Consider the following 56,572-nt stretch of genomic DNA (forward strand, 5'->3'; position numbering starts at 1 on the left):
CGCGTGCAGTCACCACTACACCGCCGTATCCGTACCGTCGCCAAAACCCTGGCGCACGAGCTGCACTGGCTGCCGGACTGACGCGCAAGAGGTCAAGCGAGACGGACACCTGCGGTGGCGAGGCCGAAGACCTTGCGCCCGGCGGACTTCGCGGTGATGACGACGACGGCGGTCTTACTGAATGTCCGACACGACCTCGCTACGCCGGCGGATCAGCATCCGATGATGGCCTTTGCGATCTGTTTGCCTGGAGGTCGGGTCGCTGCGCCCTGTATTCGGCATTTCAGGATGCTTACACCGACTTGGTGGTAGCAATGTGGTCGAAGACCGATCTGGGGACATCCGTCCGCGCCGGACCCCGTGTCCCGGGTCCGCGGACCGATGTTGGCGGTTCGACCACTGCCTAACCGATCAACCACGATCCGCGCTCTCGCCGCGCCGAATCATGGGGCTGCTGTAGGGAGAGGTGACATCGTCGTCTCCCTCCCCGTAGGCGGGCATTTGGGGAGTGTGTAACCGACATCTCACCCCGGCCACCTGGGCCAACTCCTCCCGGCGCAGACCCGCGACTCGGCGCACTCCGCCGTGGTCGCGTAATCCGACATCTTGCGGGCTCAGGCGAGCTCGGCGCGATTTGAGGAACCCGCTCAGCTCGGTCCGATCGTCCACTCGACAACCCAACGCGGGGTGCGCGGCGTCCATTCCGCTGGCGTGGTTCGAAAACGGCCGCGAGATCACGTTCGGCCTCGAGCAGGACTTCGCAGACTCGGCCCTGTTCAGCGCCGCACCCAGCCTTGGGTGATCACGCCGTGCGTACGCAGAGCACGGGGCTGGTCGTGCGGTCGACGCCGGCTGTCGAGCGAACAACCCACTCACGAACGGAGACGAACCGTGCCACAAACGCTCGGACTCATCGGCAGCGGAATGATCGGATCCGCTGTGGCCCGCCTGGCCGTCGAGGCGGGCCTCGACGTGGTCATCGGCAACTCGCGGGGCGCGGAGTCGCTCGCCGATCTCGTCGCCGAACTCGGCGCGACGGCACGAGCCGCCACACCCGAGGAAGCGGCACGCGTCGGAGATCTGGTCGTCGCGGCCATTCCGCTGGCGGCCTACCGTCAGCTGCCCACCGATGCGCTGGTCGGCAAGACGGTGCTGGACACGGCGAACTACTACCCCGAACGCGACGGCCACCTGCCCGAACTCGACGCGGGCGAACTGACCTCGACCGCGCTGATCCAGCGCCATCTCCCGGGGTCGCGAATGGTCAAGGCCTTCAACACAATCACTCCGCACCAGCTGTATTCGCTCGCCCGGCCCGCGGATGCGCCGGACCGCAGCGCCCTGCCCATCGCCGGTGACGACGCGGAAGCCAAAGCGGCGGCCACCGGGCTGCTGGATGCCCTCGGTTACGACGCCGTCGATATCGGCACACTCGCCGACAGCTGGCGCAGCGAACCGAACACACCGGCCTATATCGCGCCCTATCTCGGCGAAGTACCCGCCATGAACGTCGAGGACTTCCTCCGCTGGACACTCGGCACACCCGGCATCACGGTCCCCTCGGCGCGGGTCGTCGAGCTCGTCGAGACCGCGGTCCGCGCCCGTGCGGGCGAGGCCAGGCTCCCGAGCGCGGAGTGACCTCGCTCGCCTACGAAGCCGCGAGGTCCAGGGCACCGGGGCCCGACACGAGCGCTCGGACCGCGGCTCGGGCTGCCGGACGCAGCCGTGGTCGCGCTGACCTCGCCAGGGACGGTGCGGTCCGGCCTGACGCAGCAGCCGATCCGGTCGGATTCAGGCGCGCGTGCCGTCGGCGCTCTGCCGTGGGTGCGCCGACCGATCCCGGCCGCGGAAGAGCGCGACCGCTCTGCCGCGCAGACCGCGGGGGCCGACGCCGTGGTGCTCGCCCGTCCCGCCGGATCGCGCCGAATCCTGCTGCGCCGGGGCCGGGTCCTGCACGCGGGTCGCGGTGGCCTCGATCCATTGGGTGTCGGTCGACGAGTGGCGCGGGAGTTCCGCGCCGCGCACGGCGAGTTCGCAGCGGCGAGCCAGATCCTTGCGGTCGAGGCCCGGATACTCCGGCGTTTCCAGGGTGATCTCGGCGATCATGCCGCGGGAACGCAGCACGCGCAGGGCCGAGTCGCCGAAGGAATCCTCGCCGACGAAACTGGGCACGGTGCAGCGGTCGCCGTGTCCGTCCAGATAGCGCAGCCGCACGGGCTGCACGAAGGTGCCGGTGTCGATCGCGGCCTGGAACAGGGCGGGCCGCATGGTGCCGTAGGCGCGTCCGCACCAGGTGGTGCCCTCGGGGAAGAACGCGACTCGCTCACCCGCGGTGAGGCGAGCGCCGATCTGCGCGATGATCTCGGGCAGCTCACGCAGCCGCTCGCGTTCGATCGGGATGACGCCCATGAGCTTGGCGAGCCCGCCGATCAGCGGCCAGTCGATCAGGTCCGCCCGCGCGACGAACCCGAGCGGCTGCACCGCGGCCAGCGCGACCACATCGGTCCAGCCGATGTGCCCGGTCACCACGAGCACGCCGGTGCCGGGATCGGCATAGCGGACATCGGCGGCGGCAGCAGCTGCGGCGGCACGTTCGGCGCCCACGCGCGAGGCGATGGCGCGCTCGGCGGGCACCGGATCGGTGGGAATCCGGTTGTCCACCACCCGAAGCCGCATGCCGAGACAGCGCAGCAGCACGCGCGCGTATCCGCGCTGCACGTCCGCCCGCCGTCCCGCGGGGATCGCGAGGTGGCACACCGGATAGGTCAGCAGCAGCCCGGCGATACCGAGCGCGCGGGCGACCACCCGCGCCGTGCCGATCTCACCGATCGGCTCCATGCAGCCGGGCCCGCAGGGGCTCGACGGCATCCACGCGTGCACGGCCTGTGCGGGCGGCGCCTCGAAGACCACGGTCCTCACCGCCCCCCGTCGAGGGCTGCGGCCGCGCCCTGTAGTCGGTCCAGGTATCGCGTGTTGATGGTGTCCAGGCCGAGCAGCGCGACGAAGTCGGCGACAGCGAAGTCGGGATCGTGTGCGGGTTCGCCGCAGATCTCCGCGCCGAGCCGCAGGTAGCCGCGCATCAGCGGGGGCAGCTTGGGACGCGAGGGCGGGGTCAGCTCGTCGAGCGTCTTGCCGTCGACGACCACCGGACGGTGCGGGTGCACCCGTCGCTCGGGGTCGGAGGCGTGCCGCCCGAGCAGCATGTCCCGCACGCCGCGCACGTTCACGCCCGCCGGATCCTCCGGGGTGTCCTGCATCGGAACCGACACGCACCCCATCACCCACTCGTATCCGGTGAGCTGGATGTAGTGCAGGATGCCCGCCCACATCAGGGTGAGCACGGATCCGTTGCGGTGATCGGGAACCACGCACGCCCGGCCCATTTCGACGATCCGCATGCCTTCGGGATCCAGCTGGGCCAGGTCGAATTCGGTGGCCGTGTAGTACCCGCCCGCCGCGGCGACCTTGTCCGGCGGCAGCATCCGGTAGCAGCCGACGAACTGCTCGGTGACGTCGTCGCGGACCAGCAGGTGATCGCAGTGCTCGTCGAAGCGATCGGCGTCGCGTCCGGTGCCGTTGTCGGGGATGTGGAAGCCGGGCTCGTTGGCGAACACGCCGTAGCGCAGCCGTTGCGCCGCCTCCCGATGCTCGGCGTCGGACGAGACGACCAGCGAATAGCGCGACCGTTCCACCCCCGAGTCCGTCGGTCGAGCCGGGGCTGTCAGCACGGACGAAATAGTCATATCCGTGATGAAGCCAGTCCGACACTGCGCCGGGGCAACCTCGAAGTTGCGTGCCGATGCAGGCTAGGTTAACGAGACGCCGGTCACACCCAAGGTTCACCGATCCGACGCGCACCGTTAGCATCGACGCGTCGTGGAGTCGCCTTTTCCCTGCTTGGGCAAGATTTCAGCGTCCGGAGACGGCAATCGCACCGATGCGAGAACATCGGTGCGATTCGTTCGGGCGAGCTCAGGCGGCGACGCGTTCGGGTACCCGCGCTTCCGTCGGCGTCGGTTCCACCTCGTCGAAGCCGGGACGCCCCGACCCGATGAAGGCGATCAGCCACGAGGCCACCGCCGCGAAGCGGTTGCGGAAGCCGACCAGGTACAGCAGGTGCACCGCGAGCCACATGAACCAGGCAATCACGCCGCGGAAGGTGACGTGGTCGTTGAGCTTCACCACCGCGCTGAACCGGCTGATCACCGCCATGCTGCCCTTGTCCCAGTACTTGAACGGGGTGCCGGGCAGCTTCTTGCGACGGATGATGTCGGCGGCGTGCCTGCCCTCCTGCATGGCCACCGGCGACTGACCGGGGTAGCCGTTGAGCGAGGTCATGTCGCCGATGGCGTAGATGTCGGCATAACCGGCGACGGTGAGGTCCGGGTTGATCAGCAGTCGTCCGGCACGGTCGGTCTCGACGCCGGTGGCCTCGGCCAGGATCGCGGCGAACCCGCCCGCCTGCACGCCCGCCGACCAGACCACGGTCTCGGCGGCGATCTTGCGCTCCACGCCTGCCTTGTCCTTGATCGTCACCTTGCCGGGCTCGATGTCGGTGACGAAGGTATCGACGAGCACCTCGACGTCGCTGCCGGCGAGCGACTTCTTCGCGTATTCCGAGAGCCCACCGCCGAAGGGCGGCAACACCTCTCCCGCGCCCTCCACCAAGCTGACCGAAACCTCCTGGTGGTAGTACCTTTTCGCGAGCTCTTTGAGCTGACCGGCGACTTCCACGCCGGTCGCGCCCGCGCCGACCACCACGAAGCTGAGCAGCCTGCGCTTGGTCTCGGCGTCCGCGGTCGCGGCCTCGGCGAAGACCCGTTCGATCTGCGCGCGAAGCAGTTTCGCGTCATCGATGGTCTTGAGCGCGAAGGTCTTCTCGGCGAAATCGTCACGGCCGAAGTAGGACTGCGAGGCGCCGGTGGCCGCGATCAGCGAGCCGTACCGAATCTCCTGGCGCACACCGTCGGTGACGTAGGTCACGATCGCGCGATCCGGATCGATGGCGACGACCTTGCCGAGACGCACGTCGGCTTCCTTGTGCCTGCGCAGCACCGACTTGATGGGCGGGGCGATTTCGTGCGACGCCAGCACACCCGTCGCGACCTGATAGAGCAACGGCTGGAACAGGTGCTCCGGCGTGCTGGAGATGAGTACGTAGTTGATTCCCGACTTTGCCAGTTGCTTGGCGGCGGCCAGCCCCCCGAATCCCGATCCGACGACGACCACATCTGCGTGTTCCATGACAGCCTCCTTCTCTCATTAGCAACCGTCATCGGGAACGCAGATATTTCACGCGTTGAGGCGCATAATGAAGATGACTCTTATCTGGATCGCTCATGAATAGGAGATTTGTCGTGGAGCTCCGCCAGCTGGCATACTTCGTCGCGGTCTGCGAAGAACTCAGCTTCAGCAGGGCCGCCTCGCGATGCTTCATCTCGCAATCGGCGATCAGTCACCAGATCGCCCGGCTCGAACGCGACCTCGGCGTGCCGCTGTTCGAGCGCTCGACCAGGGCTGTCGTGCCCACCGACGCGACCACACGGCTACTTCCGCTGGCGAAACAAATGCTCAGCCTGGAATCCGCCATCCGCGCGGCGGTGCGCGCCTCCGGCCCGCGAATCCGGTTGGCCGCCAACATGTCCTTCGCGAGCCGCTCGCTGTCCGCCATCGCGGCCGCGCGCGCCGCACACCCGGACGCGGAGATCGAATTCGTGATCAAGCCCTTCCGCCAACGCATCACGGCCGTCGCGGACGGCGACTGTGATCTCGCACTCATCCGCGGCCGCGTCGACCAGCCCGGCCTGATGGTGGAACAGCTCTGGGTCGAGGACCTCGTAATCGCCACCAGCAGCGGTCATCCGCTGGCCACCCGCGACACCGTCACCCTCAACGACCTCAGCTCGTACCCGCTGCTGCTGCCGCCCGAACAAGAACAGGTGCTGCTGCACAACATCATTCGCAGCGCCTTCGCGGATCTGCCCGTCGGCCCCACCTTCGGCCCGCCGATCCCGCCCGACCACACCGCGACCCTGGAGCTGATCAACCGCCCCGAGGCATGGACCGTCCTCTACGCCCAGAGCCCCACCGAAGGACTCGTCGTCCTGCAACTCGCCGAGCACCGCCTGCGCATCCCGGTCTCCGCCGTCCTGCGCGACGACGCCCGCCGCTCCCCCATCCTCACCACCCTGCTCGCCACACTCCAGCGCAGCTGAGGCACCACGGACCACCGTCGGTCTAGGTCGAACGATCCGAAAGTCTCCGGTCCACGGTGATTTCGCCGGTCAATCGCCAGGCCCCACGTTCGAACGACAAGTCCCCGGCAACGACGATCGGCCTCTTGGACTGGTGTGCCGCGATCGCAAATTCGTAGTCGGTACCGGCCAGCGGAACGTGAACCTTCCGCTGGCGGCCGTCCACGTGCGTGGACAGGACGATGCTGGTGGCCTCCTCGTCTCCGTCGCCGAGATCGTCACGGTTGAGCGTCCGGACGATACCGAGCAATATTTCGTGCCGCGGCGGCTCCTCGTTGCGAACCAGGCGCTCACGTACCCGCGACAACCCCGCCATCGCATCGCGATCGATGACGATCCGTGAGCTTTCGAGCACCGGTGAAGGCTCGGCTGCTGCCCAATCGAACGACAGGTCCAATGCGCGCAGATCCTCCGGCTGAGTCAGCTCCAAGACCGACTCCACCAAATTGGCGCTCAATCCCAGCTCGCCGGTGCGCTCGAGAGCGCTATCGTCCCAGTGCAACGCCAGCTTTCGAGTCGAGTCCAAACCCTTGGCGAGCGTGGCCATCGCCGTTCGCGGAAACGGCACCTGAGGAATTCCGACGGTGTGGCCGGGCATCACATCGCCGAGCCGAGAGACGACGGTGAAAACGAAACTACCCCGCCTGGTATGTCCGAGACGGATATTCTCCTCGAGAAATTCCGTCACGATGGCCGATCTACGACCGCGGTGCGAGTGAGTCGGATCGTCCGCGGTCGTCGCGGCGGCCTTCATCATCCGGAACAGGGCTTCCAGAGTCGTTTCCGCCTGCCGGAACGGGATGGTGCCGTCGATCATCTCCTGGTCGAGTCGCACGAAGAACAGGTCGGCACGAGTGGCGATTATGCGTTCGACCAGTTGCGCCGGATCCCAGTCGTAGATGGTTGCGAGAGCTCGAATCGTTTCCTGAAAGCGCCGGGGAAAGTCCACGTAATCAGTGGCCAGCGGCAACATTATTCGTCCCAGCAGACCATTCTCACCCGGAAGTTGCCAGATCTCCCTGACGTCTTCGTCTCGAACCTCGAGTTCCCAGTCGTGTGTGGCGAGGTATTGAGATACAGCTGGTGGCGACAAGGCAAGCGCAACGTCGCGAAGGTCGCCGACAGGGATACTCTTCACCACTGGCCTCCTTCGCCGATTCTCTGCATGATGTTCTGGAGCCCAACTACATCGAACAGGTACTTCTGGGTAGGTGCACTGTCGTGCTGGACTTGCCGTCCTCGATCTCCCCCAGCTTCGCCGCATACTCCCAGCACATGCGGCTCGGGCTGGTCAAGCCATCCTCCGACAGGTCGAGCAGCTGATCAGGGTCCTCCGGTATGAGCAGGACACCGAGCAGGGCCGGAACGAACCGCTTCGGACTCACCAGCTTCAGGAACCGATCTCTTTCCAGGGGCCATGCCAAATGATCCGCCTTGAGCCGACTGTGTCGGGTCGTGCACTTGAGCTGTAGTTCGAGCTCGGGGCAATAGAATCTCGCATACTCGCGCGAGGCCACGATCGTGATATCGACTCCGTCGTAGTCGGTTTCGTGGCTCTTGATGGAACACCCCGCAGCGGCGGCGACCATGCGCACGAATGCGAGACTGAACTGTTCCTGTCGAGCGGTGATCGAAAGTCCACCGTCGCCGGGCATTTCAGTCGTCCGCGCTATCGGCAGACCACCATTGTCGTCGATTTCTATGCACCCCCCGCACCTCGAACCGGACCGGCACACGGTAGCGCATCGCTGAACCCGAGCACCAGCACCCCGCAACGCAGTTGAGGCACCAACGAAAAAACCCCGCCAAACCTGCTGCTACGCAACGCAACAACAGATCTGGCGAGGTCCGGGGTAACTCACCGGGTACGGGCTGGGCCCGCTACCGCTCAACGCGGGACGGCAGCGGAACCCAGCCCCGCACCCAAAGCAGCCGCCTTAGGCACGGAGAGCCGGAACAGCCTAGCCCTTGTGGGTCTTGACGGCCTCAGTCAGCTGCGGGGCGACGTTGAACAGGTCGCCCACGATGCCGTAGTCGGCGATCTCGAAGATCGGGGCCTCTTCGTCCTTGTTGACCGCAACGATGGTCTTCGAGGTCTGCATGCCGGCGCGGTGCTGGATGGCGCCGGAGATGCCGAGGGCGATGTACAGCTGCGGGGAGACCGTCTTACCGGTCTGACCGACCTGGAACTGGCCCGGGTAGTAGCCCGAGTCGACGGCGGCACGCGAGGCGCCGACGGCCGCGCCGAGCGAGTCGGCCAGCGCCTCGACGACCGCGAAGTTGTCGGCCGAGCCGACGCCGCGACCACCGGAGACGACGATGTTCGCCTCGGTGAGCTCCGGACGGTCACCGGCGACGACCGGCTCGCGCGAGGTCACCTTGACGACGCCCTCTTCCTGCGCGGGGACCTCGACGGTCACCTTCTCGCCGGCACCCGCCTGCGCGACGGCCTCGACCGCACCCGGGCGGACCGAGATGACCGGCACGTCGCCGGTCGCCTTGGCGTCGACGGTGAAGGCGCCACCGAAGATGGAGTGCACGACGGAGCCGTCGGCGTTCACGCCGATGACGTCCACCAGCAGGCCGGAGCCGATGCGGGCGGCGAGGCGGCCCGACACCTCCTTGCCCTCGGCGGAAGCGGACACGATCACGGCGGCCGGGGAGACCGACTCGACCAGACCGGCCAGCACGTCGACCTTCGGGGTCACCAGGTAGTTCTCCACATCGTCGGACTCGGCGATGTAGATCTTCTCGGCGCCCGCGGCGGCCAGCGCGTCGGCCAGCTTCTCGCCGGTACCCGCGGTGCCGAGCACGACGGCGGCCGGGGTGCCCAGGGTGCGGGCGGCGGTGAGCAGTTCGGTGCTGACCTTCTTGATCGCACCGTCGGCGTGCTCGACGAGCACGAGTACTTCAGCCATTTGTGTTCTCTCCTAGGAAGTCTCGTCAGCCGGGCGGATCAGATGATCTTCTGACCGATGAGGTACTGGGCGATCTTGGTGCCGCCGTCGCCCTCGTCGGCGATCTTCTCGCCCGCGGTGCGCGGAGGCTTCGGGGTGGACGCGGTGACGGTGGTGCCCGCGTTGGCGACACCCACGGTCGACGGGTCGACGCCCAGATCGGCCAGCGTGAAGACCTGAACTTCCTTCTTCTTGGCCGCCATGATGCCCTTGAAGGACGGGAAGCGCGGCTCGTTGATCTTCTCGGTGACCGAGACGATGGCCGGGAGGGTGGCCTCCAGCTTGAAGACGCCTTCGTCGGTCTCGCGCTCGCCGGTGATCTTCTCGCCGTCGACGGTCAGCTTGCGCAGGTGGGTCAGCTGCGGCAGACCCAGGTACTCCGCGATGATCGCGGGCACGGCGCCCGCGCGGCCGTCGGTCGCCTCGTTACCGGCGATGACGAGCTCGACACCCTCGACCTGGCCCAGCGCGCTGGCCAGCACCCACGCGGTCTGCACGGCATCGGAGCCGTGGATCGCCGGGTCGTTGATGTGGATGGCCTTGTCGGCGCCCATGGACAGCGCCTTGCGGATGGCCTCGGTGGCGCGGTCCGGACCGGCGGCCAGCACGGTGACCTCGCCGCCCTGGGCCTCCTTGATCAGCAGCGCCTCTTCGACGGCGCGCTCGTTGATCTCGTCGAGGACGGCGTCGGCGGCCTCGCGGTCCAGGGTGTAGTCACCATCGGACAGCTTGCGCTCGGACCAGGTGTCGGGAACCTGCTTGATGAGTACGACGATGTTCGGCATCGGTCTTCGTCGACCTCCTGTTCTGGGGGCGTGTATCTGGTGGTCGCACGATCGGGCCGTACGTCCTGTTGAGGTAGCTCAGGGCGTGACACTACCCTACGCTAAGTTACTCATGGGTAACTTAGTGGCTTCTCTCTCACTACACCGGTCCGGGCGATATCGTGCGCGACCCTTACCAGTAACGTCGGTGTGATGAGCGAGGCTGTGATCCCTGCCGCAGTGGGCGACCCGAGGGTCATGACTACGGAAAACGCCGGTGCCGTCGAACCTTTGCCGCTGACCGGCGAGCGCACCGTACCCGGCATCGCCGAGGAGAACTACTGGTTCCGCAGGCACGAGATCGTCTACGCCCGGCTGCTCGACCGGTGCGCGGGAAAGACCGTGCTGGAGGCCGGTTCCGGCGAAGGCTACGGCGCCGACATGATCGCCGGTGTGGCCACCAAGGTGATCGGCCTCGACTACGACGCGAGCGCGGTCGCGCACGTGCGGGCGCGCTACCCGCGCGTCGAGATGATCCAGGGCAACCTCGCCGCCCTGCCGCTCGACGACGCCTCGGTCGACGTCGTGGTGAATTTCCAGGTCATCGAGCACCTTTGGGATCAGAGCCAGTTCCTCCGGGAATGCCTGCGGGTCCTGCGGCCCGGCGGCGAGCTGCTGATCAGCACGCCCAACCGGATCACCTTCTCGCCGGGTCGCGACACCCCGCTCAATCCGTTCCACACCCGTGAGCTGAACGCGGACGAACTCACCGAGCTGCTGGTCGACGCCGGTTTCGAGGTCGCGCTGATGACCGGCGTGCATCACGGGGCGACGCTGAAAGCGCTGGACGCCAAGCACGGCGGCTCGTTCATCGATGCGCAGATCGAGCGCGCGCTCGCGGGCGAGCCGTGGCCCGCCGAGCTGACCGCCGACGTCGCCGCGGTGTCCGTCGACGACTTCGACCTGATCACCGAGGACATCGACGCCAGCCTCGACCTCGTGTCCATCGCGGTGAAACGTTGACCGACAACGCGGTACCCGGCCAGTTCACCCTGGTCCTGCACTCCCATCTGCCCTGGCTGGCCCACCACGGCCGCTGGCCCGTCGGCGAGGAGTGGCTCTACCAGTCCTGGGCAGCCTCCTACCTGCCCGTCGTCGAGGTGCTGAGAACCCTTGCGGCGGAAGGGCGCTCGCACTTGCTCAGCCTCGGCATCACGCCGGTGCTCGCGGCCCAGCTCGACGACCCGCACTGCCTGGCGGGCATGCACCACTGGCTGGGCAACTGGCAGCTGCGCGCCGACGAGGCCGCCATGGCGGGCAACGTCGCGCTCGGCAGGCACGAACACCGGCTCGCCGCCGCGGCGCTCACCGAGTTCGAGCAGCGCTGGCGGCACGGCGCGGCGCCGGTCTGGCGCGAACTCGTCGACGCGCAGACGATCGAATTGCTCGGCGGTCCGCTGGCGCACCCGTTCCAGCCGCTGCTCGACCCGCGACTGCGCGACTTCCAGCTGCGCGAGGGCCTGGCCGACGCCCGCAGGCGCTGGGGTCACACCCCCACCGGCATCTGGGCTCCCGAGTGCGGATACACCCCGCGCATGGAGCTCGGCTACGCGGCCGCCGGTGTGACGCATTTCATGGTCGACGGACCCGCCCTGCGCGGCGACAGCAGCCTCGGACGACCGGTGCGCGACTCCGACGTGGTGGCGTTCGGGCGCGATCTCGCGGTCAGCTACCGGGTCTGGTCGCCCAAGTCCGGCTACCCCGGCCAGGCCGCGTACCGTGACTTTCATCACTACGACCACGCGACAGGCCTCAAACCGTCCCGCGTCACCGGCAAGACGGTCGCCGGGCCCGACAAGGCGCCCTACGACCCGGAGCTGGCGGCCGGGGCGGTGGTGCGCGACGTCGAGGACTTCGTGACGACGGTGCGCGAGCGGCTGATCGCCGAATCCGAACGCATCGGCCGCCCGGCCCTCGTCGTGGCCGCGTTCGACACCGAACTGTTCGGGCACTGGTGGCACGAGGGCCCGCAGTGGCTGGCCCAGGTCCTGCGCGCGCTGCCGGAGGCGGGCGTCACCGTCGGCACCCTGGCCGACGCGCGGGAACGCGGCTACGTCGGTGCGCCCGTGCAACTCACCGATTCGTCCTGGGGCTCCGGCAAGGACTGGCGGGTGTGGGCCGGTGATCAGGTGCGCGATCTCGTCGAACTCAACGACGAGGTGGTGCGGCTCGCGCTGGACACCCTGGACAAGATGCGCGCGGGAAACACGTTCGCGCTGCGCGATCCGGTCGCGGATCAGTTGCTGCGCGAGGCGATCCTGACGGTGTCCAGCGACTGGGCGTTCATGGTCAGCAAGGACTCCGCCGCGGGCTACGCGCGGGAGCGGGCCCACCAGCACGCGCACGCCGTGCGGGAGATCGCGGCGGCCGTCGGCGCGGGTCAAGTCGCCAAAGCGCGGCAGTTGGCGGCAGGATGGTACGCGGCCGACGGATTCTTTCCCGGATTGGATGCGCGACGGGTCCCCAGTACCGACCCCACGGGGAACCTGGGCCCGGCCCCGGAAGGCCAAACCGCAGAAGGCCCTGACCGACAAGGCCCTGCCTGAGAAGGACTTGCATGAAGATCTTGATGGTGTCGTGGGAATACCCGCCGGTTGTGGTCGGTGGGCTGGGTCGCCACGTACATCACCTGGCCACCGAGCTCGCCGCGGCGGGCCACGAGGTGGTCGTCCTGTCCCGCCGCCCCTCCGGCACCGACTCGTCGAGCCACCCCACGCACTCGTTCATCGAGGACGGCGTGCTGGTTGTCGCGGTCGCCGAGGATCCGCCGTGCTTCGACTTCGGCGAGGACATGCTGGCGTGGACCCTGGCCATGGGGCACGCCATGGTGCGCGCGGGCGTCGCGCTCGGCAAGCCCGGCATCGGTGACGGCTGGACGCCCGATGTCGTGCACGCGCACGACTGGCTGGTCGCCCATCCCGGCATCGCCCTGGCGGAGTACTACGACGTGCCGCTGGTGTCGACCATCCACGCCACCGAGGCGGGCCGCCACAGCGGCTGGGTCGCGGGCAAGGTCAACAAGCAGGTGCACTCCGTCGAGTGGTGGCTCACCAACGAGTCCGACGCGCTGATCACCTGCTCGACCTCGATGCAGGACGAAGTGCAGCGCCTGTACGGTCCCGAGCGCATCCCGATGACGGTCATCCGCAACGGCATCGACGTGGGCGCATGGACCTTCCGCCCGCGCGCCCCGCGCTCCGGGCCGCCCCGGCTGCTCTACGTCGGCAGGCTCGAATACGAGAAGGGCGTGCAGGACGCCATCGCCGCGCTGCCCCGCATCCGCCGCGCTCACCCCGGCACCACGCTGACCGTGGCGGGCGTCGGTACTCAGTTCGAATGGCTGCGGGAACGGGCCAGGGTGCATCGCGTCGCGCGCGCGGTCACTTTCGCGGGCCAGCTCGGTCACCAGGAACTGCTCGGCTGGCTGCACGGCGCCGACGCCATCGTGCTGCCGAGCCGCTACGAGCCGTTCGGCATCGTGGCGCTGGAGGCGGCCGCCGCGGGCACCCCGCTGATCACCTCGACGGCGGGCGGACTCGGCGAAGCGGTCATCGACGGCGTCACGGGCGCGTCCTTCGAACCCGCCGACGTGGACGGCTTGGTGGAGGCGGTGCGCGCCACGCTGGACGACCCCGTCGCCACGCAGGACCGCGCCTACGCCGCGCGGGAACGCCTGACGGCGGACTTCGCCTGGGACGTCGTCGCCGCCGAGACCGCGCAGGTGTACTCGGCTGCCAAACGCCGCGTGCGCAATCCGCTCGGCAGGCCGGTCATCGTGGAACGTCCTCTGCCGGAACGGGATCCGAACAACCCGCTCTGAGCGGCGCTGCCGGACAGTCCGTCCGAAGACCGCGCATGGCCGGAGCGAAGGCGGAGGTACGCCCTACTCCGGCTGGAAGACGAAGACCTCGCCGATGCGCGTGGCCACCACCACCTCACCCTTGGGCCCGACCGAGGTGCCGGTGGTGGTGCCCTTCGCGCCGGGCAGCACATCGGAATCGATGGTGGCTCCGGTGCCGGTGTCGAAGGTGATCAGGTTCAGGCCGTCGCCGATCGCGGCGGCGGTGTAGCCGGTGTCGCCCGCGGTCTGCACCGGGGCGCCGCGCAGCGCGAGATCCTTGCGTTCCCAGGCGATCTCGGCGCTGTCACCGGTGTCGCGCAGGGCGAGCAGGTAGCCCTCGTCGCCCGCGGGGATGATCAGGCCGTCGCCGGAGACCGAAATCCCGCCGCTCGGCGTGAATCCCAGCGGCCGCACCCACTTGATGCGCCCATCGGCGGCGTCGACGGCGATCAGTCGCTCGCTGTTGTCGCCGACGTAGACGGTGCCGCCGTCGGCGGACAGGGCGGGGCCGGTGGCGCTGCCCTCGGTCAGGATCTCCGCGCGCCACTCCTGCTGAATCCTGTTGTCGGCGTAGCGCAAGGCGATCAGGGCGGCGCTCGGAGCGCCGGGCTGCCACACGGTGACGTAGAAGCGGCCGGTGGATCCGTCGATCGCCGAGATGTTCGCGATCGGACACTGCGGGCCGCCGGTGCCGCAGTCGTCGAGCCCCTGGCCCGAGGCGGGGCGGGTGAGGTCGGGGTTGCCCAGGAAGTCGGGTTCGCCGAGCAATTGAACGGTCGGCACCGTCCGCAGGCCCGTCTGCCGGTCCAGCACGTCCACCTGGCCGGACTGGGTGATGGTGAGCAGTCGGCTGTCACCGGTGAACTGCACCGAAACCGGAACCCCGGCAACGGGTGTGCGCCAGCGCGGCTGGCCGAGGTAGTTGAAGGAGTTCACCGCGCCGTCGTCGCCTGCGTAGACGTTGCTGACACCGTCGACCGCCGTCGGCGACGAGATCGCGTTGGGGCCGAGCACATCACAGAATCGCTTGCGGCCGGTCGGCATCTGGAACGACAGGATGGCGCACCCGTTCGCGGTGCGGGTGGTCAGGAACAGCTGCCCCTCGGCGCCGATGGTGACCGGCCGCTCGATGGGGCCTGCCGCGGGTCTGGACCAGCTCAACGTCAGTGAGCGCGCGCCGGTCACGGGGCTGACGCCGCTGTTGCGACCGTCGTGATGCGCGGCGGGCCATCCCTTGCCGGGGCCGACGGCGATGTCGTCGACATCGGTGCCGCAGGAGGTCAGGGCCAGCGCGCCGAGAGCGGCCAGCGCGGCTGCCGCACGCACCCGGGATCGCGGCTGTGTCGCGACAGCCCGCACGCTACCGGTTCGCACTGCTGTTCTCCCCTCGGGTCGATGGCCGCTCGCAAGACTAGCCGGTGTTGAATTTGCCGCGCCTCCGGCACGGCGTGTTCGCGGCCCCCTGGTGTCTCGCGCTCGAGCGGCCACTGCCGGGCGACGGTGTCGCATGCGCAGCGGCCGCTCGAGCGCGAGACGGGCCGCGAACGGCGCTCGTAAGACTCGCACCGGAGGGTGGTCGGCCTGCGTGGCGCAGGTTGCTACTCGGTGGACGCAGGGGGGAACGTCTCGTCCGGCGAAGGTGAGGGTAGAACCAGAGGTGATGCGGCACGAAAGTACGCTGTGTAGCCAATGACGGACCCTCGGGTGGCCGCCCGGGGAACACGACGGGAGAACGGTTCGTGACGAGCATGTGGGGCGCACCGTTGCGCTCGCGGTGGCGGGGTTCGCGCCGCCGGGATCCGCAGCAGGCGCGATTTCTGACCATGGCGTCGCTGCGCTGGGTGCTCGCCAACCGCGCCTACACGCCCTGGTATCTGGTCCGCTACTACCGGCTGTTCAAGTTCAAGCTGGCCAACCCGCACATCGTGCTGCGCGGCATGGTGTTCCTCGGCCGCCGGGTCGAGATCCACGCGACCCCCGAGCTGAGCCGGATGGAGATCGGGCGCTGGGTGCACATCGGCGACGGCAACGCCATCCGTTGCCACGAAGGCTCGCTGCGGATCGGCGACAAGGTGGTGTTCGGCAAGGACAACGTCGTCAACACCTACCTCGACATCGAGATCGGCGAATCGACCCTGGTCGCCGACTGGTGCTACATCTGCGACTTCGACCACAAGATGGACGACATCACGATGCCCATCAAGGATCAGGGCATCGTGAAGAGCCCGGTCCGGATCGGCCCCGACACGTGGATCGCCGCCAAGGTGACCGTGCTGCGCGATACTCGCGTCGGCCGCGGCTGCGTGCTCGGCGCGCACGCGGTGGTCAAGGGCGAGATCCCGGACTACGGCATCGCCGTCGGCGCGCCCGCGAAGGTGGTCAAGAACCGCAAGGCCACCTGGGAGGCGGGCGCCGAGGAGCGGGCGAAGTACATCGCCGCGCTGGAGGACATCGAACGCAAGAAGAACGGCGCCACCCAGCAGGCATAGTTCGCCCGCGTTGGACGCCGAGTAGTCGGTGCGCTCGAGTACGGTCGTCGGCATGAACAGGTACGCGGCGCTGCTGCGCGGGATCATGCCGACCAACCCGAACATGCGCAACGAGAAGTTGCGCGCGGTGTTCGAGGGGCTCGGGTTCGAGAAGGTGGCGACCATCCTGTCCAGCGGCAACGTGGTGTTTCGCTGCACCGACACCGATGCGGCTGCCTTGGAGGACCGGATCCAGGAGGCGCTGAACCGGGAGCTGGGGATTCCGGGCGGCACCATCGTGCGCAGCTACGAGGAGCTGCGCGAGCTGCTGGATCGCGATCCGTTCGAGGGGCTCACCCACGAGCGCGGCTCCTACCTCACGGTGACCTTCTTCAAAGACCAGAGCCCGGAGGTCGAGCACCCGGACACCGGCGACGAGTTGACCCGGATCATCGGCTACGACCCGGAGGCCCGCGCCTTCCTCACCGTCATCGACAACAGCACGCCGAAGACGCCGGACTTCATGGCCTGGCTGGACAAGACCTACGGCAAGGACATCACCACCCGCACCTGGCTGACGGTGCAGCGGGTCGTGAAGAAACTGGAGTCCTAGGCCCGGACCGCGCTCACGCCTGCACCTCGCTAGCGCTCGGCTCCGGCATGCGCGACGCGCGCTGCCACATGGTTCACTCACTTCGTTCGCTCACGACGCGGCGTGCGCGGTACACAGGAACACCGTCGCGGTGCGGCCGATGCGGGTGATCACCAGGGTGTAGGGCACGCTGCCTTTGAGCTTCAGTCGTTTGCGCAGCGCGTCCGGGTCGACGTCCACGCCGCGCACCAGAATCTCCAGCGCTCCGCACTCGCGGCGCGCCAGCTCCTGGCGCAGTGTCTTCTCACGCAGCTCGAGCCGGTCCTCGATACGGAAGCCGCGCAGGCCCTCGGGCACCGCGTCGCCCGTGAGGTAGGCGATGTGCGGATCCAGTTGCCACAGGGCGTGTCTCGCGGCGTAGTGCCGGACCAGTCCGGCCCGCACGATCGCGCCGTCGGGATCGATGATCCACTCGCCGGGCGGCCGCTCGGGCAGTTCGTCCGGCTCGGCGTCGGTGAGCACCTCCGGATCGCGGCGCGAACTCAGCACCGTGGCGCGGCGGGCGACACCGGCTTCGGTCAGGCCCGCCGACCACAGGCACGCCTCGCGCACCGCGCCGTCGAGCGAGACGACCTCGATCTCGCCTCGCCAGTCCAGCCGGTCGAAATCCAGTCCGGGCGCGCACTTCACGGCGATGTCGCGGCCCGCGTACGCGTCGAGCAGATCGGGCAGCGGAGGTTGCAGCTTGGCCGGATCGTGGGTACGGCGGCCGTCCGCGCGGCGGGCCGGATCGGCGATGATCACCGTGCCGGTGCTGCTGGGCACGACGGCATCGGCCTTGGCCAGCAGCACATTTCGCTGCCCGGCCCGATCGGCGCCGGACAGCGGCGCCCAGCGGGAGCCGAGATTGTGCGCGGCGATCGCCAACCGCACCTCGTCGAGGTCGCTGCCGACGACGGCGGGACACACCTCGGCCAGTTCGACGAGTTCGGCGCCGATGGAACAGGTGACATCGTGCACGGCACGGCCGGCCAGCCGGGCCGCCCGGTGGCGGGCGACCGGCGTCGGCGTCGCCTGCTGGAGCGCGTCGTCGGTGAAGAGCCAGTCCCCCGCGCCGTGCAGTTTGGCGGCGGCCTTGCGCCGCAGCCGCACGGTTTCCACGAGCGCGGCGGCGTGTTCGCCGTGATCGCGACGCACCCGCTCGAGATCGCGCAGGTGCGTCGCGGGGGTCAGCTCCAGCCGCTCCACCTCGGCCAGCGCGGCATGCCCTGCCGCGCCGGCGAGGAAGGCGATGTCCGCGCGGCCGAAGCGGTAGCCCACTACTTGGCGGACGCGTCCGGCTTCACGCCGGTGATCATGGCGTTGTAGAAGAACTGGCGCGGCACCACGCGGCGCATGATGTTCTCGTCCACCCAGCTCAGTCCGAGCCACGCCCGGTACATCGCCATCCGGTAGCCCATGCTGAGCTTCTCGGCGGGCACGGCCGCCTCGAAGGTGCGCACCGGCCAGCCCCACAGCGCGGCGGCGAATTCCTCGGTGCTCGCCTTGACCTCGACGGCGCCCGCGGACCGCGCCATCGCCTCGAGATCGCGCGGATCGAAGGTGTGCAGGTCGACGACCGCCTCCAGCGCCGCGGCGCGCGAGGACTCGTCGAGCTCCTCCTGCGGACGACGCCAGCCCGCCAGCACGGGCAGCTTCGTGACGGTGGTGGTGGCCTTCCAGGTGATGCGGCCGAGCCAGCGGGCGTAGAAGTTGCCCGCGGTGGTCGGCTCGCCCGCGAAGACGAAGCGACCGCCCGGCTTGAGCACGCGCAGGCACTCCTTGAGCGCCAGCTCCACATCCGGGATGTGGTGCAGCACCGCGTGACCGACGACGAGATCGAAGGTGTCGTCGTCGTAGGGGATGGTCTCCGCGTCGGCGACGCGGCCGTCCACGTCCAGACCCAGGTTCTCGGCGTTGCGCAGCGCGACCTTCACCATGCCCGGCGAGAGGTCGGTGACCGAACCGGACTTGGCGACGCCGCCCTGCATCAGGTTCAGCAGGAAGAAGCCGGTACCGCAACCGAGCTCGAGCGCCTTCTCGTAGGGCAGCGGCGCGGGGCCGACCGCGGCGTCGAAGCGGCCGCGGGCGTAGTCGATGCAACGCTCGTCATAGGAGATGGACCATTTGTCGTCGTAGGTCTCGGCCTCCCAGTCGTGGTAGAGCACCTGGGCGAGCTTCGTATCCTTGAGCGCTGCTTCGACCTCGGCCTCGGTGGCGTGCGGGTTCGGCGCGGGGTCGTCGGGACGTACCGTCATGGTCGCCTAGCCTACATAAATCCCCAGATGAAGCCCGCTGTCGGCCCGGGCATTCTGCGACCCTCTGGACGGATGGCCAGATGAGAACATGTTCCCATCAGGGCAATCTCCTGGCACACCCCGAGCAGACCGGACGGTCTGCGTGCGGGCGACCGCCCGCACAGCCTTGTCCGGAGGAATTCAGCGCCCGACGAAAGCCGCGGATCCCGGCCCGTCCGCGACGTAGGATTCCGTCCCGATCCGGCGATCCTCGGTGCCGAACAGCCCGGCCCACTCGCCGCGCGCGCGATCCAGGCCGTGCGGGCCCGCCTCGAACACCGCCTTGGCGGCGGCCAGCGCGCGTCCCGGTCCGTCGGTGAAGCGTCCGGCCCAGCGCAGCGCGGCGGCGAAGACGTCGTCCGGCGCGACGACCTCGTCGACCAGACCGAGCGCCAGCGCCTCGTCCGGCTCCACGAAACGCCCCGTGTACACGAGGTCCTTGGCCGGGCCGGGACCGACCAGCAGCGACAGCCGCCGGATGCCCGCGAGCGGGATCAGTCCCGCGTGAATCTGCGGCAGCCCGAGCTTGACGTTGTCGCCGATGACGCGGCGATCGGCGCCGAGCGCCAGTTCCAGCCCCGCGCCGAGGCAGTACCCGCTGATCGCGGCGACGGTCGGCTGCGGAACCCTGGCCAGGCACCCCAGCGCGGCTTGCACGTCGGCGGCCATGGCCGCGGCCTGGTCGGCGTTCAGCGTGGCCAGCTCGGCCACGTCGTCACCCGCCGAGAACACCCGCTCGTCCCCGTAGACCACCAGGGCCGCGACGCCGGAATGCGTCGCGACCGCCGCCGCGGCCTCGGCCACTTCCCGCACCACCTGAACGTTGATCAGGTTCATCGGCGGACGAGCGATCCGCAGGACGGCGACGCCCCGCGCGCCATCCCCTTCCGGCAGCTCCAGGGTCACGAATTCGGCCATGCCACGCACGCTACCTCCCGCCCCCGCCACGTCCCGCATCACCGATGCCGCAACAGGCCCTGACGCGCTCGCAGACCTTGTGCACGCCTCGCAGTACCTAGGGCCCCTACGAGGCGTGCGGTAGCCCTTGTCAGCGGGCCGAGCCCCGGAGCTTGGCGGTTTCGGGGAGATCGGCGAAGTAGCGGTCGTTGCCGGGGAAGCTGAGCGCCTTGGCGCCGCCTGCCTCGGTCAGCTCCGGCATGATCGGGTCGATCACCGGTTCGGCCGCGAAGATGTCCGCGGTCGAGGCGAAGCCGCTGAGGGCGTCGAGCTGAGACCAGGTCGGAGGGAGCAGGATGTCGGCGCCCGCACGCCAGCGGTCGAGTGCCTCGGCCGGGGTACTCCACTGCACTTCGGCGGCCTCGGAGGTCGCGCCGTCGGCCAGCTGGCCCTGCGGCAGGACCGCGACGAAGAAGTGGGTGTCGTAGCGGCGCGGCTCGACTACCGGAGTGATCCAATTCGCCCAGGGGCGAAGCAGGTCGGCGCGCAGCACCAGCTTCTCCTCGGCCAGGAAGGCGGCCAGGGACAGTTCGCGGCGCTCCAGCCTGCTGCGGGCTTCGCGGTACGGGGTGGTGTCGTCGACGACGGTGTCGGCCGTCGGACCCGCCAGCAGCACGCCGCATTCCTCGAATGTCTCCCGCACCGCCGCGCACACCAGCGCCTTGGCGCGCGATTCGGTGGCCGCGAAACGCTCGGCCCACCAGGCGGGATCCGGGCCCGCCCAGTCGATCTCGATGGTGCTGTCGGCGGGATCGACGCCGCCGCCGGGGAACACCGTCATGCCCGCGGCGAAGGCCATCGCCCCGACCCGTCGTTGCAGGAACACCTCGGGACCGTTCACCCCGTCGCGCACCAGCATCACCGTGGACGCGTCCTTGATGGGCGGGGGATCCTGCGGCCGATCACCGGGCGACGTCGTTGTCTCACTCACACCTGCACCATAACCGGCGCCGCCGGAGCCCGCCGCAGGCCGCGGCCACTCGCTACCGGGACCGGTGCTGGCCCGCTCGCCGCGCACGTCGCGCGAAGTAGCGGCCGTCGACGCGGTCCAGCGCGATGGACTGGCGGAAGGCGTCGCTCAGGTGCTCCGAGGTGAGCACATCGGTCAGCAGACCCTGGGCGACCACCTCGCCCTCGTTGAGCAGCAGGCCGTGGGTGAAACCGGGCGGGATCTCCTCCACGTGGTGGGTCACCAGCACCATCGCCGGTGCCTCGGGATCGGCCGCCAGATCGCCGAGTCGCTCGACCAGTTCCTCGCGACCGCCGAGGTCCAGGCCCGCCGCCGGTTCGTCGAGCAGCAGCAGCTCCGGATCGGTCATCAGGGCGCGGGCGATCAGCACCCGCTTGCGCTCGCCCTCGGACAGGGTGCCGTAGGTGCGGTCGGAAAGGTGTTCGGCGCCAAGGCTTTCCAGCATGTCGATGGCCCGGTCGGTGTCGACGTCGTCGTAGCGTTCGCGCCAGCGGCCGAGCACGGCGTATCCCGCGGACACCACGAGATCGCTGACCTTCTCGTCCAGCGGCACACGACTGGCCAGCGCCGCGGACGAGAGGCCGATGCGTGGCCGCAGCTCGTTCATGTCGACCTTGCCGATCACCTCGCCGAGCAGGTGGGCGATTCCGGAGGTCGGGTGCATTTCGGCGGCGGCCATGCGCAGCAGGGAGGTCTTGCCCGCGCCGTTCGGGCCGAGCACGACCCAGCGTTCGTCGAGCTCGACCTGCCAGGTGACCGGACCGACTAGGGTGTGCCCCGAGCGTCGGACGGTCACGTCGGTGAAATCAATGAGCAGATCGGGATCCGGTTGCGGCACGCGCTCCATCTTGGCCCACACGCGCCGGGTTTGCCCGACCGGCCCACATCGGTCGCGCCGAACGGGCCATCCGCCCGGCCAGCCGGCCGACGACGGTTCGCCGCCTGGCCCGTGCGGGACGCGGTCGAGCCGACGGCGGGCCATCGATCGGGCGGAACATTCTGGCGACGATCAGCGCCAGCGGCAGCGAAAGAAGCACCCATCCGGCGAGAATCAGCAGCAGCGTCGTCATGACATCCTCCGGAGACGGCGGGGCCGAAGCCCCGTTCCGTCACTGATACCCAAATACCCCTCGGCCACACCTGGGTGCGGTGCAGCCCGTCGGCCGTGCGCCGGTTCCGGCCTTTCCCGGACGCGGCTCACCAGGACTCGGGCGGCACGGCGATCACCGTCAGCGAACCTGGAGCAATCTCGGTGAAACCGGCATCGCGCACCGCCACCGCGCTGCCCGCCGCCACCCGATCGGTGTACGCCCGCCACTGCGCCGGGTCGGCTTCGCGTACCGCGCAATGAAATTCGCGGCGCGACCAGCGGTAGGCGTCCTCGGGACGCAGCGCGGCCGCGAGCAGCATGCTGGCGTGGCCGACCTGCGCCGCGCTCTTGCCGAGCGTCATACCGAGCGCCGAATTCACCCACAGAACAGGCAGATTCGGGTCCGGCGGACCGGGATCGTCGTGCTCGAGATCGGTGCCGCCGATCTGGAGCTTCTTGATTCGCGGGTCCACCTCGCCGACCGCGCTCGGCACGAACGCACGCGCCTGCGCGCCGCCGATCTCCACGGTGACGCCGTCGACCTCGCCCGCCGCCAGCCACTGGGCGCCGCGAGCGCGCCGCGCCACCTTGCGAATCCGGGAGCGCTTCCACGCGAGATACCGTTGCGCCCAGGGCCCTTCCGGGCCGACCCGCTCGTCCAGGCACAGCGCGACCGCCGAAGCCGCCGCGGCGGCGAGCAACGCGCTGCGCGGCGGCGGATCCGCCTTCGGCAGGTGCAGCACCATCTGCATGGCCTGGACCTGGCCGGGGTCGTCGGGATCGCCCGCGCCACCGTAACCGAGCGCGAGTTCCGCGTGCCGGATGCGGAATCCCTCCTCCCCCGTGGACAATTCGTCCACGGTACCGCTGTCCGGACTGCTCATTCACTTCACCTCGACCCTCAACGTGAACTTCTGCGCGGGCTCGACGCCGTGCTCCCACGGGCGCGCGTACTCCAGTGCAAGCTCGGTGACGCCCGGGGCATTCCCGACGAACGTCCACACCGCGGTGCCGCCGGAGCCGGGCGCGATCGGACGGTCGGCATCCGGCCGGTAATCCGGCTCGCCCGCCTGCCGGAGCACATTCTGGTCCAGTGCGGCGAGCCGCCAGCCGTACCCGGTCGACGGGTTGGCGGCCAGCGTCACGATCAATTGCCTGCCGACGCGGAGCGAGCGCTGCTGTCCGCTGTCGGCCTCGGTCACGTCCATGGCATCTCCCGAAGGCTCGACGTTTCCGGACGGTTCGGCGCGGGTGGACACGGTGGATGTCGCCGGTGCGTGCCCGTCGTGGCCGTCGTCGGTTCCGCACGCGGTGAGCGCGACGCCGAGCAGCAGCACAACCAGGGACTTCCGCACCGCATCCTCCGATCACCGAATGATCAATCCGCGACCAGCCTAATGAACACGGCCGCACCCGGTCCGTCGATCGCCCGCGCACAGCCGGAGCGAAGGCAGATGAACGCCGCCGGACGCGTTCGCGCACGACCGAGGCGACACCGCCTCGGTCCCGGCAGGCGAAATACGTTGCGCCGCGCGAACTACTGGATCAGCGGCACCCGGCGCATCAACCCGTCGCGCGCGTCGGCGGCCTCCACCTCATGGCGGGTGACGCCGAGGATGAACAGCACCGCGTCCAGGTAGGGGTGCGACAGCGCCGCGTCGGCAACCTCGCGCAGCGCGGGCTTGGCGTTGAAGGCGACGCCGAGCCCGGCGGCGTTGAGCATGTCGATGTCGTTGGCGCCGTCGCCGACCGCGACGGTCTGTTCCATCGGCACCCCGGCCTCGGCGGCGAACTTGCGCAGCGCGGTCGCCTTGGCGGCGCGGTCGACGATGTCGCCGACCACGCGGCCGGTCAGCTTGCCGTCCTTGATCTCCAGCGTGTTCGCCTGCACGAAGTCGAGTTCGAGCTCGTGCGCGAGCGGCTCGATGACCTGGCGGAACCCACCGGACACCACACCGCAGCGGAAGCCGATGCGGCGCAGCGTGCGGATTGTGGTGCGCGCGCCAGGGGTCAGCTCGATCCGGTCGGCGACCTCCTCGATGACCGATTCGTCCAGCCCCTCCAGGGTCGCGACGCGCTGGCGCAGCGATTCGGCGAAGTCGATCTCGCCGCGCATGGCCGCCTCGGTGACCTGGCGGACCTGCTCCTCGACGCCCGCGTGCGCGGCGAGCATCTCGATGACCTCGCCCTGGATCAGGGTCGAGTCGACGTCGAACACGATGAGCCGCTTGGCCCGCCGCGCCAGCCCGGCCCGCTCCACCGCCACGTCGACCTCTTCGGCGACCGCCACCTCGGCCAGCGCCGTGCGCAGCCTGGAGTCGGTGTCCGCGCCCGTGTCGGTCGCGGAGACCAGCAGCTCCATGCCGGTGACCGGGTAGTCGGCGATGCCGCGGATGGTGTCGATGTTCGCGCCGAGCGCGGCGAGCTGACGCGAGACCGCGCTGAACGCCCGCGCGGTCACCGGCGCGCCGAGGATGACCACCGCGTGCGTGGACATCGGTGCCCGCCCGATCGCGGCGCCCACCTCCACGTCGACGTTCATGCCGACGGTGTTCATCGCCTCCTCGAGCTCCTCTTGCAGCTCTTCGGGATCGTTCGGGCAGGTGACCAGGACACCGAGGGTGAGCCGGCCGCGGATGACGACCTGCTCCACATCCAGCAGGCTCACCTGGTGCCGCGACATCGCCGCGAGCAGCACGGACGTCACACCGGGCCGGTCGGGTCCGGTGACAGTGACAAGAACGGTGGTGTCGGCCAAGTCGATGCGCTCCATGTCTGTGTTCGATTGGCGGCGTCGCCCCTGGGCTCTACCGTATCGCCGCTGAAGCACAGCTACGGCAAACAGCAACGTACACAATGGGGCCACGATGTGGGGCCGTCGACGCCGCACTACCCAGGGCAAACGCGCGTGCACCCGCTGATTGTCAGCGGGTGCACACTCGTCGAGTTTCTAGTGCTTGACCAGCTCGCCCTCGTGGACGGCGGTGGCGTGCTTGCCGGAACCCCAGCCCACGTGCGCCTCGGCGCGCATGCGATCGATCATGTGCGGGTAGTGCAGCTCGAACGCGGGGCGCTCGGACCGGATGCGCGGCAGCTCGTAGAAGTTGTGCCGCGGCGGCGGGCAGGTGGTGGCCCACTCCAGCGAGTTGCCGTAGCCCCACGGGTCGTCCACCGTCACGACCTCGCCGTAGCGGTAGCTCTTGAAGACGTTCCAGAGGAACGGCAGCATCGAGGCGCCGAGGACGAACGCGCCGATGGTCGAGATGGTGTTCAGCGCGGTGAAACCGTCCGTGGGCAGGTAGTCGGCGTAGCGGCGGGGCATGCCCTCGTTGCCGAGCCAGTGCTGCACAAGGAAGGTGGTGTGGAAGCCGACGAAGGTCGCCCAGAAGTGCCACTTGGCCAGGCGCTCGTCCACCATGCGGCCGGTGATCTTCGGGAACCAGAAGTAGATGCCCGCGAAGGTGGCGAACACGATGGTGCCGAAGAGCACGTAGTGGAAGTGGGCCACCACGAAGTAGGTGTCGGACACGTGGAAGTCCATGGGCGGCGAGGCCAGGATGACACCGGACAGACCACCGAAGAGGAAGGTCACGAGGAAGCCGATCGACCACAGCATCGGCGACTCGAAGGTCAGCTGACCGCGCCACATCGTGCCGATCCAGTTGAAGAACTTCACGCCGGTCGGCACCGCGATGAGGAAGGTCATGAACGAGAAGTACGGCAGCAGCACGGCGCCGGTCGCGTACATGTGGTGCGCCCACACCGCGATGGAGAGCGCGGCGATGCCGAGGGTCGCGTACACCAGCGTGGTGTAACCGAAGATCGGCTTGCGGCTGAACACCGGGAAGATCTCCGAGACGATGCCGAAGAACGGCAGCGCGATGATGTAGACCTCGGGGTGCCCGAAGAACCAGAACAGGTGCTGGTAGAGCAGGATGCCGCCGGTGGCCGGGTCGTAGATGTGGCCGCCCAGGTGGCGGTCGTAGGCCAGGCCGAACAGCGCAGCGGTGAGCAGCGGGAAGGCGAGCAGGACCAGGACGCTGGTGACGGCGATGTTCCAGGTGAAGATCGGCATCCGGAACATGGTCATACCGGGCGCGCGCAGGCAGACGACGGTGGTCAGCATGTTCACGCCACCGAGGATCGTGCCCAGACCCGAGACCGCGAGGCCGAGGATCCACAGGTCGGTGCCGACGCCGGGCGAGTGCAGGATGTCGGTCAGCGGGACGTACGCGGTCCAGCCGAAGTCGGCCGCGCCACCCGGGGTGATGAAGCCCGCGGTCGCCATCGAGCCGCCGAACAGGTACAGCCAGTAGCTGAAGGCGTTCAGGCGCGGGAAGGCGACGTCAGGGGCGCCGATCTGCAGCGGCAGGACGATGTTGGCGAAGCCGAACACGATCGCGGTCGCGTAGAACAGCAGCATGATCGTGCCGTGCATGGTGAACAGCTGGTTGAACTGTTCCGGGGAGAGGAACTGCAGGCCGGGGCGCGCCAGCTCGGCACGCATGAGCAGCGCCATCAGACCGCCGACCATGAAGAAGCTGATCGCCGTCACCAGGTACATGGTGCCGAGCACCTTGGGGTCCGTGGTGGTGACCATCTTGTAGAGGAAAGAACCCTTGGGTCCGGTCCGGGCCGGATACGGTCGAGTCGCTTCCAACTGAGGGACTGGTCTGGGCTCTACCGCAGTCACTGATCCTCCTGAAGATGCCTTTAGGTCGCTCCGCGAGCTCCGCTGCTCGCCTTCGATCCCGTTCCCGAGACAGCGGACAGTTCGCTTGCGCTCCTGAGATCGTAAACGGTGCCGTCACGGCCGACAGCACGGGTCCTACTCTGCGTCGTATTTCGTTGGTCACCGGTCATCCGCAGTACACCGCGGGACCCCCGTGGCGTGCGCCGATGAGTTCTCGGCGCGACCGCCGTCTCTATCGATGACAACCGTTCGTCACCTGCGAGGAGACCGCTCATGACCACCCCGAAGCCGGGCGACCCCGTCTGGGTCGACCTCTACACCGCCGATCCCGAGCGCAGCATCGCCTTCTACGGCGACCTGTTCGGCTGGACCGCCGACCGCGCGGGCGCGGAATTCGGCGGCTACCTCACCTTCCGCAAGGACGGCAAGGCCGTCGCGGGCGGGATGGGCAGGATGGACGACGGCGACACCGGGCCGGATCGGTGGACCGTCTACCTGTCCGCACCGGACGCCCGGGCCACCGCCGCGGCCGCGACCGCGCACGGCGGTTCCGTGATCGTGGAGCCGATGGACGTGGGCGACCTCGGCACGATGGCGGTGCTCGGCGATCCGGACGGCGCCGGCGTCGGCGTCTGGCAGACCGGCACCTTCGGCGGCGTCGAGACCGAGGCCATCGTCGAGGGCGGCCGGTGGCGCAATCACGCGGGCGCGCCGTCCTGGTTCGAGCTGCACACCAGGGCGTACCAGGCGTCCCTGACGTTCTACCGCGAGGTGTTCGGCTGGTCCGACACCTTCGAGATGCCCGGCGCACCCGATTTCCGCTACACCACCATCCACTCGACCAGCCCGATGCTCGGCGGCGTGATGGACGCCTCGGACTTCCTGCCGCCGGGCGCACCCGCAGGCTGGACGGTGTATTTCGGCGCCGACGACGTGGACAAGACGGTCGCCCAGGTGGTCGCGCTCGGCGGCAAGGTCGTCTCGCCCGCCCAGGACACCCCGTACGGGCGGATGGCCACCGTCGCCGATCCGACCGGCGCGGTCTTCCATCTCGGCGGCGACGCCGCCTGAGGTAGCGGCTTCGTGCGCCGAGGTGCGGGCCGCCACCCGCGCCTCGGCCGCGTCTCCGGACGCCTGTACCCTCTCCGGCATGCCGGTGAGCGCCCTCGTTCGCACCCGAAACCGCACTGTCGCCACCCGTTACGGCACGGCCGCCGTCGCGGCCCTCTGCGCCGCCGCGCTGGTCGGCTGCGGTAACCAGACCGACGACGCGAGTTCGATCATCCGCACCACCACCAATATCGCGGGCGCCGGCGTGGTCGGCTTGGAGCGCGACACGACGAAGGCCTGCGCGCTGCCCAGCGCACCCGATCAGCCCTCGGGCACCCGCAGCGTCACCCACGCCGCCGGAGTCTCCGAGGTGCCCGCCGATCCGCAACGCATCGTCGTGCTGACGACCTCCGCGCTCGACGCCACCTGCGCGCTCGGTCTGTGGGAGCGCGTCGTCGGCGCGGTGACCGTGGCGGGCGAGCGCCCGCAACCCGAGTTCCTCGGCACCGGCGTGCTGAAGGTCCCGAGCATCGGCACCGCCGCGGCGCCCGATCTCGCCAAGATCGCGGAACTGCGTCCCGACGTCATCATCGGCGAACAGCCTTCGGGCGCGGCCACTTTCGACGCACTGCGGGCCATCGCGCCGACGGTGCTGGTCGGCGCTCCGACCAGCTGGCAGGCCGAGTTCGGCGCCTTCGCCGAGGGTCTGGACCGGCGCGGCGCGGCGACCACCGCGCTGGACAACTACCGCACCGAGGCCGCCGACATCGGCACCGCGATCGCCGCCAACCAGAGTCAGGCGTCGGTCGTCCGCTTCACCGGTGATGCCGTGCAGGTTCAGGGCGCCGACAGCTTCGCGGGCCAGGTCCTGGCCGACCTGGGCGTGCGGCGGCCGACGGCCCAGCGCGTCGCGTCTTTCGACGTCGCCCCCGGCGAACTCGGCACCAAGGTCGAAGGCGACATCGTCTACGTCGTCCTGGCCGGTGAATCGGGCAAGGCGCAGGCCGAGAAGGTGATGCGCGGCGACGAGTGGAAGGAACTCGGCGCCGCCGGCGACCGCCGCGTCTTCGCGGTCGACGACAGCGTCTGGCACGGCGACGGACTCACCGCGGCCCGCGCGCTCATGACCGATCTCCAGAAGACGCTCAACGGGTACGTCACCGACTGACGGCTCGTCCGTTCCCTGAATCACTGCCGATTTCGCTTGGCGCGGTGCATCTTCAGGCAGCCCGGCACGAGGCCCCTCAATCGAACAGCGACAAGACCGCCTCGCCGACCGCGGCGATGACCTCCTGATCCGAACCTTCGATCGTGACGGTCGGCGTCCACGTCTCGTCCGGAAATTGCGGATCGGCGAGCGACGGCAAATCCACGGGCGCGCCGAGCGGCAGATAGTAGGTGTGCTGACCGCCGCTCTCCGACCGATATCCCGTACGGTTCGCGACGGTGACCAGCGGATAGTTCGATCGATAGCCATTCCCGCTCGGATCGGGAACCGGCGGGACATCAGCAGGCGGACGCCCGGTGTCGTATTCGTACCCGACCGCGATCCGCTCGCCTCGGTACCGGAACCCGCACCGCTCTGGTCTCGACCACGAACCTTTCCGCCCGATTCCCAGTTCGGCGAGCACCGCGCAGGGATCCGCGCCGGTCAGCGGCGTACGCACCGTATCGGGCGAATCACCTTGGCGCGGATGGCGTTCCCACTCTCGCAACACGATCTCCGCGGCCCGGTCGGCCACCGAGCACGCGTCGATCCCCTTCGCGGAGTCCACCCGCAGGGCCACGGAACCGCCGGGCGGTAGCTCCACCTGCAGCGCGCAGTACCGGTAAGAACTGCGCTCGATCTCTTCGGGCGTGCTGTTGTCCACGTCGGACACCATCCAGGCGCGCGCCGCACCGATCCTGCGGTCGTGCCCGCCACCGCCTTCGTTGGGCGGCGATGAGACCAACACCCACCCGAGGTCGACGTGCCCTTCGGTGCGGGTCGCAATGCGCGCGTAGCAAGCCTGGATGCCGTTCGTGCCCACCACCCGGACCGGTCCGAACTGTTCGAGATTCGGCCGCGGTATCAGCGCACAGACGTCCACCACCCGCAGCGCCGCGGCGATTTCCCATTGCGGGTCGTCTTCGGGATACATCTGCGCGTCCAGATCCGGAATCAATTCCGGCATACCGTTATCCCCGCATCCGACGGCGCACACCAGCAATACCGCGACCAACGCCAACCATCGGCGCATCCGACACTCCCCCTCCGTGGACCAACGGAAAGAATAGAGCCAATAGTCTTTTCGCGCGGATCCGATGTCCTGAAGGAAGAACGGGACAGGCCGACAAGCTGAGAATCCTTCATCGAGCGACAAGCCCAGCACCGCCCGTGACAGCGCAACCTCTCCGCGCACCCCTCACAGCGAACTCCCAGCGATGTCCCAGATCGGTCCGAGCGCCGCCCCTTACCGTCGCTGTCGACGCGAAACGAACAGAGGAGAACGCGGTGGGTAGGAATGGCGAGGCGCACGAGCACGATCTCGGTCTGGCGCACGACCTGCGGGTCATGTCGCGGCGGCGGGCGCTGGTCTTTCTCGGAATCGCCGGGGCGGCGACGGCCGCGAGCGGGTGCGCGACGGCGACGCGGACGGGCTCGTCGAGCGCCGAGACCTCCGCCGCGACAACCGCCGACGCGGTGAGCGCGGCACCTCAGGAAACGGCCGGACCGTATCCGGGCGACGGCTCCAACGGACCCAACGTCCTCATCGAGTCCGGCGTGGTCCGCTCCGACATCACCACCAGTTTCGGCTCGTATTCCGGTGTCGCGGAGGGCGTTCCGATGACGCTCGAGCTGTCGCTGCGCGACCTCACGAAGGACGGCGCCGCGGGCTCCGGCATGGCCGTCTACGTCTGGCACTGCGATCGCGCCGGGAACTACTCGCTCTACAGCCCGGGCGTCACCGACCAGAACTACCTGCGTGGCGTCCAGGTCGCCGATGCGACCGGCACGGTCACCTTCACCTCGATCTTCCCGGCCTGCTATTCGGGCCGCTGGCCGCACATCCATTTCGAGGTGTTCGACTCGCTGGAGACCGCCGTCGCGGGTAGCGACGCCCGCCTCACCTCGCAGATCGCGCTTCCCGAGGACACGTGCGACGCCGTCTTCGCGCACGACTCCGGCTACGCTCAGAGCGTGCGCAATCTGTCCGGCGTCACCCTCGCCTCCGACAACGTGTTCGGCGACGGCTGGGACGCCGAATTGGCCACCGTCACCGGAACGCCCTCCTCGGGCCTCACGGTCACGCTCACTGTCGGAGTCGCCGCGAAATCCGAGAACCGTTCCGGCGGTGGCGGTTTCGGCACGCCGCCCGGCCGCCCGGGCGGTCCGCCGCCGGGCCGCTGAGCCGCGCGAACTCGGGGAAACGAATCGGGGCCCCGCGTCCGGCGGGGCCCCGATCAGGAGTGGCGAGTCAGAACTCCCAGTCCTCGTCCTCGGTGTTGACGGCCTTGCCGATCACGTACGACGAACCGGAGCCCGAGAAGAAGTCGTGGTTCTCGTCGGCGTTCGGGGAGAGGGCCGAGAGGATGGCCGGGTTCACCTCGGTCTCGTCCTTCGGGAACAGCCCCTCGTAGCCGAGGTTCATCAGCGCCTTGTTGGCGTTGTAGCGCAGGAACTTCTTGACGTCCTCGGTGAGGCCGACCTCGTCGTAGAGGTCCTGGGTGTATTCGACCTCGTTGTCGTAGAGCTCGAAGAGCAGCTCGAAGGTGTAGTTCTTCAGCTCCTCGCGCTCGGCCGGGGAGACCAGCTCGAGGCCCTTCTGGTACTTGTAGCCGATGTAGTAGCCGTGCACGGCTTCGTCGCGGATGATCAGGCGGATCATGTCGGCGGTGTTGGTCAGCTTGGCGCGCGAGGACCAGTGCATCGGCAGGTAGAAGCCGGAGTAGAACAGGAAGCTCTCCAGCAGGGTGGAGGCCACCTTGCGCTTCAGCGGGTCCTCGCCGTTGTAGTACCCCAGCACGATCTCGGCCTTGCGCTGCAGGTTCCGGTTCTCCTCGGACCAGCGGAAGGCCTCATCGATCTCCTTGGTGGAACACAGCGTGGAGAAGATGGAGCTGTAGCTCTTCGCGTGCACCGATTCCATGAACGCGATGTTGGTGAGCACCGCCTCCTCGTGCGGGGTCAGCGCGTCCGGGATCAGGCTCACCGCGCCGACGGTGCCCTGGATGGTGTCCAGCAGGGTCAGGCCGGTGAAGACCCGCATGGTCAGCTGCTTCTCGTCGGCGGTCAGCGTGTTCCACGAGGGGATGTCGTTGGACACCGGAACCTTCTCGGGCAGCCAGAAGTTGCCGGTCAGGCGGTCCCAGACTTCGGCATCCTTCTCGTCGGGCACCCGATTCCAGTTGATGGCCGACACCCGATCGATCAGTTTCATCCTGCCTCCACACCTTTCCCGAGCACGCTGCCGTCACGGAGTTCCTATTCTGAACACTACTCCTAGTGGATCAGAACTCCATGCAGCACAACACCTTGTGGCGCTGCGGTGCACGTCACGGACAACCGATTCGCCATGAGACCACCGCGCGCGGCACTTATTGTGCTGCACCCGCCAGCGGCCGAGTGCAGCGGTCCATCCGTAGAGCCGATCGATCGCCAGCAGTTAGCCATCGCCAGTAGTCACCGGTCGGCCGGTGCGACGAGCGCCCGTGGTCGACCCCACGGCGCCGGTTTGCCGGTATCGAGTCAGCACCGCGACCCGCCGATGCGGCCGGGATACGTCAGATCACCGACTCTGCACACCTCAAATGAAATCCGGCCGCCTCCACCTGGACCGTTTGGCCCGCACTGCACAGTCGGGCAGACTGCTGCAGCAGAAGTCGCGCACTCGGCGCGCGCCGCATAAGGGGTTCACGATGCTGCGCAGGTTCGTGACGGCCTTCGCCGCCGTCCTCGTCGTGCTCGCTGTCGCGGCCTGCCAGGACGAGCTACCGACCGTGCCCGCCGGGCCTGCCATCTCCTGGTCGACTGCTCCCACCTCCGACGAGGGGTACCTCGCGGTCATGGCCGCGGTGCGCACCATCGATCCCTGCGCCATCATCCCTCGCAAGGAGCTCACTGCGATCGGCACCGTGGTGAAGGTCGAGGCCCGCTCCACCGATACCTGCGAGGCCACGCTCGGCTCCGCCGAGTTCGGCAAGAGCACGATCTTGCGCTGGTCGCTGGGCGTCTCACGCGACCCCGTAGAAGGATCGGACACAATGGAGCCGCCGGCCCGAATCGGCCACGCGACGATGGTTGTCGACCGTGAGGCGGACGCCGCTGAGCAAGGTTCGATGACCCGGACGTGCATGGCCATAGGCCAGTTCCCTGCCACGGTCTTGCTCAATGTGAACGTGGTGACCCCCGCAGATCAGTTGCCGTGCGCGCTGGCGAAGAAAGTGATGCCGAACGCTCTCGATGCGCTACGCACCGCGCCGGCCGCGGGCACGTCGCCGGATACGCCGAAAACCGTTCTGTCCGGGGCGGATCCGTGCGAGATCCTGGATTCCCTCGGGACGACGACGCCCACATCCAAGCATTATCTGTTCGGGTGCGTATTCCAGTACAAGGGCTCCGATATCGATCTCCAGTACGCCTACGAGGGCGAACTGATCGCAACGGGCGGCACCCCCTTGGTGGAGGTGAACGGCCATCGCGGCTACGACCGGCGCAGCACCACCGAGACGTACTGGTACTCAGTGGTTGTCGGCCCCGCGTTCGGCACGGCGGATCCGAAGACGACAATGGGCCGCCAGCTGCCGGTGGCAAGACTGATGGGCCGCGATCCCGAGGTCCTACAGGAGGTCCTGCGGCACGTCGCCGAACTGTTCCCGGCGAGCTGAATCGAAGGGGTCCGCCACGATGCGCAAGTTCGCGCTGGTCGCGGCTACTGTCACCGTCGCGGCGATCTCGGCGGGATGTCTGGAGGAAATGCCTGCCAAGCCCTCGTGATCGGCTCGCATCGTGTCAGCGGCGGCGGCAGTGAACGTGCCCCCGTTGCGGAATTGTCAGGACGCATGCCGCACGGCAGACTGCTGCACCAGAAGACGCGCGCGCTGCGCGCCACACAAGGGGGGTTCACCGTGTTGCGCAAATTCGCGACAGTCGCCGCGGCCGCTGTCGCCCTGCTGAGTGTCACATCCTGTCAGGATGACCTACCGCCCGCGCCTGCCGGTTCCACTGGATACTGGTCCACCGCCCCGCAGACCGACGAGCAGCGTTGGGAACTGCTGAGCAAGGTTCGTGCGATCGACCCGTGCGCACTCGCCCCGCGCACCGAACTGGCCGAGATCGGCACCGTGAACTGGGTGGATGTACGCATGCCCAACTGGTGCGAAGCGCGAATGGGCCCGACCGAATCCGGCAAGGGAACCGCGCTGAGCTGGTCGTTGTCCGTCGCCACGCGCGGTATCCCACAGCCGGAGCGGGGTCGCACAACGAAGATCGGCGCTGTCACGGTCGGCACGGTGAGCGATCTCGACACCAACCCAGCACTCGAGGGCAAGCTGGTCGAGCGCAATTGCACCGCGACCGCGAGCTTCCCTTCGACCGCGGCCGTGATGATTTTCGCCACGACCCCGGTCGGCACCGAACCGTGCCCGGTCGCCGAGGCGGTCCTGCCGACCATCCTCGCCCAGCTCGACAAGGAACCCGCGCACGGCGCCTCGCCCGACACCCCGCGCACCGTCCTGCTCGGCAACGATCCCTGCGCGGTCGCGAAGGACCTCGGCGTAACTCCGGCGGTAGCCGACCAGCGCGACTGGAAGTGTTCCTTCCCGTACCACGGCGACACGATCGAGGTCCGGTACACCTATGACAAGGAGCGACTGATCGTGGAGGGCGAACCGATCTTCACCGTCAATGGGCATCCCGGATACGGCGATCCGAGCGCCGACGAGTTTCATTCGTACAACGCGATCGTGGGACCGCCGCTGCCGTCGTCCAGACCCGAGTCCTCCCTGGGACCGAAGCTCCCGATCGTCAACGTATTCGGCCGAGACGAGGCCGTGGTGGACGAGGTCCTGCGCCGGGCGACCGCGCTGTTCCCCGCCGCCTGACCGAATATCCACCCGACCGCGCACAACGCAATCCTCGTTGTGCGAGACGGATCGCCGGATCGATTGTCGCCGCCGTGACCGGCCCGCCGGACCGACGACGACATCTTTTCAGGCCGCCCGTCCCTGCGGTCAGAGTGCCGAGCCGCGGGGACGACGCGCTGGAAGAAGTGCTGCGGCAGGCGCCGGTAGTCCTGCCATTAGCGGCGGCCCCGCCCGTACCGGAGCGCGCCTGCCCCGTTTTGCGGACCAGCGACGCTACGGGCACACTCGGCGGCGATAGTTCGCGGAAGTAGATCGTTCCGCGCCAATCCGATCCATGCGACGAAGGGGAATCGATGCTGCGTCGACTGCTGCTGGCGGCCGCGCTCGTTCTGACCACCGCGGGCTGTCAGGACGCACCGGCGTCGGATTCGACGTCGACCACGGACACCGCGACGGGCGGATTCTGGTCCGCCGCGCCGCAGACCGACGCACAGCGGCTCGAGATGCTGCGCAGGGCGCGCAATATCGACCCCTGCGCACTGCTACCGAATCAGAAACTGCGCGAGGTCGGTTCGGTGGTATCCGTGGACAATACGCAGCCGTCCACCTGCAAGGCGATCATCGGTTCGGCCGAGCCTGGCAAGGGAACGACCCTGGTGTCGCATGTGGTGGCGCCGCCGGCGAGCATGCCGTGGGAGGACAGGGACGCGACGATCGAACGGGTGGGTGACGTCACCGTCTCGCTGTTGGACGACCGGAAGGTGATGACCGACGAGCAGTTCCGCGAGCAGGGCCATCACACCTGCTACGCCGAAGCGCGCTTCCCCGCCGCCGCCGAATTCTGGCTCGACGTCCAGAGCCCGATCGGCGGCGACCCGTGCGCCGTGGCCCGTTCGCTGGTGCGAACGGCGTTGACGGAGTGGCGGATCGAGCCGCCGCATGGCACCTCTCCCGTGACGGCCCGCAGCATCCTCACCGGACTCGACCCCTGCGCGGTGGCGCCCACTCTCGGCATCTCCGTGCCCGCGGGTGAACAGCAGCTGCACAAGTGCGAGTTCAGCTTTCGCGGCAGCAACGTCGTGATCAACTACGAGTACCAGGACGGAGACCCGGCGGGACCGGGCGAGCCGGCGTTCACGGTCGGCCCCCGGCCCGTGCACCAGGTCGCCGCCGCGGCCGGTGACTCGCGGGTGTACTCCGCACCGGTCGGTCCCCCGCTTCGCCCCGCCGTGACCGGTCAGGCGCTGCCGACCCGGATCCCCGTCGTCTCGGCGGTGGGCAAGCGCGACGCCGTGGAAGAGGTCATGCGCAAGCTGCTGCCGATGCTGCCCTGATCCGTGGCCGGGGCCTCGGCCCCTCGAGCCCCTGATCCGCTCGCTTCCCGGGTGTCGGCGCGCAGCCGATCCCGGAAAGCTTGCGGCGGAACCGAATTCCTCAGATCCCCAGGACCAGCTTCGCGGTCGTGAAGTAGATGATCAGCCCGGTGGCGTCCACCAGCGTCGTCACCATCGGCGCCGACACCACCGCCGGGTCGATGCGCAGCTTCTTGGCGAGCAGCGGCATGGTGCCGCCGATGGTCGCCGCCCACCCGCAGATCAGCACCAGGGTGATCGCGACCACCACCGCGATGCGCGGGCCGACGAACACCGCGCCGATCACCAATCCCGCACTGGCCAAAAGGGATCCGAGCACCAACCCGACCCGGCATTCGCGCCAGATCACCTTGAACAGGTCCGAGACGCGCACCTCGCCCACGGCGAGCGCGCGCACACAGGCGGTGGCCGCTTGCGCACCGGCGTTGCCGCCCGCGCCGATCAGCAGCGGGATGAACAGCGCGAGGTGCGCGGCCTGCTGCAGGGTGCCTTCGAAGAAATCGGTGACGCTCACCGTGAGCGTCGCCGCGAAGAGCAGCAGCATCAGCCACAGCGCGCGGTAGCGGGCCAGCTGGAAGACCCCGGCCGCCATGTAGTGGCCTTCCCACGGCGCGGAACCGGCCTGGCGGGCGACGTCCTCGCTGTCGGCGGCCTCGATGACCTCGACCGCGTCATCGATGGTGAGCAAGCCGACGAGGCGGTCCTCGCTGTCCACCACAGGGAGGTTGATGTCGTTGGTCTCGCGCATCAACCGGGCGGCCTTCTCCGCGGAGTCGGTGGCGCGGGCGAACGCGGGCTCGGTGACGACCAGCTCGGACACCATGGTGTCCGGCCCGGCCAGGACCAGTTCGCGCAGTTCGACGACGCCGGTGAGCCTGCGGCCCGAGTCGACGACGGGCAGTGTGTACACGGTCTCCGCACTCGAGCCCTTGGCGCGCACCATGGCCAGCGCCGCCGCGACGGTCAGGTCGCGCGGCAGCGCGACCACCTCGGGCGTCATGTACTGACCCGCGGAGCCCTCGGGATAGCCGAGCAGGGCGGCGGTCATCCGGCGCTCGCGCGGGCTCAGTCCGGCCAGCACCTTCTTGGCGACCTTGGCGGGCGCTTCGCGCAGCATGCGCGCGCGGTCGTCCGGGGCCATGCCCTCGACCAGCTCGCGGAAGCTCTGGTCGCGCAGGCCCTGCAGGATCTGCTGCTGGTCGACCGGATCGAGCTCCTCGAATACGGCCAGCGCCAGATCCTTGTCCAGCAGCCGGAATGCCATGCCCGCTTGGACGGCGTCCATTCGGGCGAGCTGGTCGGCGATGAAGTGTGGCGGGTGGTTGTCGAGCCAGTCGAGCGCGGCGTCGACACGGTACTCGGCGACGAAGTCCGGCAGGGACTCGGACGGCGCCGGGCGTGCTTCGATCAGATCGGTCTGCGACATGGGAGGTCCTCAGCACAGCGTGGGGTGAAAAATGCACGAAGTTTCACACCGCGAGGCGCCCACCCGGGCGACGCAGACCTACCAGGTATGCGAAGGGGCGGCGCCGCGCGGCCTTCGACTGGGAGGTTCACTGCGCATGGCAACCCACCTCCTGATCGTTCCCGCCGCGACCGACCGGTCGCGCGCCGTCTACCTGGTCAACAGAATTCGGACGCGAATGCGTCCTCGTGAAGGATACATGTTTCAACCCCAGGTTTCACGGCGAGCGGCGTGTCGTCACCGTTCCGCGGGTCGCGGCGTGAGTGAACGCAGCGAGCGAACCATGTACCAGCGCGCATCGGCGCACGCCGGAGCCGAGCGCTAGCGAGGTGGAGGCGTGAGCGACGCCACCACAGCGAGTTCCGTTTCCGGCCAAGACGGGACGTGCTCTACCCACTCCGGGACCGGTTCGGCCTGGAGGCCGAAAAGGTACAAATACGGCACCAGACCGCGTAGTGCCCGGTGCACGTCCAGGCGATCGTCGATCATGTGCGTGATGCCGAGTTCGGCGCAGTGCACCGCCTTGTCGGCCCGCGCCCGGCAGAACCGGAGGTTGTCGCGCGGCACACCGGTCCGCTCGTAGAAGTCGTGGCGATCGAGCCACTGCCTGGTGCGCTGCTCCACGCGCGGGCCGCATTTGGAGATGACCCAGGCGCGACCCTCGAACCGCGCGACCAAGCGCGCCAACACCTCGAAAGCGTTGGGGCTCGGCGGTGTTCGCATGGCGTCCTCGATGCCGCCGGCGAGGAAGACAGTGTCTTCGTCGCCGGAGGGCAGCGTGGCGCCCTGGATGACCCGGCCGAAGTCCACACCGAGTCGATACTGTCTTTCATCGTTCATCGCACTCAGCATGGCCGCGCCGGGGCCGCTCGGCCAGCGAATTTCGTTCCGGCTCCGCGCTTTTCCTCAACGCCACGTGGCGGTCTTGCGCCACGGATCGGGCGCCTGGTCGACCTTCTCGCGGGACCGGATCATCATCCGTTCCAGCATCGCCAGCCGCTTGCGTTGCGCGATCACCTCGTGCAGTGCCGCGTTCACCGTATCCTCGGTGCTCGTCGTTCCCAGCAGCACACCCACCACCGCCAGGGCGGCATCATCCACATCGATCGATGTCTGCGACATGCGCACCTCCCACAATCGCCCCCTCTTCGAATCGTAGGCCGAATTCCCGCACCGCGGACAGTGGTGTGCGCGTGCGCAAATCCCGACTGCGGTTGTCCGCGCGCTCGGGGGCGCCCTATAGTCAGGCCAGTTTCTGACGAAACATGCTGTGTCCGTGCGAGACACGCCGCTAGGGGGAGTTGTGAGCGAGACGATCGATGCTGTCGCGGCGCTGCTGTGGCCGTTGCTGGCGGTGGCCGCGCTGGTGATGTTTCGCGGGCCGCTGGCGCGGGTGATCCGTTCGGCGGAGCGCAGGCCGTTCACCTTGCGCATCGGCGGGCAGGAGCTGGATATGAAGCAGGTCAGCGAGCAGCAGGAGACCATGATCGAGGATCTGCAGATCCAGGTCCGCAGGCTCCGCGAACAGGTCGATCAGCTCACTGCCGAACGCGCGCTCGTCCCTGACACAGGCCAGGTCCGCAGCCTGCCCGCCGCCGAGGACGATCACCGATCCGAAGCCACGGCGTACGCGGGCAGCTCCCAGGACCGCGGCCCCGCATTCGGCTCGGCCCCGTCGCCCGGTTCCCTTCCGGAATCGCCTGCCGCAAGCGCGATCCTGTGGGTCGACGACCACCCCTCGAACAACGCGTTTCTCATCGACCGCTTGGAACGCAACGGAATTCGCGTTGACACCGCTCTCACCACCGCGGCCGCCACCGACCTGCTCGCCACCCGCCGCTACGCCGCGATCCTCACCGACATGAGCCGCACCGAAGACGGAGCCTCCGTCCCCGACGCGGGCCTGCGCCTCACCGAAACCGCCCGCGCCCGCGGCCTCACCACCCCCATCATGATCTTCACCAGCACCCACGCCACTCACACCGACAACAGCGACCGCGCCCTCGCCGCAGGCGCCCTCACCGTCACCTCCTCCCCCACCGACCTCACCGGCGAACTCGCCACCCTCGGCCTCCTCCCCAGGTAATTCGCCAGATCGGCGAAGAACCCATACGACGCGGTCAGCCGGCGCTTGTGTCAACTTCTGAAAATATTCAGAATAGTTCCATGGTGACCGAGGTGCAGTGGAGCGAGCTACAACGCGACCCGAAGCAAGTGGCGCAACTCGCCGATCGAGGCGCCGTGCGTGTCCGCCGCCGCGACGGCGCGCCGCTCTTGCTGATCCGCGAGGACCGCGCACAGTCGGAGTCGGAGGGCTCGATCACAGCAGCTCGCGCCCTGCGCAACGTGCTGGTCCACCTCCCCCACGATGTCGCCGCCCGAGCTCTTGTCGACGAGTTTCCGTGGGTGGACGTGCTGCCCGAAGAGGCGCAAGCCCGTTTCGTCGCCGATTTCGCGCGCGCCTTCCAGGCCTCGGCCGAACTCGGCGAGTGGTCCGTGCTGGAGCGAACTGTGCACGAATGGCGCAGCACCGCAGCGGTTTACGCCGACCCCTCGCTCGCCCGCGAGCTGTCCGGACCACTGGACGACGATTTCGGCCCAGTGTCCGAACCAATGGGGGAATGAATGGCGCCGAAAAGGGTGACCGAGTCGCGCCGCCCGCACGACCCGGGATGTGGGAGGCGCGGTTCGCTACGTCGGAGGCGGCCAAGGGATAAGAAGACCTCTGCCGCACAGCGCAATCCGACACGTGGGAGGCGTGGATCGTCCTCACGGAACGGCCGCTGGCACCGGAGAACCCGGCCCGCCAACACCGGCTTCGCGACACCTTCCGCACGCGCGTGATCGCCGGCCGGTAGCTGGAACAGTGGCAGTACGAAGTGACCGCGGGCAGCCGGATCTGGTTCTGCCCCGACCCGGAACGTCGAGTCGTCTGGGTGGTGCTGGCCCGCTCGGGTCATCCCAAACAGACCGACTGACCCGATAGCAGCGCGCGGTCGACCGCACCTTCGGCTGTGACGCTGGAGAAGAGCCGGGGCGCAATTGGATTCGTGGTGCGCTAAGGATTCGGCAAGGTTTTGGGGTGGGCTCGGAGATACGTTGCCGAGTATGGACGAGAGGGTGGAGGGGCGGCGCGGGGATGGCGCTGTAGCCCGGTTCGAACGGCATCCGGATGGCACGTTGCGGTACGTGCGGCCGGAGGAGCCGAAGGAGGACGAATTTCCGATGGTGGGGAGCGGTCGGCACGAGGACGAGAAGAATGGCGTGCAGGCGGCCGTGGCCTTCGTGATCGATCTGGCATTGCACGCCGCGATCGGGGTAGGCGTCTGGTATGCGGCGAATCGGTACGGGCACGCGGAACAGGCGGTGTTCTTCGGTGTCCTGGCCGGGATCGGGTGCTCGTTCCTCCATCGCACCGTGGTGCAGCGACTCACCCGGACGACGCTCGGAAAGGCTCTGTTCGGGCTTCGTCTACGCAAGACCGACCGCTCCTACCCGACCTTGTGGGAACTCGTCCGGCAGTGGTTCCAAGGCGCCATCGCCTGCATGTTTCCCTTACAGTTCCTGGGCTGACGCGCCGGTCGAATGGCGGCGAGTATTCGGCGCGTGGCGCGTGGAATGGTTGATCTCGGTGTGCCGTCCGGGCAGGGTGGGGCGGGTTCGCGGCAGGATTGCCGGGGACAGGTCGTGCTCGGATACGCGAAGGAGAAGTCTGTGCGCTTCGGATTGTTCGTCCCGCAGGGCTGGCGGCTGGATCTGGTGGGCATCGAGCCCTCCGCGCAGTGGGAGGTGATGCGGGACCTGGCTCGACGCGCCGACGCGAACGACGCGTGGGAGTCGATCTGGGTGTACGACCACTTCCACACCGTCCCGGTGCCCACCGAAGAGGCCACGCACGAGGCGTGGACCCTGATGTCGGCGTTCGCCGCGACCACCTCGCGGGTGCGGCTCGGCCAGATGTGTACCGCGATCAGCTACCGCAATCCGGCCTACCTGGCGAAGGTCGCCGCGACCGTAGACGTGATCTCGGGCGGCCGGACCGAGATGGGCATCGGCGGCGGCTGGTACGAGCACGAGTGGCGCGCCTACGGCTACGGCTTCCCCTCCGCCGGCGCGCGCCTGGGCCGTCTCGACGAGGGCGTGCAGATCTTCCGGCAGGCGTGGACCGAGGGCAAAGCCACGCTGGACGGCAAGCACTACCAGGTCGACGGCGCGATCGTCCGCCCGCTGCCGTTGCAGGAGGGCGGGATTCCGCTGTGGATCGCGGGCGGCGGTGAACAGAAGACCCTGCGCATCGCGGCGAAGTACGCCAACTACACCAACTTCACCGGCAACTTCGACGAGTTCGCGCGCAAGTCGGAAATCCTGCGCGGGCACTGCGCCGAGGTGGGCACCGATTTCGACGCCATCGTCCGCTCCTCGAACTTCAACGTCGCGATCGGCGCCACCGAGGCCGAGGTCGAGGACCGCCTGGCCGCCCTGCGTGACCGGCTGACCCCCTTCGTCGGCGCCGAGCAGGCCGCCAAGCAGGTCGACGACCTGTTCCGCGGCACCGCCGCCGTCGGCACCCCCGAGCAGATCGTCGAAAACCTGTCCAAGGTCCGCGATCTCGGCCTCGGCTACACGATCCTCAACTTCCCCGAGGCCGCCTACGACACCTCCGGCATCGAACTCTTCGAACGCGAGGTCATCCCCGCCCTGTCCTGATCAGCCGCTACCGAGCCGATCGGCAGCGAGCCTGCCGATCGGCCGGAGCGGCGGCGAACCCGGCCCAGCATCCGAAACACCCGAACCAACGGCGACTCCACCACCGCGGAGCGAGCCCTACAAGCGACATTCGCGGCCCAGTGCGTTCGAAACGCTCACACCGAACCGCCAACCCCCACACTCATGCAACCGCGGAGCGAGCCCGACGAGCGACATTCGCGGCCCAGCATGCTCGAAAACGCTCACACCCAACCGGCAACCCCCGCACACACGCAAAAGACCCGCGAGCGAACCCGCCGCGCAACATTCGCAACCACTACCGAAACGCTCACACCGAACCCGCAACCCCCGCACTCACCCAACCACACCGGAGCGAGCCCGACGAGCGACATTCGCGGCCGTCTCGCGGCCGAGCGATCGAAGCGCATGCGCCGAAGGCGCGAGTCTCGATCGCTCGGCCGCGAGACATAAAGGGCCGCGAACACGCGGCGCCGCAGGCGCCGCCAAAAACTACAGCATGCAGCTCACGCAGCCTTCGACTTCGGTGCCTTCCAACGCCATCTGGCGCAGCCGGATGTAATACAGCGTCTTGATGCCCTTGCGCCAGGCGTAGATCTGCGCCTTGTTCAGGTCACGGGTGGTGGCCGTGTCCTTGAAGAAGAGAGTCAGCGACAGGCCCTGGTCCACGTGCTGGGTGGCCGCAGCGTAGGTGTCGATGATCTTCTCGTAGCCGATCTCGTAGGCGTCCTCGTAGTACTCGAGGTTGTCGTTGTCCATGTAGGGCGCCGGGTAGTAGACGCGGCCGATCTTGCCTTCCTTGCGGATCTCGATCTTCGACGCCACCGGGTGGATGGAGCTGGTGGAGTGGTTGATGTAGGAGATCGAGCCGGTGGGCGGCACGGCCTGCAGGTTCTGGTTGTAGATGCCGTGTTCCATGACCGACGCCTTCAGCTCCCGCCAGTCCTGCTGGGTCGGGATGTGCACGCCCGCGTCGTCGAACAGCCGCCGCACCCGGTCGGTCTTCGGCTCCCACGCCCGGTCGGTGTACCTGTCGAAGTACTCGCCGCTGGCGTACTTCGATTCGGGGAACCCGCCGAAGTAGCTGCCGCGCTCTTTGGCGATCAGGTTCGACGCCCGGATCGCGTGGTAGACCACGGTGTAGAAGTAGATGTTGGTGAAGTCGATGCCTTCTTCGGATCCGTAGTGGATCCGCTCACGGGCCAGGTATCCGTGCAGGTTCATCTGCCCGAGGCCGATCGCGTGGGACTGGTTGTTGCCCTGTTCGATCGACGGCACCGAGTAGATGTGGGTCTGGTCCGACACGGCGGTCAGCGCGCGGATCGCCACCTCGATGGTCTGCGCGAAGTTCGGCGAGTCCATCGACTTGGCGATGTTCAGCGAACCCAGGTTGCAGGAGATGTCCTTGCCGACCTTCGAGTAGGACAGGTCGTCGTTGAACTCCGACGGGGTGGAGACCTGCAGGATCTCCGAGCACAGGTTGGAGTGGGTGATCTTGCCCGCGATCGGGTTGGCCCTGTTCACCGTGTCCTCGAACATGATGTACGGGTAGCCCGATTCGAACTGCAGCTCGGCGATGGTCTGGAAGAACTCGCGCGCCTTGATCTTCGACTTGCGGATGCGCTTGTCGTCGACCATCTCGTAGTACTTCTCGGTGACGTCGATGTCGGCGAACGGCTTGCCGTAGATCCGCTCCACGTCGTACGGCGAGAAGAGGTACATGTCCTCGTTCTTCTTCGCCAGTTCGAAGGTGATGTCGGGGATCACCACGCCGAGCGAGAGCGTCTTGATGCGGATCTTCTCGTCCGCGTTCTCCCGCTTGGTGTCCAGGAAGCGGTAGATGTCCGGGTGGTGCGCGTGCAGGTACACCGCACCGGCGCCCTGTCGCGCGCCGAGCTGGTTGGCGTAGGAGAACGAGTCCTCCAGCAGCTTCATGATCGGGATGACGCCCGAGCTCTGGTTCTCGATCTTCTTGATCGGCGCGCCGTGCTCGCGAATGTTGCTGAGCAGCAGGGCGACACCGCCGCCGCGCTTGGACAGCTGCAGTGCCGAGTTGATGGAGCGCCCGATGGACTCCATGTTGTCCTCGATGCGCAGCAGGAAGCAGGACACCGGCTCACCGCGCTGCTTCTTGCCCGAGTTGAGGAAGGTCGGGGTGGCGGGCTGGAAACGCCCGTCGATGATCTCGTCGACCAGCTGGCGGGCCAGGACCTCGTCACCGGCGGCCAGGGTCAGCGCGACCATGCACACGCGGTCCTCGAAGCGCTCCAGGTAGCGCTTGCCGTCGAAGGTCTTGAGCGTGTACGAGGTGTAGTACTTGAACGCGCCCAGGAAGGTCGGGAACCGGAACTTGTGCGCGTAGGCCTGCTTGAACAGGCTCTTGATGAACGCCCTGCTGTACTGCTCGAGAACCTCGGCCTCGTAGTAGTTCTCGTCGACCAGGTAGTCCAGCTTCTCGTCCAGGTTGTGGAAGAAGACGGTGTTCTGGTTGACGTGCTGCAGGAAGTACTGGTGGGCGGCCTCGCGGTCCTTGTCGAACTGGATCGTGCCGTCCGGTCCGTATAGGTTCAGCATCGCGTTGAGGGCGTGGTAGTCGAGTACTTCACCCGTGGCGTCGGCGCCGCGCACCGGGGGCTGCTCTAAGCGAGCTGTCTTTCCGGCAGGCGCTGTCGTTGCTGTTGCCAAAACAATCCCAATCCCTCTCGGACGCGGTCGACGTCCTCAGCGGTTCCCATGAGTTCGAAGCGATACAGGTACGGCACCCCGCACTTGCGCGAGATCACCTCTCCCGCAAAGCAGTAGGTATCGCCGAAGTTCGTGTTTCCCGCCGCGATGACGCCGCGCAGCAGCGCGCGGTTGTGCGGGTCGTTGAGGAACTTGGCGACCTGCCGCGGCACGAAGTCCTTGTCGGACCGGTTACCCCCCAGAACGTGCCGACCGCCACCGTAGGTCGGGACGATCAGCACGTAGGGTTCGTCGACGCGCAGCGAATCGGCGGTGTGCAGTGGTATGCGAGTCGCCGGGAGTCCCAGCTTCTCGACGAAACGATGCGTGTTCTCCGAGGCGCTGGAGAAGTAGACCAGCGCGGTCCCTGCGGACATCGCTTCTCCTCTCCCATCGGATGAACAGGAAGATCTTGCGCCTATCAGGCCGCCGCGACCGCGAGGGCCTTGATGCGGTCGGGACGGAAGCCGGACCAGTGGTCCTCGCCCGCGACGACGACCGGAGCCTGCAGGTAACCGAGGGCCATGACGTAGTCACGCGCCTCGTCGCTCTCGGAGATGTCGATGACCTCGTAGTCCACCCCGACCTTGTCGAGGGCCTTGTAGGTGGCATTGCACTGGACGCAAGCGGGCTTGGTGTACACGGTGATGGTCATAGAGTCCCTCTCTCCTGTGCCTGATGCGCGGTGTTCGCGGCCTGGTTACGCGGGCTTCCGCCTGCGGGCCTGAGCTCACACCGCGAGCCTGATCCACGGCCGGTGATCCGTATGCAGTGCGTGATCCGACGTATGCTGCGCAAACTCCTGGATCCGGTCTCGAAACCCCTGCTAGCGCCGCCGAGGGCGGTAGCTTTTCGCGGTGGGTCTCGTACCGCCTTCCAGCACCGAAGACACTACACCTAGTGGCCGACAGATTGAAACAACACGACATGTTGCGAGTCGCACAGGTGTAATTCCACCGGGAGAAGTACCAGGACGCTCGATTCGCAACCCGACACGTCCGTGGTGCAGATCACAATTCCGTACCGTAGCGCCCTTCCAGCAAACTCTTCTGTCACATCCGCCACGGCTGTCTCGTCCACCCCTTGTGCGACATCGCGACACACTGGAAACACGAAACCGCCCCCACCTCGGAAGAGAGCGGGGGCGGCCACGGAGGACGGCGCGCGGCGCCGGACAACGGTCAGGCGGACACCAGCTGCCCGCGCGCGGCCTCGGCCAGTTGGTGCACCGTGGCGCCGAGCTGAGTGAGCGCCTCCGCGTCCTCGCGCGGATGCACGGCGCCGAAACGCTCGCCGATCACGCCGAAGTGGGCGTGCGCGGCCTCGACGATCTTGCCGCCCGCGACGCCGATCGCCTTGACCGCGTCCCCGTGCGCCCACTGCGCCGCGTTCGCGCTGATGGACGCGCTGACGACCGCGACGGCCTTGCCCTGGAGGGCGCCGACGCCGTACGGCCGCGAGGCCCAGTCGATGGCGTTCTTCAGCACGGCCGACAGCGTGCCGTTGTATTCCGGGGTCACCAGGAGCACGCCGTCGGCGGCGGCGACCGCGTCGCGCAAGCGCTGCGCGGCGGCGGGAACGGCGCCGGGAACGTCGATGTCCTCGTTGTAGAACGGAATGTCGGCGAGACCCTCGTAGATCGTCACCTCGACGCCGTCCGGCGCGGTCTGCACGGCGGCCTCGGCGAGCTGCCGGTTGATCGACGCGGCGCGCAGGCTTCCGACGAGAGCGAGGATGCGGGTCTGAACCATGGCGACTCCTGGTGTACTGAATGTGGTGTCCGAACTTTCACCAGACACTAACCGGACTACGGTCCGATTACTTCCCACGAGACCGTGAGAGGGCTGTGAACTACCCCACACCGTCCCCCGGCGAACCGACGCGCGAGCGACCGCTGCTGCGTATCGGCGCGCCCTTGCCGGGGACCGCCGAGCCCACCGAACGCGCAGACGCGGCCCGCAATCGGCGGTTGCTGCTGGACGCCGCGCAGGACTTGGTCCGCGACCACGGCGTCGACGGCCTCACGATGGACGCGCTGGCCAAGCGGGCCGGCGTCGGCAAAGGCACCGTGTTCCGCCGCTTCGGCAGTCGCTCCGGACTGATGCGCGCGCTGCTCGACCACTCCGAGCAGAAGTATCAAGCGGCCTTCATGTTCGGGCCGCCGCCACTCGGGCCGGGCGCGCCCCCGGTGGACCGGCTCATCGCGTTCGGGCGCGCCCGGATATCGGACATCGAGGTCGAGGGCGAACTGCATCGCGCCGCCGAGGTGAGCGAGGCAGGGGACCGCTACACCGGAGCGCCGTACAACCTGCTCAAGGCGCATGTCTCGATGCTGCTGCGGCAGGCGGGCGCGACAGGAGAGGTACCGCTGCTCGCCGACGGTCTGCTCGCCGTACTCGGCGCGCCGCTGCTGATGTACCAGTTCAATGTCCTCGGATACAGCGCGCGGCACGTCGGGGACAACTGGGAAGCCTTCGTTCGCCGGGTTGTCCCGGCGGGCGCGCCAGTAGAGTGACGTCTCATGGCTAGTCTGCGCGAACAGATCATCACCGAATTGGGCGTCCAGCCGACGATCGAACCGAAGGTCGAGGTGCGTCGCCGGATCGATTTCCTCAAGGACTATCTGCGCGCAACGCCCGCAAAAGGTTTCGTGCTCGGCATCAGCGGCGGCCAGGACAGCGCGCTGACCGGGCGGTTGTGCCAGCTGGCCGCCGAGGAACTGCGGGCCGACGGCTTCGACGCCACCTTCGTCGCGGTGCGACTGCCCTACGGCGTGCAATCCGACGAGGTCGACGCCAGGATCGCGATGACCTTCATCGCGCCGGACCGCGCCGTGGTGGTCAACGTCCGTCCCGGCGCCAATGCGGTGGCGGCGGAGACCGCGTCCGCGCTGAAGGTGAGCAAACTGCGCGATTTCGTGCGCGGCAACATCAAGGCCCGCGAGCGCATGGTGATCCAGTACGCCATCGCTGGTGAGGAGAACCTGCTCGTGGTCGGCACCGACCACGCCGCCGAGGCCGTCACCGGTTTCTTCACCAAGTACGGCGACGGCGGCGTCGACCTGACCCCGCTGACCGGTCTCACCAAGCGACAGGGCGCGGCGCTGCTCCAGGAACTCGGCGCGCCGGCCAGCATCTGGTCCAAGGTCCCGACCGCGGATCTCGAGGACGACCGGCCCGCGCTCCCCGACGAGGAGGCGCTCGGCCTGCGCTACAGCGAGATCGACGACTACCTCGAGGGCAACGACGTCACGCCCGAGGTGGCCGAGCGGGTGGAGAGGATCTTCCGCAACACCAGGCACAAGCGCACGGTGCCGGTGACTCCGCTCGACACCTGGTGGCGCTGAGCGCATTCCGGCACGGCGAATCCCGGCACGGAACGTCTCCGGCACGAAGGCGGCGGCGCCCGGTCCCGAAGACCGGGGCGTGCGCCGGGATCTACTCGGCCGCCTCGACTTCGGTGAGACGGCGCGCCAGGAAGCGCCGCACCTGCTCGTTCTCGGCGATGTCCAGGGCGGCCCGGTAGCTGTCCGCGGCGTCGCGCCGCCGTCCCGCTCTGCGCAACAGATCGGCCCGCGTGGCCGGGATCAGATGGGTCCCGGCCAAGCGGGGATCATCCGCCACCTCGTCGAGTGCGGCGAGTCCCGCGTCGAACCCGCGGGAAAAGCCAACGGCCACAGCTCGATTCACCCGGACTGCGGGCGAGGCGGAATACCGCAGCAGCTCGTCGTAGCTGTCGGCGATGGCGCTCCAGTCGGTGTCCGCCCAGCTCGGAGCCGTGGCGTGCGCCGCAGCGATGCGCGCCTGCGCGAGATACGGTCCGCCGCCGTCGGCCGCCGCCGAGACGAGGCAGGCCAACCCGGCCCCGATCGCCGTGTGATTCCACGCGGACCGGTCCTGGTCCTCCAACGGAACCAAATCGCCTTCCGCAGTGCGCCTTTGCCCGCGCCGACTGTCCTGCAACAGCATCAGCGCCAGCAGTGCCCGCGCCTCCGGCTCGCCCGGCAGCAGCCCGCACAGCAACCGGCCGAGCCGAATCGCTTCGTCGCACAACTCGTCTCGCACGGCCGACGGACCCGATGTCGCGAAATAACCCTCGGTGAACACCAGATACACGCACGCGAGCACCGGGGGCATCCGCTCCGACAGGAGGTGCGCCTGCGGCACGCGCAGCGGGATACCGGCCTGCCTGATCTTCGCCTTCGCACGGGAGAGGCGTTGCGCCACAGTGTGTTCCGGTTGCAAGAAGGCCCTGGCGATCTCCGCGGTGCGCAAACCGCACACCAGCCGCAGCGTCAACGCGACCTGCGACTGCTGCGACAGCGCGGGATGGCAGCAGGTGAAGATCATGCGTAGCTGGTCGTCCAGCACCGGCGACACGTCGGCCTCCTCGATCGGCGCGCGCGCCGCGACGGCGTCCTGCTCCTTGCCCGCGCGCGCCGATTCGCGCCGCAACCGGTCCAGCGCTCGATGCCGGGCGGCGGTGGTGATCCAGGCGCCCGGATTCGCGGGTGCGCCGTGCTCGGGCCAAGTGCGCAGCGCGTCGGCGAACGCCTCCTGCACCGCGTCCTCGGCGAGCGCGATGTCACCGACCATCCTGGCCACGGTGGCGAGGGCCCGGCCGAACTCGGCGCGATAGACGGCGTCGATCCCGGTGGCCGGGCCCGCGGTCACCGTCAGTCCAGTTCGACGATCTGACGCACCTCGGTGCGCCCGCGCTCGCCCAGGGGAATCGCGGCCGCGATCTCGGCCGCCTCCGCCCGGCCCGCCGCCGCGAACAGATACACGCCGTCGATCACCTCCGCGAATTCCGCGAACGGCCCGTCGGTCAGCAGCAGTTCACCGTCGCGGACCCGCAGCGTGGTCGCCGAGGACGGCGGCTGCAACGCACCACCGCCGCGGATCGCCGCCGCGTACTTCGCGCCGAATCGCTCGTGCTCGGCCATCCCCGCGTCCCACTCGGGCGAGCCGGGCGCGATCACCGCGTCCGGCGCTTCCCACAGCAGCGCCAGCCACCAGTCCGCGCGCGGCGTCTCGTGCGCCGACCACATGACCATCGGCCGCACCTCGATCTGCCCGTCCTGCGCGGCGGGCAGCTGCCGCGCCAGCTCGATCACCGCATCCAGGTCGGCGGCCTCGAACACATAGAACCCGCCGACGACCTCCGCCTGCTCGGCGAACGGTCCGTCGGTGATCAGCGTCCGTCCGTCCTCGCGGCGGATCTGCATCGCGGACGCGGACGGGTACAGCGCCGCGCCGCCCGCCACCGCATCGCCCGCGCGCTCGTCGAACGCCGCGTACTTCGCCACCTCGGCGTCGAACTCCGCCGTACCGGGCTGCACGCCGCCTTCGCGTCCCACCAATGTCGCCAGGTAGTGCATCGCGTGATCCTTCCTCGTCTCGAGGGGTCCGATACCCCTTCTACTCGGACGACGAACCGCGCGCCGGGTTCTCTACATCGCGGCGGAGAAAATCTCCGGCGCACTCAGCACACCGGCCCGCCCTCCGTGGCCGCCGTCGCCCGCAGCAGGTCCCGGACCAGGTCGAAGTCGATCAGCTCGGGCTTGCGAAAGCGCAGGCAGCCCTTGCCCATGTCGTGGCCGGCCAGCCGATCGGCGAACGCCGCGCGCACGTCGGTGCGCAACAGATAGAAAGAGATGTACTGCTTCTGGTTCGCGAAGGCGATCTCGCCGACGCCCTCGCGTTCGTAGCAGGGCATGCTGTAGGCCATGACCTCGGTGAACCCGCTCAGTTCCGCCTGGCACAGCTCCCGCAGCCGGTGCACCGCCGGACGGCGGGCCTCGGGCAGCTCGGCCAGGTAGCCGTCCACATCGCTCGCCTTGCTCTGCACCACGGCTCGACTGTAACGACGCCGCCCGTTATCCGCCCGCGAACGGCGGGAGCACGTCGACTCGGGTGCTGAGCGCCGAGGACGGGTCGCGGGTGAGTTCGTCGCCGATCAGGTAGGCGCAGACCCCGAGCATCTTGTCCAGATCGGGGCCGTACGCGGCGGCCAGGCTGGTGCGCAGATCGGCGACCGTGGCGCCGGCGGGCAGGTCGATCCGCTCGGAATCCTTGCCGACGGCATCGGCGATGGCGGCGAAATAACGGACCTCAACCACCGATGGCTCCCATCGTGCGTTCCGGCGGGACGAAATCCTCGGCGTCGATGCCGTGTCCCGCCCATTTGTTCCACATCGCGCCGCGCCAGATGGTGGCCAGTTCGGCGTCGTCCGCGCCGGACCGCATGGCCTCGCGCAGATCGAACTCCTGGTCGCTGAACAGGCAGGAGCGCAGCATGCCGTCGGCGGTCAACCGGGTGCGGTCGCAGGTGTCGCAGAACTTGCGCGTCACGGTGGCGATGATGCCGACCGTGGCCGGGCCGCCGTCGACCAACCACTTCTCGGCGGGCGCGGAGGGATCGGCGCGACCGGCCTCGGTGAGCGTGAACCGGGCGCCGAGCACGTCGAGCAGTTCGGCAGCGGTCACCATGTTGGCGCGCGCCCACTCGTGGTCGGCGTCCAGCGGCATCTCCTCGATGAACCGCAGCTCGCACTCCTCGCCCAGGCACCACTGGAGCAGATCCGCCGCGCCGGAGAGGGTTTCGCGCATGAGCACGGCGTTCACCTTGAGCGGAGCCAGCCCGGCGGCGCGGGCGGCGCGGATGCCTGCCAGCACCGAGTCCAAGCGGTCGCGGCGGGTCAGCTTGGCGAAGCCGTCGCGGTCCACGGTGTCCAGCGAGACGTTCACCCGGCTCAATCCGGCCGCGGCGAGCCCGCTGGCGCGATGTTCGAGACCGACGCCGTTGGTGGTCATGGCCAGCGGGATGCCGGGCAGCCGCTCGTGGCAGCCCGCGATGATCTGTTCCAGATCCCGGCGCAGCAGCGGTTCGCCGCCGGTGAACCGCACCTCGCGCACGCCGAGCTGTTCGACGGCGAGCACCACCAACCGCGCGATCTCGTCGACGGTCAGCAGTTCGTCCTTCGGAATCGGCGGCAGCCCCTCCTCCGGCATGCAGTAAGTGCAGCGCAGCGAGCACTTCTCGGTGATCGAGACCCGCAGATCGCGGGCCACCCGCCCGAAGCGGTCGACCAGCCAAGGCGTGTCGGGGCGTCCGTCGAGCGAGGGGCGCCCTGATCGCACGGCGGGCATGCCCATCTCGACCAATGTCACGCTTCCAGTATGACCCGTCGGGCGCACGGAACCACGGGCAGCGCCCGGTTCGGCCGATCTCACAAACGAGCATGTCAGGGCGTGAGATGAAAAACCCCCACTAAGCTCTCCGCTATGAATTCTCGGCCAGCCAGCGCCTCGGCACGGTCCGTCGACGAGTATCGCGACAGCATCGAACAGCTGCTGCGCCCACTCGCGGCGCGTCCGGTCGACTCCGTCCCGGTGCCCGCCGCGCTGGGCCGCAAGCTGGCTACCGACATCCGCTCCCCGATCGACCTGCCGGTGTTCCGTAATTCGGCGATGGACGGCTACGCGGTGCGCGCCGACGATGTGGCGGTCGCTCCGGTGACGCTGCCGCTGGCCGGTGTCGTCGCCGCGGGTCAGCCGGGACAGGCCCCGCTGCCCACCGGAGCGGCGCTGAAGGTGATGACCGGCGCGCCGATCCCGCCAGGCGCGGACTGCGTCGTCCCGGTGGAGGACACGCGGACCGACGGCAGCATCGTCACCATCGAACGCGGCCGTGGCGCAGGCGAATTCGTCCGCGAGCCGGGCACCGACGTGCGCGCGGGCGCGCTTCTCGTGCCCGCGGGCGTCGCGCTGACGCCGCGGCACATCGCCGCGCTCGCGGCGGTCGGGGTGCCGACGGTGCCGGTCTTCCGGCCGGTGCGCGCCGCGGTCGTCACCACCGGCGACGAACTGGTCCCCGCGGGCAAGCCGCTGCGGCCCGGGCAGATCTACAACTCCAACGGCATCGCGCTCGCCGCGGCGCTCGCGGCCAACGGAGTGGCGGTCGTCTCGGTCGAGCACAGCACCGACGATCCCGCGGTGTTCCGCCGCTTGCTCTCCGCCGCAACGCGTTCCGCCGATCTGGTGTTCACCTCGGGCGGGGTGTCCAAGGGCGATTTCGAGGTGGTCAAGGACGTGCTCGCCGCGCAGGGCGGGCTGTTCGGTTCGGTCGCCGTGCAGCCGGGCGGGCCGCAGGGGCTGACGGTGCTGGACGGCGTCCCGGTGCTCAGCTTCCCCGGCAATCCGGTGAGCACCATGGTGTCGTTCGAGGTGTTCGCCAGGCCGATGCTGCGGCACCTGTCCGGTTTGCCGCCGGTGCGCACGAGCGAGCTGCCGCTGCGCGCTGCGGTGCGCTCCCCCGCCGGTCGGCGGCAGTTCCTGCGCGGACGGCTCACCGAGGGCGGCGTCGAACCCGCCTCCGGCGCCGGCTCCCACCTGATCGCGGGCATGGCATGGGCCGATGTGCTGATCGACATCCCCGCCGAGACGACCGAGCTGGCGGCGGGATCGCCGGTGCGGGTGCGCGAATTGTGAGCAGGTGCGCGCGGCGCCTCGGCACTGTGCCAGGCTGGATCTCATGAGCGAGCGAATCATGTGGCAGCGTGCCTCGCGCATGCCGGAGCCGAGCGCCGGCGAGGCGCAGGCATGAGCGAGTTGTCCCATGTCGACCGGGAAGGTCGCGCCCGCATGGTCGATGTGAGCGCGAAGTCCGACACCGCGCGCATCGCCGTGGCGGCAGGCGTGTTGCAGACCACCGCGGAGGTCGTCGCGCTGGTCAGGGCCGACGACCTGCCCAAGGCCGATGTGCTGTCCACCGCGCGGATCGCCGGGATCGCGGGCGCCAAGAAGACCTCCGAACTCATTCCGCTGTGCCATCAGCTGGCGCTGTCGTCGGTGAAGGTGGAGTTCGGGTTCACCGACACCGCCATCACCATCGAGGCGACCGCGAAGACCAAGGGGCCGACCGGTGTGGAGATGGAGGCGCTGACCGCGGTCGCCGTCGCCGGGCTCACCCTGCACGACATGGTGAAGGCGGTCGACCCGGCGGCGACGCTCGACGGCGTCCGGCTGCTGACCAAGGAGGGCGGCAAGCGCGGTCACTGGGAGCGGCCGCGCACGCCGGAGCCGAAGCCGGAGACCGGCATTCGCCCCGTCGAACAACCCGGAGGCGACGATCGGTCCGCGGTCGTGCTCGTCGCGTCGACCCGCACGGCGGCGGGCATCTGGGAGGACACCACCGGTCCCGTGCTCGCGGACTGGTTGACCGGCCTCGGCTTCTCGGTGCGCGGACCGCTCGTCTACGCCGATGCCGAGATCGGCGTCGGCCTGGCCGACGCGCTGCGTTTCGCGCCGTCGCTGGTGATCAGCACCGGCGGCACCGGCGCGTCTCCCACCGACGCCACCCCCGAGGCGACGCTGGCCGTGCTCGACCGCGAATTGCCCGGCGTGGCCGAGGCGATCCGCCAGCGCGGCACCGCGAAGTTCCCGCTGGCCGCGCTCAGCCGCGGCGTCGCGGGCCTGGCGGGCCGGTCGGTCGTCGTGAATCTGCCCGGTTCGCCGGGCGGTGTGAAGGACGGTATCGCCGTGCTCGAACCGCTCCTCGATCATCTGCTCGCACAAGTAGCCGGAGGCGGCGATCATGACCACGTCTGAGACCACGGTGCGGGTGGCCCGCATCAGCGACCAGCCGCTCGACCCCGCCGAGGTGGAGGCCGCGGTCACCGGCCCGGAACACGGCGCGGTCGTGGTGTTCACCGGCAAGGTGCGCAATCACGATGGCGGTCAGGCCGTTTCGGCGCTGGAATACTCGGCGCATCCGGAAGCCGAGCGTTTCCTGCGCAATTGCTGCGCCGCGGCGGCCGCGTCAACCGGTCTTCCGGTGGCCGCGGTGCACCGGGTCGGCGCGCTGACCGTCGGCGATCTCGCCATCGTGGTCGCGGTGGCCGCCCCGCACCGGGCCGAAGCCTTCACTGCCTGCGCGGAATTGGTGGACCGGATCAAGCACGAGGTGCCGATCTGGAAGCGGCAGTTGTTCGCCGACGGCATGTCGGAGTGGGTCAACGCCTGCGGGTAATCATCTCGTGATGTGAATACGACGACGGATCGAACAGGTCGCCGTTAGCGTTCTCGCGCAGAGTTGTTCATCCGGATGTGCGGTTGGAGGACGCGTGGGGACCGACCAGGTTTTGCTGCATCGTTTCGTCATCTCGCAGCTCACCGCTGCGGGAGCCGATCGGGAGAAGCTGATCCGGGAGACCGGACTACCGGAATGGACGATGGCGGGCGACGACATGCACCTGCCGAGCCACACCTTCTCCCGGCTGTGGGAACTCGGCGCGCACGCGCTCGGCGATCCCGCGGTGGCGTTGCAGGTGGCCAGGCGCTACGAACTCACGAGTCTCGGACTGTACGACTACCTGTTCTCGACGGCGCCCACCCTGGGCGCAGGGCTGGCGACCTGCGGACCGTACGTCTCCGCGGTCACCACCAACCACCGGTTCGACCTGCGCGTCGAGAACGAGCACGAGACCACGCTCTACCTCGACATCATCGACGGCGAGGGCGTGGGACGTGACCTGACCCAGCTGTGGGGTCTGGGCGCGGTGCTGAGCAGGGCCCGCCGGGTGGTGCGCGAACCGCTCGCGCCGGTCCGGGTCGCGCTGCGCCAGCAGGCGCCCCCCGATCATCGCCCCTACGTCGAGGTATTCGGTACGGCCGCCATCGAATTCGACGCTCCGGTCGACTCGATGACCTTCCGCTCCTCCGACATGGACCTCCCGCTGACCACCGCCGACCCGGTGCTGGCGAAGATCCTGCGCCCCTTGGCCGACGCCCTCCCACCGCCACCGCCGCTGCCCTCGGCCTGGCCGCGGCGGGTGGCCGAGGCGCTGGCCGACGCGCTCGACGCGGGCGATGCCTCGCTGAACCGCGTCGCGCGGCGGCTGGCCACCAGCCCGCGCACCTTGCAGCGCAGGCTCATGGAGGCCGGGACGACGTGGCGCAAGGAACTCGACCGGGCGCGCGACGCCCGATTGCGGCAGGCGAGCGCGGCGGGTTCGCTGAGCAAGGCGCGGCAGGCGCAACTGCTCGGCTACTCCGACGCGGGATCGATGCGCCGCGCGGCGCGCCGCTGGGGCGTCGCCGAGCACGCGCACCGGTGTGAGCTGTTCGACTGATACCTCACACGCGCAGGAAGCTGGCCGCGATACGCCAGAAGGTGGCGTCCTCGA

55 protein-coding genes (1 of these 55 cut by a window edge) are annotated in these 56,572 nt (G+C 68.6%); 23 read left to right on the forward strand and 32 right to left on the reverse strand.

What is annotated here, in order from left to right:
* Positions 1-798 precede the first annotated feature (798 nt).
* Positions 799-1,638, forward strand: coding sequence for an NADPH-dependent F420 reductase (locus tag ACRWNM_RS31725; RefSeq protein WP_431971825.1), 840 nt, complete (start codon positions 799-801; stop codon positions 1,636-1,638).
* A gap of 153 nt (positions 1,639-1,791) precedes the next feature.
* Here the strand turns inward: ACRWNM_RS31725 and ACRWNM_RS31730 are convergent, their stop codons facing one another.
* From ACRWNM_RS31730 to ACRWNM_RS31740, 3 genes are all read right to left on the reverse strand, one after another.
* Positions 1,792-2,919 (reverse strand): lysophospholipid acyltransferase family protein, encoded by a 1,128-nt coding sequence (locus ACRWNM_RS31730; protein ID WP_431971826.1) that lies wholly within the window; start codon positions 2,917-2,919, stop codon positions 1,792-1,794.
* Positions 2,916-3,743: a GNAT family N-acetyltransferase gene (locus tag ACRWNM_RS31735; RefSeq protein ID WP_431971827.1), complete on the reverse strand. Its 828-nt coding sequence runs from the start codon at positions 3,741-3,743 to the stop codon at positions 2,916-2,918. Before ACRWNM_RS31735 ends, ACRWNM_RS31730 begins: the two co-directional genes overlap by 4 nt.
* A 229-nt stretch (positions 3,744-3,972) precedes the next feature.
* The gene (locus ACRWNM_RS31740; RefSeq protein ID WP_431971828.1) at positions 3,973-5,244 is read right to left on the reverse strand and encodes an NAD(P)/FAD-dependent oxidoreductase; all 1,272 of its coding nucleotides are present in this window, start codon (positions 5,242-5,244) and stop codon (positions 3,973-3,975) included.
* 113 nt (positions 5,245-5,357) lie between these two features.
* Between ACRWNM_RS31740 and ACRWNM_RS31745 the strand changes: the two genes are divergently transcribed.
* Positions 5,358-6,215, forward strand: coding sequence for a LysR family transcriptional regulator (locus ACRWNM_RS31745; protein ID WP_431971829.1), 858 nt, complete (start codon positions 5,358-5,360; stop codon positions 6,213-6,215).
* Between the two features lie 22 nt (positions 6,216-6,237).
* Here the strand turns inward: ACRWNM_RS31745 and ACRWNM_RS31750 are convergent, their stop codons facing one another.
* The 4 genes from ACRWNM_RS31750 to ACRWNM_RS31765 all read right to left on the reverse strand — a co-directional run bounded on the left by ACRWNM_RS31750 (position 6,238) and on the right by ACRWNM_RS31765 (position 9,996).
* Positions 6,238-7,395, reverse strand: a complete 1,158-nt coding sequence (locus ACRWNM_RS31750; RefSeq protein ID WP_431971830.1) for a hypothetical protein — start codon at positions 7,393-7,395, stop codon at positions 6,238-6,240.
* A 43-nt stretch (positions 7,396-7,438) separates the two neighbouring features.
* Positions 7,439-7,909, reverse strand: coding sequence for a DUF4365 domain-containing protein (locus ACRWNM_RS31755; protein WP_431971832.1), 471 nt, complete (start codon positions 7,907-7,909; stop codon positions 7,439-7,441).
* Positions 7,910-8,215: 306 nt separating this feature from the next.
* Complete coding sequence (locus ACRWNM_RS31760) at positions 8,216-9,172, reverse strand: electron transfer flavoprotein subunit alpha/FixB family protein (protein ID WP_431971833.1); 957 nt, start codon at positions 9,170-9,172, stop codon at positions 8,216-8,218.
* A 38-nt stretch (positions 9,173-9,210) separates the two neighbouring features.
* Positions 9,211-9,996, reverse strand: a complete 786-nt coding sequence (locus tag ACRWNM_RS31765) for an electron transfer flavoprotein subunit beta/FixA family protein (protein WP_431971834.1) — start codon at positions 9,994-9,996, stop codon at positions 9,211-9,213.
* A 237-nt stretch (positions 9,997-10,233) separates the two neighbouring features.
* On the opposite strand from ACRWNM_RS31765, the gene ACRWNM_RS31770 reads away from it, so the two are divergent.
* From ACRWNM_RS31770 to ACRWNM_RS31780, 3 genes are read left to right on the forward strand one after another with little or no spacing between them, the layout of a single operon-like run.
* Positions 10,234-10,998, forward strand: a complete 765-nt coding sequence (locus ACRWNM_RS31770; protein ID WP_431971836.1) for a class I SAM-dependent methyltransferase — start codon at positions 10,234-10,236, stop codon at positions 10,996-10,998.
* Positions 10,995-12,581, forward strand: coding sequence for a 1,4-alpha-glucan branching protein domain-containing protein (locus ACRWNM_RS31775; RefSeq protein ID WP_431971837.1), 1,587 nt, complete (start codon positions 10,995-10,997; stop codon positions 12,579-12,581). The genes ACRWNM_RS31770 and ACRWNM_RS31775 overlap by 4 nt, the downstream gene beginning before the upstream one ends.
* A gap of 11 nt (positions 12,582-12,592) precedes the next feature.
* On the forward strand, positions 12,593-13,855 hold the full coding sequence (locus ACRWNM_RS31780; RefSeq protein WP_431971838.1) for a glycosyltransferase family 4 protein: 1,263 nt from the start codon (positions 12,593-12,595) through the stop codon (positions 13,853-13,855).
* 63 nt (positions 13,856-13,918) lie between these two features.
* On the opposite strand, the gene ACRWNM_RS31785 is transcribed toward ACRWNM_RS31780, so the two are convergent.
* Positions 13,919-15,250 carry a PQQ-binding-like beta-propeller repeat protein gene (locus ACRWNM_RS31785; protein ID WP_431971839.1) on the reverse strand — a complete coding sequence of 444 codons (1,332 nt, stop codon included), beginning with the start codon at positions 15,248-15,250 and terminating at the stop codon, positions 13,919-13,921.
* A gap of 365 nt (positions 15,251-15,615) precedes the next feature.
* Here ACRWNM_RS31785 and ACRWNM_RS31790 point away from each other — a divergent pair, with 365 nt between their 5' ends.
* Together ACRWNM_RS31790 and ACRWNM_RS31795 are read left to right on the forward strand one after the other, a co-directional pair.
* Complete coding sequence (locus tag ACRWNM_RS31790) at positions 15,616-16,365, forward strand: acyltransferase (protein WP_431971840.1); 750 nt, start codon at positions 15,616-15,618, stop codon at positions 16,363-16,365.
* Between the two features lie 52 nt (positions 16,366-16,417).
* Positions 16,418-16,957: a DUF1697 domain-containing protein gene (locus ACRWNM_RS31795; protein WP_431971841.1), complete on the forward strand. Its 540-nt coding sequence runs from the start codon at positions 16,418-16,420 to the stop codon at positions 16,955-16,957.
* Positions 16,958-17,047: 90 nt separating this feature from the next.
* On the opposite strand, the gene ACRWNM_RS31800 is transcribed toward ACRWNM_RS31795, so the two are convergent.
* The 9 genes from ACRWNM_RS31800 to ctaD form a co-directional block, all read right to left on the reverse strand.
* A complete protein-coding gene (locus tag ACRWNM_RS31800) occupies positions 17,048-18,256 on the reverse strand; it encodes a THUMP-like domain-containing protein (RefSeq protein ID WP_431971842.1) in 1,209 nt (402 codons plus the stop codon).
* Entirely contained in the window at positions 18,256-19,233 is a 978-nt protein-coding gene (locus tag ACRWNM_RS31805; protein ID WP_431971843.1) for a class I SAM-dependent methyltransferase, read from the reverse strand. The genes ACRWNM_RS31800 and ACRWNM_RS31805 overlap by 1 nt, the downstream gene beginning before the upstream one ends.
* Before the next feature lie 180 nt (positions 19,234-19,413).
* Positions 19,414-20,190, reverse strand: coding sequence for an enoyl-CoA hydratase-related protein (locus ACRWNM_RS31810; protein WP_431971844.1), 777 nt, complete (start codon positions 20,188-20,190; stop codon positions 19,414-19,416).
* A gap of 130 nt (positions 20,191-20,320) precedes the next feature.
* On the reverse strand, positions 20,321-21,088 hold the full coding sequence (locus tag ACRWNM_RS31815) for an NUDIX hydrolase (protein WP_431971941.1): 768 nt from the start codon (positions 21,086-21,088) through the stop codon (positions 20,321-20,323).
* Positions 21,089-21,212: 124 nt separating this feature from the next.
* The gene (locus tag ACRWNM_RS31820; RefSeq protein ID WP_431971942.1) at positions 21,213-22,046 is read right to left on the reverse strand and encodes an ABC transporter ATP-binding protein; all 834 of its coding nucleotides are present in this window, start codon (positions 22,044-22,046) and stop codon (positions 21,213-21,215) included.
* Between the two features lie 350 nt (positions 22,047-22,396).
* Positions 22,397-23,173, reverse strand: coding sequence for an aminoacyl-tRNA hydrolase (locus ACRWNM_RS31825; RefSeq protein WP_431971845.1), 777 nt, complete (start codon positions 23,171-23,173; stop codon positions 22,397-22,399).
* On the reverse strand, positions 23,174-23,644 hold the full coding sequence (locus ACRWNM_RS31830) for a protease inhibitor I42 family protein (protein WP_431971846.1): 471 nt from the start codon (positions 23,642-23,644) through the stop codon (positions 23,174-23,176).
* Between the two features lie 182 nt (positions 23,645-23,826).
* On the reverse strand, positions 23,827-25,062 hold the full coding sequence (serB, locus tag ACRWNM_RS31835; RefSeq protein ID WP_431971847.1) for a phosphoserine phosphatase SerB: 1,236 nt from the start codon (positions 25,060-25,062) through the stop codon (positions 23,827-23,829).
* 177 nt (positions 25,063-25,239) lie between these two features.
* Entirely contained in the window at positions 25,240-26,982 is a 1,743-nt protein-coding gene (gene ctaD, locus ACRWNM_RS31840) for an aa3-type cytochrome oxidase subunit I (RefSeq protein ID WP_431971848.1), read from the reverse strand.
* A gap of 273 nt (positions 26,983-27,255) precedes the next feature.
* On the opposite strand from ctaD, the gene ACRWNM_RS31845 reads away from it, so the two are divergent.
* Positions 27,256-28,053 (forward strand): VOC family protein, encoded by a 798-nt coding sequence (locus tag ACRWNM_RS31845; RefSeq protein WP_431971849.1) that lies wholly within the window; start codon positions 27,256-27,258, stop codon positions 28,051-28,053.
* 79 nt (positions 28,054-28,132) lie between these two features.
* Positions 28,133-29,200, forward strand: a complete 1,068-nt coding sequence (locus ACRWNM_RS31850; protein ID WP_431971850.1) for an ABC transporter substrate-binding protein — start codon at positions 28,133-28,135, stop codon at positions 29,198-29,200.
* Positions 29,201-29,276: 76 nt separating this feature from the next.
* Here ACRWNM_RS31850 and ACRWNM_RS31855 read toward each other — a convergent pair whose 3' ends face one another.
* A complete protein-coding gene (locus ACRWNM_RS31855; RefSeq protein ID WP_431971851.1) occupies positions 29,277-30,206 on the reverse strand; it encodes a hypothetical protein in 930 nt (309 codons plus the stop codon).
* 380 nt (positions 30,207-30,586) lie between these two features.
* Here ACRWNM_RS31855 and ACRWNM_RS31860 point away from each other — a divergent pair, with 380 nt between their 5' ends.
* Complete coding sequence (locus ACRWNM_RS31860) at positions 30,587-31,423, forward strand: dioxygenase (protein ID WP_431971943.1); 837 nt, start codon at positions 30,587-30,589, stop codon at positions 31,421-31,423.
* A gap of 67 nt (positions 31,424-31,490) precedes the next feature.
* Here ACRWNM_RS31860 and nrdF read toward each other — a convergent pair whose 3' ends face one another.
* On the reverse strand, positions 31,491-32,453 hold the full coding sequence (gene nrdF / locus ACRWNM_RS31865; RefSeq protein ID WP_431971852.1) for a class 1b ribonucleoside-diphosphate reductase subunit beta: 963 nt from the start codon (positions 32,451-32,453) through the stop codon (positions 31,491-31,493).
* A 625-nt stretch (positions 32,454-33,078) separates the two neighbouring features.
* On the opposite strand from nrdF, the gene ACRWNM_RS31870 reads away from it, so the two are divergent.
* From ACRWNM_RS31870 to ACRWNM_RS31880, 3 genes are all read left to right on the forward strand, one after another.
* Positions 33,079-33,900: a hypothetical protein gene (locus tag ACRWNM_RS31870; RefSeq protein ID WP_431971853.1), complete on the forward strand. Its 822-nt coding sequence runs from the start codon at positions 33,079-33,081 to the stop codon at positions 33,898-33,900.
* A gap of 174 nt (positions 33,901-34,074) precedes the next feature.
* Entirely contained in the window at positions 34,075-35,115 is a 1,041-nt protein-coding gene (locus ACRWNM_RS31875) for a hypothetical protein (RefSeq protein ID WP_431971854.1), read from the forward strand.
* 335 nt (positions 35,116-35,450) lie between these two features.
* Positions 35,451-36,431 (forward strand): hypothetical protein, encoded by a 981-nt coding sequence (locus ACRWNM_RS31880; protein WP_431971855.1) that lies wholly within the window; start codon positions 35,451-35,453, stop codon positions 36,429-36,431.
* 100 nt (positions 36,432-36,531) lie between these two features.
* Here ACRWNM_RS31880 and mgtE read toward each other — a convergent pair whose 3' ends face one another.
* The 3 genes from mgtE to ACRWNM_RS31895 form a co-directional block, all read right to left on the reverse strand.
* Positions 36,532-37,896: a magnesium transporter gene (gene mgtE / locus ACRWNM_RS31885; protein WP_431971856.1), complete on the reverse strand. Its 1,365-nt coding sequence runs from the start codon at positions 37,894-37,896 to the stop codon at positions 36,532-36,534.
* Between the two features lie 360 nt (positions 37,897-38,256).
* Positions 38,257-38,775 carry a hypothetical protein gene (locus ACRWNM_RS31890; RefSeq protein WP_431971857.1) on the reverse strand — a complete coding sequence of 173 codons (519 nt, stop codon included), beginning with the start codon at positions 38,773-38,775 and terminating at the stop codon, positions 38,257-38,259.
* A gap of 66 nt (positions 38,776-38,841) precedes the next feature.
* Positions 38,842-39,057: a type II toxin-antitoxin system VapB family antitoxin gene (locus ACRWNM_RS31895; RefSeq protein ID WP_431971858.1), complete on the reverse strand. Its 216-nt coding sequence runs from the start codon at positions 39,055-39,057 to the stop codon at positions 38,842-38,844.
* Positions 39,058-39,238: 181 nt separating this feature from the next.
* On the opposite strand from ACRWNM_RS31895, the gene ACRWNM_RS31900 reads away from it, so the two are divergent.
* From ACRWNM_RS31900 to ACRWNM_RS31915, 4 genes are all read left to right on the forward strand, one after another.
* On the forward strand, positions 39,239-40,021 hold the full coding sequence (locus ACRWNM_RS31900; RefSeq protein WP_431971859.1) for a response regulator: 783 nt from the start codon (positions 39,239-39,241) through the stop codon (positions 40,019-40,021).
* An 80-nt stretch (positions 40,022-40,101) separates the two neighbouring features.
* Complete coding sequence (locus tag ACRWNM_RS31905) at positions 40,102-40,560, forward strand: hypothetical protein (RefSeq protein WP_431971860.1); 459 nt, start codon at positions 40,102-40,104, stop codon at positions 40,558-40,560.
* A 483-nt stretch (positions 40,561-41,043) separates the two neighbouring features.
* Positions 41,044-41,508, forward strand: a complete 465-nt coding sequence (locus ACRWNM_RS31910) for an RDD family protein (protein WP_431971861.1) — start codon at positions 41,044-41,046, stop codon at positions 41,506-41,508.
* A 141-nt stretch (positions 41,509-41,649) separates the two neighbouring features.
* Positions 41,650-42,642 carry an LLM class F420-dependent oxidoreductase gene (locus ACRWNM_RS31915; RefSeq protein ID WP_431971862.1) on the forward strand — a complete coding sequence of 331 codons (993 nt, stop codon included), beginning with the start codon at positions 41,650-41,652 and terminating at the stop codon, positions 42,640-42,642.
* A 510-nt stretch (positions 42,643-43,152) separates the two neighbouring features.
* Here the strand turns inward: ACRWNM_RS31915 and nrdE are convergent.
* The 4 genes from nrdE to ACRWNM_RS31935 all read right to left on the reverse strand — a co-directional run bounded on the left by nrdE (position 43,153) and on the right by ACRWNM_RS31935 (position 47,135).
* On the reverse strand, positions 43,153-45,234 hold the full coding sequence (gene nrdE / locus ACRWNM_RS31920; protein ID WP_431971944.1) for a class 1b ribonucleoside-diphosphate reductase subunit alpha: 2,082 nt from the start codon (positions 45,232-45,234) through the stop codon (positions 43,153-43,155).
* A 65-nt stretch (positions 45,235-45,299) separates the two neighbouring features.
* A complete protein-coding gene (gene nrdI / locus ACRWNM_RS31925) occupies positions 45,300-45,761 on the reverse strand; it encodes a class Ib ribonucleoside-diphosphate reductase assembly flavoprotein NrdI (protein ID WP_431971863.1) in 462 nt (153 codons plus the stop codon).
* 44 nt (positions 45,762-45,805) lie between these two features.
* A complete protein-coding gene (gene nrdH / locus ACRWNM_RS31930; RefSeq protein WP_431971864.1) occupies positions 45,806-46,039 on the reverse strand; it encodes a glutaredoxin-like protein NrdH in 234 nt (77 codons plus the stop codon).
* Positions 46,040-46,565: 526 nt separating this feature from the next.
* The gene (locus ACRWNM_RS31935; RefSeq protein WP_431971865.1) at positions 46,566-47,135 is read right to left on the reverse strand and encodes an NAD(P)H-dependent oxidoreductase; all 570 of its coding nucleotides are present in this window, start codon (positions 47,133-47,135) and stop codon (positions 46,566-46,568) included.
* 143 nt (positions 47,136-47,278) lie between these two features.
* Between ACRWNM_RS31935 and ACRWNM_RS31940 the strand changes: the two genes are divergently transcribed.
* Together ACRWNM_RS31940 and nadE are read left to right on the forward strand one after the other, a co-directional pair.
* Positions 47,279-47,899, forward strand: coding sequence for a TetR/AcrR family transcriptional regulator (locus ACRWNM_RS31940; protein WP_431971945.1), 621 nt, complete (start codon positions 47,279-47,281; stop codon positions 47,897-47,899).
* 6 nt (positions 47,900-47,905) lie between these two features.
* Positions 47,906-48,730 carry an ammonia-dependent NAD(+) synthetase gene (gene nadE, locus ACRWNM_RS31945; RefSeq protein ID WP_431971866.1) on the forward strand — a complete coding sequence of 275 codons (825 nt, stop codon included), beginning with the start codon at positions 47,906-47,908 and terminating at the stop codon, positions 48,728-48,730.
* A gap of 91 nt (positions 48,731-48,821) precedes the next feature.
* Here nadE and ACRWNM_RS31950 read toward each other — a convergent pair whose 3' ends face one another.
* The 5 genes from ACRWNM_RS31950 to moaA form a co-directional block, all read right to left on the reverse strand.
* Positions 48,822-50,057 carry an RNA polymerase sigma factor gene (locus tag ACRWNM_RS31950; protein WP_431971867.1) on the reverse strand — a complete coding sequence of 412 codons (1,236 nt, stop codon included), beginning with the start codon at positions 50,055-50,057 and terminating at the stop codon, positions 48,822-48,824.
* Positions 50,058-50,059: 2 nt separating this feature from the next.
* Entirely contained in the window at positions 50,060-50,764 is a 705-nt protein-coding gene (locus tag ACRWNM_RS31955) for a YciI family protein (RefSeq protein WP_431971868.1), read from the reverse strand.
* Between the two features lie 104 nt (positions 50,765-50,868).
* A complete protein-coding gene (locus ACRWNM_RS31960) occupies positions 50,869-51,237 on the reverse strand; it encodes an iron chaperone (protein ID WP_431971869.1) in 369 nt (122 codons plus the stop codon).
* A 25-nt stretch (positions 51,238-51,262) separates the two neighbouring features.
* Positions 51,263-51,505 carry a MoaD/ThiS family protein gene (locus ACRWNM_RS31965; protein ID WP_431971870.1) on the reverse strand — a complete coding sequence of 81 codons (243 nt, stop codon included), beginning with the start codon at positions 51,503-51,505 and terminating at the stop codon, positions 51,263-51,265.
* Complete coding sequence (moaA, locus tag ACRWNM_RS31970) at positions 51,498-52,556, reverse strand: GTP 3',8-cyclase MoaA (RefSeq protein WP_431971871.1); 1,059 nt, start codon at positions 52,554-52,556, stop codon at positions 51,498-51,500. The genes ACRWNM_RS31965 and moaA overlap by 8 nt, the downstream gene beginning before the upstream one ends.
* 114 nt (positions 52,557-52,670) lie before the next feature.
* Between moaA and ACRWNM_RS31975 the strand changes: the two genes are divergently transcribed.
* From ACRWNM_RS31975 to ACRWNM_RS31990, 4 genes are all read left to right on the forward strand, one after another.
* Positions 52,671-53,876, forward strand: coding sequence for a molybdopterin molybdotransferase MoeA (locus tag ACRWNM_RS31975; RefSeq protein ID WP_431971872.1), 1,206 nt, complete (start codon positions 52,671-52,673; stop codon positions 53,874-53,876).
* A 111-nt stretch (positions 53,877-53,987) separates the two neighbouring features.
* The gene (gene moaCB / locus ACRWNM_RS31980) at positions 53,988-54,995 is read left to right on the forward strand and encodes a bifunctional molybdenum cofactor biosynthesis protein MoaC/MoaB (protein WP_431971873.1); all 1,008 of its coding nucleotides are present in this window, start codon (positions 53,988-53,990) and stop codon (positions 54,993-54,995) included.
* On the forward strand, positions 54,982-55,416 hold the full coding sequence (locus ACRWNM_RS31985) for a molybdenum cofactor biosynthesis protein MoaE (protein WP_431971874.1): 435 nt from the start codon (positions 54,982-54,984) through the stop codon (positions 55,414-55,416). The genes moaCB and ACRWNM_RS31985 overlap by 14 nt, the downstream gene beginning before the upstream one ends.
* A 94-nt stretch (positions 55,417-55,510) precedes the next feature.
* Complete coding sequence (locus ACRWNM_RS31990; RefSeq protein WP_431971875.1) at positions 55,511-56,518, forward strand: AraC family transcriptional regulator ligand-binding domain-containing protein; 1,008 nt, start codon at positions 55,511-55,513, stop codon at positions 56,516-56,518.
* A gap of 4 nt (positions 56,519-56,522) precedes the next feature.
* On the opposite strand, the gene ACRWNM_RS31995 is transcribed toward ACRWNM_RS31990, so the two are convergent.
* On the reverse strand, positions 56,523-56,572 hold the end of the coding sequence (locus ACRWNM_RS31995) for a hypothetical protein (protein ID WP_431971876.1). The gene runs 142 nt beyond the window's last position; the window shows 50 of its 192 coding nt (coding positions 143-192); its start codon lies off the right edge, out of view; it ends in the stop codon at positions 56,523-56,525.

It is taken from the genome of Nocardia sp. bgisy134, from assembly GCF_965341865.1.
Taxonomy (GTDB): Bacteria; Actinomycetota; Actinomycetes; order Mycobacteriales; family Mycobacteriaceae; genus Nocardia.

Bases quoted from the DNA above. Each gene is read 5' to 3' on its own strand.
- ACRWNM_RS31850 (WP_431971850.1), top strand. From the start codon at position 28,133: ATGCCGGTGAGCGCCCTCGTTCGCACCCGAAACCGCACTGTCGCCACC.
- nadE (WP_431971866.1), top strand. From the start codon at position 47,906: ATGGCTAGTCTGCGCGAACAGATCATCACCGAATTGGGCGTCCAGCCG.
- ACRWNM_RS31845 (WP_431971849.1), top strand. From the start codon at position 27,256: ATGACCACCCCGAAGCCGGGCGACCCCGTCTGGGTCGACCTCTACACC.
- nrdE (WP_431971944.1), bottom strand. From the start codon at position 45,234: ATGCTGAACCTATACGGACCGGACGGCACGATCCAGTTCGACAAGGAC.
- ACRWNM_RS31755 (WP_431971832.1), bottom strand. From the start codon at position 7,909: ATGCCCGGCGACGGTGGACTTTCGATCACCGCTCGACAGGAACAGTTC.
- nrdI (WP_431971863.1), bottom strand. From the start codon at position 45,761: ATGTCCGCAGGGACCGCGCTGGTCTACTTCTCCAGCGCCTCGGAGAAC.
- ACRWNM_RS31895 (WP_431971858.1), bottom strand. From the start codon at position 39,057: ATGTCGCAGACATCGATCGATGTGGATGATGCCGCCCTGGCGGTGGTG.
- ACRWNM_RS31935 (WP_431971865.1), bottom strand. From the start codon at position 47,135: ATGGTTCAGACCCGCATCCTCGCTCTCGTCGGAAGCCTGCGCGCCGCG.
- ACRWNM_RS31780 (WP_431971838.1), top strand. From the start codon at position 12,593: ATGAAGATCTTGATGGTGTCGTGGGAATACCCGCCGGTTGTGGTCGGT.
- ACRWNM_RS31880 (WP_431971855.1), top strand. From the start codon at position 35,451: ATGCTGCGTCGACTGCTGCTGGCGGCCGCGCTCGTTCTGACCACCGCG.
- ACRWNM_RS31810 (WP_431971844.1), bottom strand. From the start codon at position 20,190: ATGGCCGAATTCGTGACCCTGGAGCTGCCGGAAGGGGATGGCGCGCGG.
- ACRWNM_RS31910 (WP_431971861.1), top strand. From the start codon at position 41,044: ATGGACGAGAGGGTGGAGGGGCGGCGCGGGGATGGCGCTGTAGCCCGG.
- ACRWNM_RS31740 (WP_431971828.1), bottom strand. From the start codon at position 5,244: ATGGAACACGCAGATGTGGTCGTCGTCGGATCGGGATTCGGGGGGCTG.
- nrdH (WP_431971864.1), bottom strand. From the start codon at position 46,039: ATGACCATCACCGTGTACACCAAGCCCGCTTGCGTCCAGTGCAATGCC.
- ACRWNM_RS31765 (WP_431971834.1), bottom strand. From the start codon at position 9,996: ATGCCGAACATCGTCGTACTCATCAAGCAGGTTCCCGACACCTGGTCC.
- ACRWNM_RS31890 (WP_431971857.1), bottom strand. From the start codon at position 38,775: ATGAACGATGAAAGACAGTATCGACTCGGTGTGGACTTCGGCCGGGTC.
- ACRWNM_RS31760 (WP_431971833.1), bottom strand. From the start codon at position 9,172: ATGGCTGAAGTACTCGTGCTCGTCGAGCACGCCGACGGTGCGATCAAG.
- ACRWNM_RS31860 (WP_431971943.1), top strand. From the start codon at position 30,587: ATGTCGCGGCGGCGGGCGCTGGTCTTTCTCGGAATCGCCGGGGCGGCG.
- serB (WP_431971847.1), bottom strand. From the start codon at position 25,062: ATGGAGCGCATCGACTTGGCCGACACCACCGTTCTTGTCACTGTCACC.
- ACRWNM_RS31975 (WP_431971872.1), top strand. From the start codon at position 52,671: ATGAATTCTCGGCCAGCCAGCGCCTCGGCACGGTCCGTCGACGAGTAT.
- moaCB (WP_431971873.1), top strand. From the start codon at position 53,988: ATGAGCGAGTTGTCCCATGTCGACCGGGAAGGTCGCGCCCGCATGGTC.
- nrdF (WP_431971852.1), bottom strand. From the start codon at position 32,453: ATGAAACTGATCGATCGGGTGTCGGCCATCAACTGGAATCGGGTGCCC.
- ACRWNM_RS31805 (WP_431971843.1), bottom strand. From the start codon at position 19,233: ATGACGGTACGTCCCGACGACCCCGCGCCGAACCCGCACGCCACCGAG.
- ACRWNM_RS31870 (WP_431971853.1), top strand. From the start codon at position 33,079: ATGGCCGCGGTGCGCACCATCGATCCCTGCGCCATCATCCCTCGCAAG.
- ACRWNM_RS31905 (WP_431971860.1), top strand. From the start codon at position 40,102: ATGGTGACCGAGGTGCAGTGGAGCGAGCTACAACGCGACCCGAAGCAA.
- ACRWNM_RS31820 (WP_431971942.1), bottom strand. From the start codon at position 22,046: ATGGAGCGCGTGCCGCAACCGGATCCCGATCTGCTCATTGATTTCACC.
- ACRWNM_RS31955 (WP_431971868.1), bottom strand. From the start codon at position 50,764: ATGCACTACCTGGCGACATTGGTGGGACGCGAAGGCGGCGTGCAGCCC.
- ACRWNM_RS31770 (WP_431971836.1), top strand. From the start codon at position 10,234: ATGACTACGGAAAACGCCGGTGCCGTCGAACCTTTGCCGCTGACCGGC.
- ACRWNM_RS31985 (WP_431971874.1), top strand. From the start codon at position 54,982: ATGACCACGTCTGAGACCACGGTGCGGGTGGCCCGCATCAGCGACCAG.
- ACRWNM_RS31875 (WP_431971854.1), top strand. From the start codon at position 34,075: ATGCCGCACGGCAGACTGCTGCACCAGAAGACGCGCGCGCTGCGCGCC.
- mgtE (WP_431971856.1), bottom strand. From the start codon at position 37,896: ATGTCGCAGACCGATCTGATCGAAGCACGCCCGGCGCCGTCCGAGTCC.
- ACRWNM_RS31735 (WP_431971827.1), bottom strand. From the start codon at position 3,743: ATGACTATTTCGTCCGTGCTGACAGCCCCGGCTCGACCGACGGACTCG.
- ACRWNM_RS31855 (WP_431971851.1), bottom strand. From the start codon at position 30,206: ATGCCGGAATTGATTCCGGATCTGGACGCGCAGATGTATCCCGAAGAC.
- ACRWNM_RS31815 (WP_431971941.1), bottom strand. From the start codon at position 21,088: ATGCTGGTGCGCGACGGGGTGAACGGTCCCGAGGTGTTCCTGCAACGA.
- ACRWNM_RS31825 (WP_431971845.1), bottom strand. From the start codon at position 23,173: ATGAGCAGTCCGGACAGCGGTACCGTGGACGAATTGTCCACGGGGGAG.
- ACRWNM_RS31795 (WP_431971841.1), top strand. From the start codon at position 16,418: ATGAACAGGTACGCGGCGCTGCTGCGCGGGATCATGCCGACCAACCCG.